General features: G+C 66.4%; 46 protein-coding genes and 1 tRNA gene (1 of these 47 running past the window's edge). 23 read left to right on the plus strand and 24 right to left on the minus strand.

All coding sequences use genetic code 11. The features are described 5' to 3' along the window. The 3 genes from AUL30_RS20025 to AUL30_RS17135 all read left to right on the plus strand — a co-directional run. Window positions 1-261, plus strand: a 261-nt coding sequence (locus AUL30_RS20025) for a hypothetical protein (protein WP_210173823.1), incomplete at its 5' end; no start/stop codon positions are given. 102 nt (window positions 262-363) lie between these two features. After that, the gene (locus tag AUL30_RS17130) at window positions 364-2,424 is read left to right on the plus strand and encodes a GAF domain-containing protein (protein WP_157070270.1); all 2,061 of its coding nucleotides are present in this window, start codon (window positions 364-366) and stop codon (window positions 2,422-2,424) included. 189 nt (window positions 2,425-2,613) lie between these two features. Beyond that, the gene (locus AUL30_RS17135) at window positions 2,614-4,152 is read left to right on the plus strand and encodes a DEAD/DEAH box helicase (RefSeq protein ID WP_062229129.1); all 1,539 of its coding nucleotides are present in this window, start codon (window positions 2,614-2,616) and stop codon (window positions 4,150-4,152) included. Between the two features lie 113 nt (window positions 4,153-4,265). Here AUL30_RS17135 and mfd read toward each other — a convergent pair whose 3' ends face one another. Continuing rightward, on the minus strand, window positions 4,266-7,778 hold the full coding sequence (gene mfd, locus AUL30_RS17140) for a transcription-repair coupling factor (RefSeq protein WP_062229130.1): 3,513 nt from the start codon (window positions 7,776-7,778) through the stop codon (window positions 4,266-4,268). Then, window positions 7,775-8,071 (minus strand): FAD assembly factor SdhE, encoded by a 297-nt coding sequence (locus AUL30_RS17145; protein WP_062229131.1) that lies wholly within the window; start codon window positions 8,069-8,071, stop codon window positions 7,775-7,777. Before AUL30_RS17145 ends, mfd begins: the two co-directional genes overlap by 4 nt. A gap of 151 nt (window positions 8,072-8,222) precedes the next feature. Here AUL30_RS17145 and recG point away from each other — a divergent pair, with 151 nt between their 5' ends. Beyond that, on the plus strand, window positions 8,223-10,328 hold the full coding sequence (gene recG / locus AUL30_RS17150; RefSeq protein WP_062229132.1) for an ATP-dependent DNA helicase RecG: 2,106 nt from the start codon (window positions 8,223-8,225) through the stop codon (window positions 10,326-10,328). Between the two features lie 13 nt (window positions 10,329-10,341). On the opposite strand, the gene glmS is transcribed toward recG, so the two are convergent. The 3 genes from glmS to AUL30_RS17165 form a co-directional block, all read right to left on the minus strand. Continuing rightward, entirely contained in the window at window positions 10,342-12,168 is a 1,827-nt protein-coding gene (glmS, locus tag AUL30_RS17155) for a glutamine--fructose-6-phosphate transaminase (isomerizing) (RefSeq protein ID WP_062229133.1), read from the minus strand. 107 nt (window positions 12,169-12,275) lie between these two features. After that, window positions 12,276-13,637: a bifunctional UDP-N-acetylglucosamine diphosphorylase/glucosamine-1-phosphate N-acetyltransferase GlmU gene (glmU, locus tag AUL30_RS17160; RefSeq protein ID WP_062229134.1), complete on the minus strand. Its 1,362-nt coding sequence runs from the start codon at window positions 13,635-13,637 to the stop codon at window positions 12,276-12,278. Between the two features lie 27 nt (window positions 13,638-13,664). Beyond that, the gene (locus AUL30_RS17165; protein ID WP_083508065.1) at window positions 13,665-14,402 is read right to left on the minus strand and encodes a cytochrome c biogenesis CcdA family protein; all 738 of its coding nucleotides are present in this window, start codon (window positions 14,400-14,402) and stop codon (window positions 13,665-13,667) included. 300 nt (window positions 14,403-14,702) lie between these two features. Between AUL30_RS17165 and AUL30_RS17170 the strand changes: the two genes are divergently transcribed. The 8 genes from AUL30_RS17170 (at window position 14,703) to AUL30_RS17200 (ending at window position 22,928) form a co-directional block, all read left to right on the plus strand. Then, window positions 14,703-16,853: a TonB-dependent siderophore receptor gene (locus tag AUL30_RS17170; RefSeq protein WP_062229136.1), complete on the plus strand. Its 2,151-nt coding sequence runs from the start codon at window positions 14,703-14,705 to the stop codon at window positions 16,851-16,853. A 13-nt stretch (window positions 16,854-16,866) separates the two neighbouring features. Then, the gene (locus AUL30_RS17175; protein WP_062229137.1) at window positions 16,867-17,853 is read left to right on the plus strand and encodes an iron-siderophore ABC transporter substrate-binding protein; all 987 of its coding nucleotides are present in this window, start codon (window positions 16,867-16,869) and stop codon (window positions 17,851-17,853) included. Then, window positions 17,850-18,887: a FecCD family ABC transporter permease gene (locus AUL30_RS17180; RefSeq protein WP_062229138.1), complete on the plus strand. Its 1,038-nt coding sequence runs from the start codon at window positions 17,850-17,852 to the stop codon at window positions 18,885-18,887. The genes AUL30_RS17175 and AUL30_RS17180 overlap by 4 nt, the downstream gene beginning before the upstream one ends. Continuing rightward, the gene (locus tag AUL30_RS17185) at window positions 18,884-19,918 is read left to right on the plus strand and encodes a FecCD family ABC transporter permease (RefSeq protein ID WP_062229139.1); all 1,035 of its coding nucleotides are present in this window, start codon (window positions 18,884-18,886) and stop codon (window positions 19,916-19,918) included. The genes AUL30_RS17180 and AUL30_RS17185 overlap by 4 nt, the downstream gene beginning before the upstream one ends. Next, on the plus strand, window positions 19,915-20,754 hold the full coding sequence (locus AUL30_RS17190) for an ABC transporter ATP-binding protein (RefSeq protein WP_062229140.1): 840 nt from the start codon (window positions 19,915-19,917) through the stop codon (window positions 20,752-20,754). The genes AUL30_RS17185 and AUL30_RS17190 overlap by 4 nt, the downstream gene beginning before the upstream one ends. After that, complete coding sequence (locus tag AUL30_RS17195) at window positions 20,751-21,809, plus strand: DUF2218 domain-containing protein (protein WP_062229141.1); 1,059 nt, start codon at window positions 20,751-20,753, stop codon at window positions 21,807-21,809. The genes AUL30_RS17190 and AUL30_RS17195 overlap by 4 nt, the downstream gene beginning before the upstream one ends. Window positions 21,810-22,064: 255 nt before the next feature. Next, window positions 22,065-22,343, plus strand: coding sequence for a hypothetical protein (locus AUL30_RS19870; protein ID WP_157070272.1), 279 nt, complete (start codon window positions 22,065-22,067; stop codon window positions 22,341-22,343). Between the two features lie 6 nt (window positions 22,344-22,349). Further along, the gene (locus AUL30_RS17200) at window positions 22,350-22,928 is read left to right on the plus strand and encodes a Fic/DOC family protein (RefSeq protein WP_062229142.1); all 579 of its coding nucleotides are present in this window, start codon (window positions 22,350-22,352) and stop codon (window positions 22,926-22,928) included. Between the two features lie 343 nt (window positions 22,929-23,271). Here the strand turns inward: AUL30_RS17200 and AUL30_RS17205 are convergent. The 12 genes from AUL30_RS17205 to AUL30_RS17260 all read right to left on the minus strand — a co-directional run bounded on the left by AUL30_RS17205 (window position 23,272) and on the right by AUL30_RS17260 (window position 36,759). Beyond that, window positions 23,272-23,347 (minus strand) — tRNA-Lys (locus AUL30_RS17205). 126 nt (window positions 23,348-23,473) lie between these two features. Further along, the gene (locus AUL30_RS17210) at window positions 23,474-24,616 is read right to left on the minus strand and encodes a pyridoxal-phosphate dependent enzyme (RefSeq protein WP_083508032.1); all 1,143 of its coding nucleotides are present in this window, start codon (window positions 24,614-24,616) and stop codon (window positions 23,474-23,476) included. Next, a complete protein-coding gene (locus AUL30_RS17215; protein ID WP_062229144.1) occupies window positions 24,613-25,725 on the minus strand; it encodes a DSD1 family PLP-dependent enzyme in 1,113 nt (370 codons plus the stop codon). The genes AUL30_RS17210 and AUL30_RS17215 overlap by 4 nt, the downstream gene beginning before the upstream one ends. Window positions 25,726-25,739: 14 nt before the next feature. Continuing rightward, entirely contained in the window at window positions 25,740-27,368 is a 1,629-nt protein-coding gene (locus AUL30_RS17220; protein WP_062229145.1) for a GMC family oxidoreductase, read from the minus strand. Next, the gene (locus AUL30_RS17225; RefSeq protein WP_062229146.1) at window positions 27,365-27,919 is read right to left on the minus strand and encodes a gluconate 2-dehydrogenase subunit 3 family protein; all 555 of its coding nucleotides are present in this window, start codon (window positions 27,917-27,919) and stop codon (window positions 27,365-27,367) included. Before AUL30_RS17225 ends, AUL30_RS17220 begins: the two co-directional genes overlap by 4 nt. Next, complete coding sequence (locus AUL30_RS17230) at window positions 27,916-29,385, minus strand: aldehyde dehydrogenase family protein (protein ID WP_062229147.1); 1,470 nt, start codon at window positions 29,383-29,385, stop codon at window positions 27,916-27,918. The genes AUL30_RS17225 and AUL30_RS17230 overlap by 4 nt, the downstream gene beginning before the upstream one ends. A gap of 14 nt (window positions 29,386-29,399) precedes the next feature. Further along, window positions 29,400-30,557 (minus strand): amidohydrolase/deacetylase family metallohydrolase, encoded by a 1,158-nt coding sequence (locus AUL30_RS17235; RefSeq protein ID WP_062229148.1) that lies wholly within the window; start codon window positions 30,555-30,557, stop codon window positions 29,400-29,402. Continuing rightward, window positions 30,547-31,596, minus strand: a complete 1,050-nt coding sequence (locus AUL30_RS17240; protein WP_062229149.1) for an ABC transporter ATP-binding protein — start codon at window positions 31,594-31,596, stop codon at window positions 30,547-30,549. The genes AUL30_RS17235 and AUL30_RS17240 overlap by 11 nt, the downstream gene beginning before the upstream one ends. 14 nt (window positions 31,597-31,610) lie before the next feature. After that, the gene (locus AUL30_RS17245; protein ID WP_062229150.1) at window positions 31,611-33,512 is read right to left on the minus strand and encodes an ABC transporter permease; all 1,902 of its coding nucleotides are present in this window, start codon (window positions 33,510-33,512) and stop codon (window positions 31,611-31,613) included. A gap of 79 nt (window positions 33,513-33,591) precedes the next feature. Then, window positions 33,592-34,896, minus strand: a complete 1,305-nt coding sequence (locus tag AUL30_RS17250) for an ABC transporter substrate-binding protein (RefSeq protein WP_062229151.1) — start codon at window positions 34,894-34,896, stop codon at window positions 33,592-33,594. Window positions 34,897-35,147: 251 nt separating this feature from the next. Next, complete coding sequence (locus tag AUL30_RS17255) at window positions 35,148-36,092, minus strand: MurR/RpiR family transcriptional regulator (protein WP_062229152.1); 945 nt, start codon at window positions 36,090-36,092, stop codon at window positions 35,148-35,150. A 73-nt stretch (window positions 36,093-36,165) separates the two neighbouring features. Next, window positions 36,166-36,759: a glycosyltransferase family 29 protein gene (locus tag AUL30_RS17260; RefSeq protein WP_062229153.1), complete on the minus strand. Its 594-nt coding sequence runs from the start codon at window positions 36,757-36,759 to the stop codon at window positions 36,166-36,168. Window positions 36,760-36,854: 95 nt separating this feature from the next. On the opposite strand from AUL30_RS17260, the gene AUL30_RS17265 reads away from it, so the two are divergent. After that, window positions 36,855-37,814 (plus strand): glycosyltransferase family protein, encoded by a 960-nt coding sequence (locus AUL30_RS17265; RefSeq protein WP_244490882.1) that lies wholly within the window; start codon window positions 36,855-36,857, stop codon window positions 37,812-37,814. Here AUL30_RS17265 and AUL30_RS17270 read toward each other — a convergent pair. Beyond that, window positions 37,802-38,974: a glycosyltransferase family 4 protein gene (locus tag AUL30_RS17270; RefSeq protein ID WP_062229154.1), complete on the minus strand. Its 1,173-nt coding sequence runs from the start codon at window positions 38,972-38,974 to the stop codon at window positions 37,802-37,804. The genes AUL30_RS17265 and AUL30_RS17270 overlap by 13 nt on opposite strands. Beyond that, on the minus strand, window positions 38,974-40,089 hold the full coding sequence (locus tag AUL30_RS17275) for a glycosyltransferase family 4 protein (RefSeq protein ID WP_083508033.1): 1,116 nt from the start codon (window positions 40,087-40,089) through the stop codon (window positions 38,974-38,976). Before AUL30_RS17275 ends, AUL30_RS17270 begins: the two co-directional genes overlap by 1 nt. On the opposite strand from AUL30_RS17275, the gene AUL30_RS17280 reads away from it, so the two are divergent. Genes AUL30_RS17280 through AUL30_RS19560 form a run of 4 tightly spaced genes read left to right on the plus strand, consistent with a single transcriptional unit; the run spans window position 40,075 to window position 45,555 of the window. Further along, the gene (locus tag AUL30_RS17280; protein WP_062229156.1) at window positions 40,075-42,141 is read left to right on the plus strand and encodes an HAD-IIB family hydrolase; all 2,067 of its coding nucleotides are present in this window, start codon (window positions 40,075-40,077) and stop codon (window positions 42,139-42,141) included. The genes AUL30_RS17275 and AUL30_RS17280 overlap by 15 nt on opposite strands. Further along, complete coding sequence (locus AUL30_RS17285; protein ID WP_062229157.1) at window positions 42,123-42,986, plus strand: glycosyltransferase family 2 protein; 864 nt, start codon at window positions 42,123-42,125, stop codon at window positions 42,984-42,986. The genes AUL30_RS17280 and AUL30_RS17285 overlap by 19 nt, the downstream gene beginning before the upstream one ends. A gap of 17 nt (window positions 42,987-43,003) precedes the next feature. Further along, window positions 43,004-44,167: a glycosyltransferase gene (locus AUL30_RS17290; RefSeq protein ID WP_062229322.1), complete on the plus strand. Its 1,164-nt coding sequence runs from the start codon at window positions 43,004-43,006 to the stop codon at window positions 44,165-44,167. Continuing rightward, window positions 44,164-45,555, plus strand: coding sequence for a bifunctional PIG-L family deacetylase/class I SAM-dependent methyltransferase (locus AUL30_RS19560; protein WP_083508034.1), 1,392 nt, complete (start codon window positions 44,164-44,166; stop codon window positions 45,553-45,555). The genes AUL30_RS17290 and AUL30_RS19560 overlap by 4 nt, the downstream gene beginning before the upstream one ends. A 1,086-nt stretch (window positions 45,556-46,641) precedes the next feature. Here the strand turns inward: AUL30_RS19560 and AUL30_RS17310 are convergent. From AUL30_RS17310 to AUL30_RS17330, 5 genes are read right to left on the minus strand one after another with little or no spacing between them, the layout of a single operon-like run. Further along, window positions 46,642-47,526: a MurR/RpiR family transcriptional regulator gene (locus AUL30_RS17310; protein WP_062229161.1), complete on the minus strand. Its 885-nt coding sequence runs from the start codon at window positions 47,524-47,526 to the stop codon at window positions 46,642-46,644. 14 nt (window positions 47,527-47,540) lie between these two features. Continuing rightward, window positions 47,541-48,395: an MBL fold metallo-hydrolase gene (locus AUL30_RS17315; RefSeq protein WP_062229162.1), complete on the minus strand. Its 855-nt coding sequence runs from the start codon at window positions 48,393-48,395 to the stop codon at window positions 47,541-47,543. Beyond that, window positions 48,392-49,342, minus strand: a complete 951-nt coding sequence (locus AUL30_RS17320; protein WP_062229163.1) for an NAD(P)-dependent oxidoreductase — start codon at window positions 49,340-49,342, stop codon at window positions 48,392-48,394. Before AUL30_RS17320 ends, AUL30_RS17315 begins: the two co-directional genes overlap by 4 nt. A gap of 4 nt (window positions 49,343-49,346) precedes the next feature. Continuing rightward, window positions 49,347-50,300, minus strand: coding sequence for a shikimate dehydrogenase family protein (locus AUL30_RS17325; protein ID WP_062229164.1), 954 nt, complete (start codon window positions 50,298-50,300; stop codon window positions 49,347-49,349). Next, a complete protein-coding gene (locus AUL30_RS17330; protein WP_062229165.1) occupies window positions 50,297-50,935 on the minus strand; it encodes a glucose-6-phosphate isomerase in 639 nt (212 codons plus the stop codon). Before AUL30_RS17330 ends, AUL30_RS17325 begins: the two co-directional genes overlap by 4 nt. Window positions 50,936-51,156: 221 nt before the next feature. On the opposite strand from AUL30_RS17330, the gene AUL30_RS17335 reads away from it, so the two are divergent. The 6 genes from AUL30_RS17335 to AUL30_RS17360 all read left to right on the plus strand — a co-directional run. Then, the gene (locus AUL30_RS17335; RefSeq protein WP_062229166.1) at window positions 51,157-52,122 is read left to right on the plus strand and encodes a substrate-binding domain-containing protein; all 966 of its coding nucleotides are present in this window, start codon (window positions 51,157-51,159) and stop codon (window positions 52,120-52,122) included. Between the two features lie 82 nt (window positions 52,123-52,204). Then, the gene (locus AUL30_RS17340) at window positions 52,205-53,710 is read left to right on the plus strand and encodes a sugar ABC transporter ATP-binding protein (RefSeq protein WP_062229167.1); all 1,506 of its coding nucleotides are present in this window, start codon (window positions 52,205-52,207) and stop codon (window positions 53,708-53,710) included. Further along, a complete protein-coding gene (locus AUL30_RS17345; protein ID WP_062229168.1) occupies window positions 53,707-54,693 on the plus strand; it encodes an ABC transporter permease in 987 nt (328 codons plus the stop codon). Before AUL30_RS17340 ends, AUL30_RS17345 begins: the two co-directional genes overlap by 4 nt. A gap of 5 nt (window positions 54,694-54,698) precedes the next feature. After that, window positions 54,699-56,222 carry a xylulokinase gene (locus AUL30_RS17350; RefSeq protein WP_062229169.1) on the plus strand — a complete coding sequence of 508 codons (1,524 nt, stop codon included), beginning with the start codon at window positions 54,699-54,701 and terminating at the stop codon, window positions 56,220-56,222. Next, on the plus strand, window positions 56,219-56,983 hold the full coding sequence (locus AUL30_RS17355; protein WP_157070275.1) for an SDR family NAD(P)-dependent oxidoreductase: 765 nt from the start codon (window positions 56,219-56,221) through the stop codon (window positions 56,981-56,983). The genes AUL30_RS17350 and AUL30_RS17355 overlap by 4 nt, the downstream gene beginning before the upstream one ends. A gap of 12 nt (window positions 56,984-56,995) precedes the next feature. Continuing rightward, window positions 56,996-57,671, plus strand: the 5' portion of a protein-coding gene (locus AUL30_RS17360) for a glycerol dehydrogenase (RefSeq protein WP_062229171.1). It continues 395 nt past the right edge of the window; only the first 676 of its 1,071 coding nucleotides appear in the window; it begins with the start codon at window positions 56,996-56,998; its stop codon lies off the right edge, out of view.

Here is a 57,671-nt window from a genome sequence, read left to right on the forward strand (position 1 = left end):
GCAAGAGCGCAAAAACCCGACCGGATCAAACAGGCATGCCGCCCGATCCAGTCATACCAGAACCAATCAGACCAAACCGGCCCCCTCAGTCCCGTCCAGCGCTCCCGCCGTCTCGATGGCCGTTATTTAGGCGCATCCCGTCCGGGCGTCAACACCCTTTTTCACCCAACCATCATGAAACTTGGAAAGGCTCGAAAAAACAAATGGTTCCCGCCGCGCCGACGTGGCAAGACCTGGATGCGGGCGATGCCGGGGCCATAAAATTCCGCCCTCTCCCGCTATGAATCACCCATCCGAGCGCCAGCTTTGCTACTGGCGCGGAAACCACTAATGTGCGGCCGCTTCTCAACGACGGACTTCAGATTGTCACAGCCCATGCCCGACGACATCGATAGGCCCACTTCGGCGTCGGGCGGCGACCTGCCCTTCTGCGACGCCCGCGAGGCGGCGCTGGCTGCGCTCGAGGCCCTGGACATCCTGGACACGCCGGCAGACGAGAATTTCGACAGGCTGACGCGGCTCGCGACATATATATGCGATGCCCCGGTCGCGCTGGTCAGCCTGGTCGATCGACAGCGGCAATGGTTCAAATCGCGCGTCGGCTTCGAGCCGACAGAGACGCCGCTGTCCCAATCGGTGTGCGCTCATGCGATCCTGCAGGACGGCGTGACGGTCATACCCGATCTCACGCTCGATCCGCGGACGTCTGCCAACACGCTGGTGACAGCGCCACCGCATATTCGCTTCTATGCCGGCGCGCCGCTGCGCGACCGCTCCGGCAATGTTCTGGGAACGCTCTGTGTCATCGACACGGTTCCGCGACCGGGCGGACTGACGAAGCGACAGACCGACGCCCTCGAGACGCTCGCCTCACAGGTCATGGCGCAGATCGAGTTGCGCGGCGTGGTGGCCGAGCGCGGCGAGCTCCTGCGTGCCCTGTCAACGGCGCATGAGCGCGTCTCGGCCGATCTGCGCCAGTTTTCCGCAATGTTCGACGATGCGCCGAGCTTCATGGCCCTCCTGCGTGGGCCGGACCATGTCTTCGAGATGGTCAATCGCGCCTATCTCGGCATTATCGGTCGGACCGATGTCGTGGGTAAGTCTGTGGCGCAGGCGCTGCCGGACGCCGCCGAGCAGGGTTACCTGCAGCTCCTGGACACGGTCTACCGCACGGGCGAAGCCTATACGACATCGGCAGCCCGCTACGATGTCCAGCCAAAGCCCGGTGCGCCGACGATCGAGCGCTATCTCGACTTCATATTCCAGCCAATCCGCGATGCCTCCGGCAGCGTGACGGGGATCTTCGTCGAAGGATTCGACGTCAGCGCACGCGTTCTCCAGATGAAGCGCAGCGACGCCCTGCTCAAACTGGGCGACAGGATCCGTTTGTTGACGGACGTTTCGGCAATCGCGCAAGTCGCTGCCGAGGTGACGGCGGAGACCCTCGGCGCCGCACGGGCCGGCATCGGCACTGTGGACGCAGTCGCCGAGACGGTCGAATTGGCGTCGAACTGGTGCGCGCCCGGGACGGCGGAGCTGACCGGCCTTTACCGGTTTCGTGACTATGGCACCTTCATCAACGACCTGAAAGCCGGACAGGCCGTCATCATTCAGGATGTGAGCGCTGATCCGCGTACCCGTGACAAAGCGAGCCAGTTCGATGAACTCGGCATAGCTGCGCTCGTGAACCTGCCGGTCATCGAACACGGTCAGATCGTGCTGCTGGCCTTCGTGCATTATAAGACGCGGCGCGAATTGACCGAAGAGGATATCGCCTTCATCCGTCAGGTGGCGGACCGCGCGCAATCGGCCATTGCCCGCGCACGCGCGGAAGAGCATCAGCGCATCCTGAACCTGGAACTGAGCCACCGGCTGAAGAACACGCTCGCCACCGTCCAGGCGATCGCTTCACAGACGCTCAGCGGCGTGAGCGAGCGCCCCCTGGTCGATACGTTCCTGCGGCGCCTGCATGCTCTGGCGTCCGCCCATACGGTGCTCCTGCAACAACAATGGGCGGATGCGCCGCTGGACGAGATCGTGGCCGGCGCCCTCGGCACGCTCGGCATCGCCCACCGGGTCAAGGCGAGCGGCCCATCGCTGCGTCTGGGCGCCACGGCAGCCCTCTCCTCCTCCCTTCTGCTCCACGAGCTCGGCACCAACGCCTTGAAGTACGGCGCCTTGTCCAACGACACCGGACAGGTCGAGCTGGCATGGACCATCGAAGACGAAAACGGGGCCGACTCCGTCGTCCTGCGATGGCGCGAACGCGGGGGACCGACTGTATCGGCACCCACGCGCCGCGGCTTCGGCTCGCGCCTTGTCGGACGTGGGCTCCTTGGAATGGGGGGCGCGCAGCAGCTCTACGCCGCGGATGGTCTGGTGGTCCGCCTCTCGGCGCCCCTGGCGCAGCTTCAAAGCAGCTGACGGGCCGCAAAGCGGCCCAAAAGCAAAGAAGACCGAGCCGACTTCCGGCCACTTAGATTCGCGCCCGACAGCACGCCGCAATATTGCCACAACTTGACATGAGCGCCGTCGAGTTCTATGGCCGGGGCTCCTGAAAGCCATCGTGACATTATCCGCGATCGTTCCTACCAAAAGAGATTAGCCGCTTACATGCTATTTTCCGAGCTCGGACTCAGCGCCAAGGTACTGGCGGCCGTCGAGAAGGCCGGTTACACCGAGCCCACTCCCATTCAGGCCCAGGCGATCCCCCATGCGCTCGAGCGTCGAGACGTTCTGGGAATTGCGCAGACCGGCACCGGCAAGACAGCATCTTTCGTGCTGCCGATGCTGACCCTTCTGGAAAAGGGCCGCGCCCGCGCACGGATGCCACGCACGCTCATCATTGAGCCGACACGTGAGCTCGCCGCGCAGGTCGAGGAGTCGTTCGAGAAGTACGGCGTCAACAGCAGGCTGAATGTCGCTCTCCTGATCGGCGGCGTCTCCTTCGAGGATCAGAACCGCAAGCTGGAACGCGGTGTCGACGTGCTCATCGCCACGCCGGGCCGGCTTCTGGATCATTTCGAGCGCGGCCGCCTTCTGATGACGGGCGTCGAGGTGCTGGTGATCGACGAGGCCGATCGCATGCTCGATATGGGCTTCATCCCCGACATCGAGCGGATCTGCAAACTCATTCCCTTCACGCGGCAGACGCTCTTCTTCTCTGCGACCATGCCGCCGGAAATCACCCGCCTTGCGGACCAGTTCCTTCAGAACCCTGTCCGCGTGGAAGTGGCCAAGGCATCCTCCACGGCGCAGACGGTCGAGCAGAAGCTTGTCGCAACCGGCTCCAAGGATTTCGAGAAGCGCGAGACGCTGCGCGGCCTTATCCGCGCCGAAGGCGAGTCGCTCACCAATGCGATCATCTTCTGCAACCGGAAGCGGGACGTATCACTGCTTTTCCGCTCGCTCAGCAAGCACGGCTTCTCCGTCGGCGCCCTGCATGGAGACATGGATCAGCGCAGCCGCACCATGACGCTGCAGGCCTTCCGGGACGATAAGCTGTCCCTGCTGGTTGCCTCCGATGTCGCGGCGCGCGGCCTCGACATTCCGGCTGTCAGCCATGTCTTCAATTTCGACGTTCCGATCCATGCCGAGGACTACGTCCACCGCATCGGCCGGACGGGACGCGCCGGGCGTTCGGGCAAGGCCTATACGCTCGTGTCACGCGGCGATCAGAAGTATCTGGATGCGATCGAAAAGCTGATCGCCAAGGATATCGATTGGGCGGACGGCGATCTGTCCACCGTGGTGGAAAGCCCCGGTGAAGAGAAGGAACGCCGCGGCAAGCGCGGGTCCCGCAAGGACGGCGCGGCGGCGGCGCCTTCGCGCTCGCGCAAGCCCGCCCGCGCGAAAGCCCCGGCCGAAGGCGATGACGCGAGTGAAGCACCGGAGGCTATCGTTGACGAAGCGCCCGTTGCTTCCGACGTGACCGTGTCCACAGACGACAACCTGCCGCCCAAGGACGAGAAGCCGGCACGTGGCCGCGCCGCCCGCCCGCGTGAGGCGGCACGCCCGCAGGCGCCGGTGCAACAGCCGACCGCACAGCCGCAGCGCCCGCAGCGCGGGCGCGACGATGGGCGTGACGACCGCACGACCGTCGGCTTCGGGGACGATATTCCAGCCTTCATGCTGATCCGCACGGCGGGCTGACACTCGCTCCAACGCATCTGTAAAATTTGAAAGGCGCGCCGCCCGGTGCGCCTTTTTTGTTGCCCGAACGGCTGCGGAGGCCATCGGCTCGGCGCGGTCCCGAAACCTGGCTCTCAGGCAGCGGTGTCGGCGACCTTATCGACCATGCGGGCAAGTTGCGTGGCGATGACGGCTGCGCCGTTCAAACGCTGCTCGGGCTTGGCCCAGTCGCGCATCAGGACGATGGACTGGTCGGGCCGAATCTTGGCCGATACGCCCTGTTCGCCGATATAGCGCACCAGTGCCGCCGGGTTGGCGAAGTTGCGGTCACGGAACTGGATGACGAGCCCCTTCGGGCCGGCATCCAGCTTTTCGATATTGGCGCGCCGGCACAGGGACTTGATGAAGACGACTTTCAAAAGATGATCGACCTCATTCGGCAGCGGGCCGAAACGATCGATCAGCTCGGCGCCGAAGGCATCGATCTCCTTGGCGTCGGCAAGCTCGGCAAGGCGGCGATAGAGCGTCATCCGCAGTTGCAGGTCCGGAACGTAGCTTTCCGGGATCATGACCGCCGTGCCAAGGGTGATCTGCGGCGACCAGCTTCCATTGCTTTCGGGCTCCACGCCCTTCATTTCCGCCACGGCTTCCTCGAGCATCTGCTGATAGAGCTCGAACCCCACTTCCTTTACATGGCCGCTCTGCTCCTCGCCCAGTATGTTGCCGGCCCCGCGCTGGTCGAGATCGTGGCTGGCAAGCTGGAAACCGGCGCCGAGCGTGTCGAGCGATTGCAGAACCTTCAGCCTGCGGTCGGCCCCGGCGGTCGGTGTCTTGTTGGCGGGAATGGTCAGGAGGGCGTAGGCGCGCTGCTTGGAGCGCCCGACACGGCCGCGGATCTGGTAGAGCTGCGCCAGGCCGAACATGTCGGAGCGATGGACGATCAGCGTATTGGCAGTCGGGATATCCAGCCCGGATTCCACGATCGTCGTGGACAGGAGAACGTCGTACTGGCCTTCGTAGAAGGCGTTCATGATATCGTCCAGCTCCCCGGCCGGCATCTGGCCGTGGGCGACGGCCACCTTCAGCTCCGGTACTTCCGCCTCCATGAACTCGCGGATCCCGGCAATATCCGACAGGCGCGGCGCCACATAGAAGCTTTGCCCGCCGCGGTAGCGCTCACGCAGCAGCGTTTCGCGCACGACGAGCCGATCGAAGGGTGAAACGAAGGTGCGCACCGCCATCCGGTCGACCGGCGCCGTGGTAATGAGTGACAATTCCCGCACGCCGGTGAGCGCCAGTTGCAAGGTGCGGGGGATCGGCGTTGCGGACAGGGTCAGGACGTGGATGTCGGACTTGAGCTCCTTCAACCGCTCCTTGTGCTTCACGCCGAAATGCTGCTCCTCATCGATGATGAGCAGGCCGAGATTCTTGAAGTCGATGGTCTTGCCCAGGAGCGCATGCGTGCCGACGACGATGTCGACCGTGCCTTCCGCAAGCCCCTTGCGGGTTGCGTTCAGCTCCTTGGCCGTCACCAGCCGCGACGCCTGGGCAAGGTTCAGCGGCAGGCCGCGGAAGCGCTCGGAGAAGGTCTTGTAGTGCTGGCGCGCCAGAAGCGTGGTCGGGACCACGACGGCGACCTGAAGCCCGTTCATGGCCGCGATGAAGGCGGCCCGCAGTGCAACTTCCGTCTTGCCGAAGCCGACATCGCCGCAGACCAGGCGATCCATCGGCCGCCCGGCGCCCAGATCCTCGACCACAGCCTCGATGGCCGCGAGCTGGTCCTCGGTTTCCTCATAGGGGAACCGCGCCTGGAACTCGTCCCACAGGCCCTCGGGCGGCAGAAGCTTGGGCGCGCCGCGCGTTTCGCGCACGGCCGCGATGCGGATGAGTTCGCCCGCCATATCCAGAAGACGCTTCTTCAGCTTGGCCTTGCGCGCCTGCCAGGCGCCGCCGCCCAGCTTGTCGAGCAGGGTTTCGGTCCCCTCGCCGCCATAGCGTGACAGGAGCTCGATATTTTCCACCGGCAGAAACAGCCGGTCGTCGCCGGCATAGCGCAGTTCGACGCAATCATGCGGGGCGCCCGCGGCCTCGATCGTCTTCAGGCCGACGAAGCGCCCGATGCCGTGATCCACATGGACGACGATATCGCCTTCCGCCAGACCGGCGACCTCGGAAATGAAGTCGGCCCCACGCTTGCGCCGCCGCGCGCGCCGGATCAGCCGGTCGCCCAGTATGTCCTGTTCGGCGACAACCGCGATGCGGTCGGTTTCAAAGCCGGATTCCAGCCCCAGGACCGCCGTCGCCACCATATGGCGCCCGTTTTCCAGAGCCTGTTTCAGGCTGTCGGCGGGTTTGATGTTGCCGAGGCCGTGTTCCTCGACGATCTGGGTCAAACGCTCGCGGGAGCCTTCGGTCCAGGCGGCCAGGATCACCTGGCGGCCATCGGCACGCAGGCGCGCGATGTGATCCACCGCAGCGGAAAAGACGTTGACGTCGCCGGCCTGGCGCTCGCCGGCAAAGTTGCGCCCGCGCGCCACGTCGAGGTTGACGATGTCGGTCGCCGCGGCAGCATCCGTCTGTGCATAGGCCGAAAGCCGAACCGGCGTGGTCCCGGCGATGCGGTCCGTGACTTCGTCCAGCGGCAGATACAATTCGTCCGGCTGGACCGGATTGTACGGCACGCCACCGGCGCTTTCCGCCGCCACGCTCTGCCTGCGCGATGCGTAGTAATCCTCGATCAGCTTGCGCCGCTCGCCGAAGGCTTCCATCACAAGATGGTCCAGGACGACGGGGAAGCCGTCGACATAATCGAACAGCGTCTCCACCCGGTCGTAGAAGAGCGGCAGCCAGTGCTCCATGCCAGCAAAGCGCTTGCCCTCCGAGATGGAGGCGTAGAGCCCATCCTCGCGCGCGGGCGCCCCGAACCGCTTAATGTAGTTGCTGCGAAAGCGTGAAATTGCCTCGTCCCGAAGGGACACTTCCGAGACGGGGGCAAGTTCGAAGGTCTTGCGCGTTCCGGTGCTGCGCTGGGTTGCGGGGTCGAAGGAGCGGATCGTCTCCAGCGTATCGCCGAAGAAATCCAGCCGCACAGGGTCATCCTCGCCCGGGGCGAAGAGGTCCAGTATGCCACCCCGGACCGCGAATTCGCCGGCCTCCCGCACGGTCGTGACCCGCTCGAAGCCGCCCAGTTGCAGGGCGTTGACGATATGGCCCATGGAGATGCGGTTGCCGGCCCGGGCGCGGATCGTTTCATCGGCCAGGGTGGCGAGCGGGGGCATTCGCTGCAGCGCCGCATTGGCTGTCGTCAGGATGATGGCGCGGTGCGGCTTCTCGCGCAGCTCGGCGATGGCCGCCATCGCGGCAAGCCTCGTGGCCGCCGTGCCCGCTGAGGGGCCGACGCGATCGTAAGGAAGGCAATCCCAGGCCGGCAGGCTGAGCACGGGCAGCTCGGGCGCCACGAAACGCAGAGCGTCCTCGATCTCTCCCATCCGGCCGCCATCGCGCATGATGAACAGGATCGGCTTGTCGCCACCGCGCAGCCTTGCAATCTCCGCCAGAACGAAGGGAACATAGCCGTCCAGCACGTTGCCGATCGTGACACTGCCGGCCCGGGCGAGCCGCTTCTTCAGGTCCGGCGTCTGGCTCATTGCGCGGACCCTTCCGGCAAGGCGTAGAAATCGCGGATGCGCCGGAAGATCGTCGTATCGAAGTGTGCCGGCACCGCCTCCGTGCCGGTGATCCAGGAGAAGATCTCCCGGTCGGGCTCCTCCATCAGCGCCTCGTAGACATCGAGCTCGGCATCGGTCAACCCGGCCAGCTCGGCATCGGCGAAACGGCCAAGCACGAGGTCCATCTCGCGCGTGCCACGATGCCAGGAGCGGAACAGCGCCTTGCGCCTGCGAATGTCGAGTTCACTGGACGAGAGGTTCGTACCGGACATCGATGTCTTTCCTTCAGAGCGCGCGGGGCCCGGCATCGGACGCGCGGGCAGCCAGCGCGCGAAGAAGCGCGCCGGGACGGGACCATATAGGCATGCGGACGGCTCCTGTCAGCCTTTGCAGCGCGCATCGCCACAGGATATTGGGGTTGTCATGCGCCCATCCACCCTCGACCCCCTCTTTGCTTCCGTGACCAGCCTTCCGGGCATCGGCCCGAAGGTCGGCGGGCTGATGACCGGCCTTATCGCACCGGCCGGCGCCGCCGATGCCAAGGTCCGCGACCTTCTCTTCCACCTGCCGAGCGGGACGATCGACCGCCGGCGGAGGGTGCTTGTGGCCGACGCCCCGGAGGCTGAGATCGTCACGCTGTGCCTGCGCATCGGCCGGCATGCCTATCCGGCCAAGGCAGCAGGCAACCAGCCGGCCCGTATCCTGGCGGAGGACGCCTCGGGCGAGATTACCCTGACCTACTTCCGGCCGAACCGGCCGTGGCTGGAACGGCTGCTGCCAGAGGGCGAGGAGATGATCGTCTCCGGCAAGGTGGAGCGCTTCAACGGCCGCGCCGCCATGGTCCATCCCGACTTCGTCGCCCCGGTCGCCGAGGCGGAGCTCATGGCGCTGGTGGAGCCGATCTATCCGCTGACCGCCGGCCTTGCCGCCCGCACGCTGCGCAAAGCCATCGACGCGGCCCTGGAGCGTGTGCCAGACGTGCCGGAATGGATCGATCCCGAACTCGTCCGGCGGCACGGATTGCCGGCTTTCGATCAGGCCTTGAAGCGGATCCACGCACCGCAGACACCCTTGGACGCGACGCCGCAGGCCCCCGCCTGGCGCCGCCTCGCCTATGACGAGTTCCTAGCAAGCCAGATGGCACTGGCGCTGTCACGCCAGCGTATGCGCAAGACACGCGGCCAGGTCCTGGGTGGCGATGGCACGCTGCGCCGCCGTATCGAAGCGGCGCTGCCCTTCACGCTGACGCAGGCGCAGGCGCAGGCGCTCCGGGAAATCCATGCCGACATGGCCGCGCCGGAGCGTATGATCCGCCTGTTGCAAGGCGATGTCGGTGCCGGCAAGACGGTGGTCGCCCTTCTGGCCATGGCGGCCGCGCGTGAGTCCGGCGCGCAAAGCGCGCTTCTGGCCCCGACGGAAATCCTGGCCCGCCAGCACCATGCCGGCATGGCGGCAATCGCCGAGGCTGCCGGGCTGTCTCTCTGTCTTCTGACCGGGCGCGACAACGGGCGCGCACGCGCGGCCAAGCTGGAAGCCATCGCCTCGGGACAGGTCGATATCGTGATCGGGACGCATGCCCTGTTCCAGGACGATGTCGCCTATGGGCGGCTCGGCCTCGTCGTCGTGGACGAGCAGCATCGCTTCGGCGTGCATCAGCGCCTTCAGCTGACACGCAAGGGCAACGCCCCGGACCTGCTCGTCATGACTGCCACGCCCATTCCACGCACGCTAGTCCTGGCCGCCTTCGGCGATATGGACGTGTCGCGGCTGCATGGAAAGCCAGCAGGCCGCCAGCCGATCACAACCGTTGCCGTCCCTATGGAACGGCTCGGGGAAATCGCCAACCGGGTCGGCCGCGCCATCGAACAGGGCGAGCGTGTCTACTGGGTCTGCCCGCTTGTGGAGGAGTCGGAGAAGAGCGATCTGACGGCCGCCGACGAGCGCTACGCATCGCTCAGGCAATTGTTCGGCGATGCGGTCGGCCTCGTCCATGGCCAGATGTCGGCGGAGGAAAAGGACGCCGCCATGACGGCCTTCAAGTCCGGGCAGACGCGCATCATCGTGGCGACGACCGTCATCGAGGTGGGCGTCGACGTGCCGGAAGCCTCCATCATGGTTATCGAACATGCGGAGCGGTTCGGCCTGTCGCAGCTTCACCAGTTGCGGGGCCGCGTGGGGCGCGGCAGCCGCGCATCGAGCTGCGTACTCCTGTATCGCGGCCCGCTCGGCGAAACCGCCCGGGCTCGGATCGCCATCTTGCGGGAAACCGAGGACGGCTTCCGCATTGCGGAAGAGGATCTGAAACTGCGGGGCGAAGGCGATATTCTCGGCACCCGCCAGTCCGGCCTGCAAAGCTTCCGCATGGCGCGGCTGGACGAGCATGCAGACCTGATGGAGATTGCGCGGGACGATGCGCGCCTGATGCTGACGCGCGATCCGACGCTCGAAACACCCCGTGGCGCCGCCATGCGGCAGCTCCTTTACCTCTTCGGCAAGGACGAGGCCGTCCGGCTGCTCAAGGCGGGCTGACGGCCCTGGACGCTTATTCCACCGTGACGGATTTCGCCAGGTTGCGCGGCTGATCCACATCCGTGCCCATCTGGACCGCGGTGTGATAGGCAAGGAGCTGCAGGGGAATGCTGTAGACGATGGGCGTCAGGATTTCCGGCATCTCCGGCAGGACGAGAAGCCCGATATCCTCCATGCCGGCCGCCCTGGCGCCCTTCGCATCGGTGATCAGGAGGATGCGCCCGCCCCGCGCCGCGACCTCCTGCATGTTGGAGACGGTCTTGTCGAACACCCGGTCATAGGGCGCCACCACGACGACATCCATCGTCTCGTCGATCAGCGCGATTGGGCCGTGCTTGAGCTCACCCGCCGCATAACCTTCTGCATGTATGTAGCTGATTTCCTTGAGCTTCAAAGCGCCTTCCAGTGCCAGAGGATAGGAGAAGCCACGGCCGAGGTAAAGTGCATGGCGCTTGCCGGCCAGGTCGTGGGCGAAGTCTTCCGTCTCACCCTCCAACTGCAGGGCCTCGTTCACGAGCCGCGGCGCCTCCATCAGGATGCGCGTCAGTTCCAGCTCCGCATCCGCATCCAGCACGCCGCGCTGGACGCCGGCATTGACGGCAAGCGCAGCCAGCGCGATCAACTGGCAGGTAAAGGCCTTGGTGGACGCCACGCCGATCTCCGGGCCGGCGAGTGTCGGCCAGGCGACATCGGCTTCGCGGGCAATGGTGGATTCCGGCACGTTGACGAGCGCCGCCGTCTTCAGGCCACAGGATTTTGCGTAGCGCAGGGACGCCAGCGTGTCGGCCGTTTCGCCCGATTGCGAGATGAACAGCGCCAGATCGACATCCTCCAGCGGGCTTTCGCGGTACCGGAACTCCGACGCCACGTCGAGATCGCAGGCGATGCGCGCGTAACGCTCGAAGAAGTAGCGGCCGACGAGCGCGGCGTAGTAGCCGGTGCCACAGGCCGACAGAGCGATGCGGCGAACCTTGGAGAAATCGATCGTCTCACCCTGCGGCAGGCGCGCCCGGCCCGTGGCCATGTCCACATAGGCGCTCAGCGTATGCGAGAGGACCTCCGGCTGTTCGAACATTTCCTTCTGCATGAAGTGGCGGTAATTGCCCTTGTCGACCTGGAACGTGCGGCCGACGGCCCGGCGTACAGGACGTTCGACGCTCCTGCCCTTGGCATCGAAAATCTGCGCGCTGGAGCGTGTCAGAACGGCGTAGTCGCCATCGTTCAGGTAGCGCACCTCGTCGGTGAAGGGCGACAGGGCGATGGCGTCCGACCCCAGGAACATCTCGCCCTCGCCCGCGCCGATGGCGAGCGGGCTGCCGCGCCGGGCGGCGATGAGGAGATCCTCTTCCCCCTCGAACAGGAAGGCCAGAGAAAATGCGCCTTCGAGCCGCGGCAGGATGCGCTCGACAGCCTCACGCGGGGCGGCCCCGCGATCAACCTCACGCGCGGCCAGGACGGCGACGGTCTCCGTGTCGGTATCGCTGGAAAAGCCGTAGCCTTGCGCGATCAGCTCGGCCTTCAATTCGCGGAAGTTCTCGATGATGCCGTTGTGGACGACGGTGACGCGGCCACTGGCATGGGGATGCGCATTGGCGACGGTCGGCGCACCGTGCGTCGCCCAGCGTGTATGGCCGATGCCGATGGTTCCGGGCAGCGGCTCCTGGGCGAGCAGCGCTTCCAGGTTGCGCAGCTTGCCCTCGGCACGGCGCCTGTCCATGCGGCCGCCATCGAGCGTGGCGATTCCGGCGGAATCATAGCCCCGATATTCGAGCCGCTTCAGCGAATCCACGAGCCGTTCCGCCACCGGCCGCGTGCTGATGATTCCGATGATTCCGCACATAGAGCTACTCCGTCTTGTCCACCGCCTGCATAGACGATGTCGCTGCACAGGCAGCGTCACATTTCATGTCGCATCGTATCGCCGCAAAGAGGCTTCGCGCGATGCCGTCAGGCCTTGCCGCTCCGCGCCGCCTTGGCAGCGGCGTTGCGTTCCCGCACGGTGCGTCCGTAGCCATCCTTGTTCACCTGCCGCCCGCGCGCGATGGCCATGGCATCCGGCGGGACATCCTCGGTGACGACGCTGCCGGACGCCACATAGGCGCCATCCCCGATGCGCACCGGCGCGACAAGGGAGGAGTTGGAGCCGACAAAGGCGCCGGACCCAATATCCGTATGGTGCTTGAGCGCGCCATCGTAATTGCAGGTGATCGTGCCCGCGCCGATATTGGCGCCGGCCCCCACGCGGGCATCGCCAATATAGGACAGGTGGTTGATCTTGGCGCCGGCCTCGACCTCCGCGTTCTTGGTCTCGCAGAAATTGCCGACCTTCGCCCCTTGCCCGAGCTGCGTTCCCGGCCGCAGCCGGGCAAAGGGGCCGACGGCGCAGTCCTCGGCGATGGTCACGCCTTCCAGGTGACAGAAGGCATGAATCACGGCCCCGGTGCCGATGCGCACACCCGGGCCGAAGACGACATTCGGCTCGATCACGCAATCGGCGTCCAACACGGTATCGTGGGCCAGAAAGACGCTCGACGGATCGATCATCGTGGCCCCGCCCAGCATGGCCTGTCGCCGCTGGCGGGCCTGCCAGGCGGCCTCGACTTCGGCCAGTTCCACCCGCGTGTTGACGCCGACGAGTTCGGAGGCGTCCGCCTCCAGCGCCACGACGCCGTGGCCGGCCTGACGCGCCAGGGCGACGATGTCGGTCAGGTAGTATTCACCCTTGGCATTGTCGTTGCCGATCGCATCCAGAAGCGGCGCAACCCGGCGACCGTCCAGCACCATGACGCCGCCGTTGCAGAAGGTGATCGCACGCTCTGCTTGCGAAGCGTCCTTCTCCTCGCGGATGGCGTGGAGCTGCCCGTCAGCCACGATCAGGCGGCCGTAGCCTTCCGGACGCTGCGTGTGGAAGCCGAGGACGACGACCCCGGCCCCCGTGCCCAGCAGCGCGCGCGCCGTGCGCAGCGTATCGGCCGTCAGCAGCGGCGTATCGCCGAACAGGACCAGGAGATCGTCGTAACCCTGCGCAATGGCATCGCGCGCCGCCAGGACCGCATGCGCCGTTCCGAGCCGCTCGATCTGCCGATGGAAGCTGGCTGCCGGGAACCGCGCGGCCACGAAGCGCTCGACCGCTTCGCTGTCCCGGCCCGTCACCACGGCCATGGCATCCGCGCCGGCGGCCGCTGCCGCATCGGCGACATGGCCGACCAGCGGCAGCCCGGCCACCGGATGCAGGACCTTGGACATGCCGGAGCGCATCCGCGTGCCTTCGCCCGCGGCCAGGATGATGGAAAGGCAGCTTCTTGTCATGCGTCTCGTTCCGTTCAGGGCGTGTGGTCAGCCAATGGTCTGAAGGGCGGGAAAGGTTTCAAGCAGCCAGAAGGACATGGCCTGCATGCCGCCGGTCAGGAACAGGAGGCCGGTCACGACCAGAAGGCCCCCCATGGCCTTCTCGACCGTGGCGAAATGAGCGCGGAAGCGCCCGGCCAACCGCAGGAACGCGCCCGAGAAGCTTGCCGCCAGAATGAAGGGAATGCCGAGCCCGGCCGAATAGAAGCCGAGCAGAACGGCGCCTTGGCCCACCGTCTGCTGCGTTCCGGCCAGGCCCAGAATGGCCCCGAGAACGGGGCCGATGCAGGGTGTCCAGCCAAAGGCGAAGGCCAGTCCCATCAGATAGGCGCCCCAGAAGCTGCGCGGGCGGTCCGGCGCGGAAAGGCGCACCTCGCGCGAGAGGAAGGACAGGCGGAAGACGCCCAGGAAATTGAGCCCCATCACGATGATGGCGATTCCGGCCAGAATACCGAGAATATCGAGATTGCGCCGCAGGATCTGGCCGATCGTCGAAGCGCCCGCTCCCAGCGCGACGAAGACCGTCGCAAAACCCAGGACGAAGAGCACCGCACTCAGGACGACACGCCCCTGACGCGCCGCCGATACGGCGCGCCCGGCCCGCAGCTCGTCCACCGAAACGCCGGCCATGTAGCAGAGGTAAGGTGGCACAAGCGGCAGAACGCAGGGCGACAGGAACGACAACGCTCCCGCCAGCACGGCGGTGGGATAGGACAGTTCGCCGATCACGGCATCGCGCCTTCAGACTTCATGCCCGGTTCATATCGCGCGGCCCGATCGGACGCAAACGGACCGGATGCCAAATCTACGATAGCGGCAACCGGTCCAGGCCGGCCTCGGGGATGACCCCTGTCTCCGTCCCGCAACACCTCGCCCGGCGCCTCCACACATTCGCCCAAAGGCACCCGAACTAAGTTGACTCGACTTGTCATATTAGTTCTACCGGCACCCAAGAGGTGTCGGTTCCGGGGGCGATGAGCGCCGTTCGGAGGTGCCGGGGCCCCGCTCGATCCGAATGGCGCACATATGACGAACAGCTCGCTTTCCCCTTCCGCCGACCGTTCCCGGCTTCGCGCCTTGGCAGCATCGCTTCTGGCGGGTTGCACGGCTTTGGCGGTGATGCCGCAGGGCGCGCTGGCGCAGGAGCCTGCTCCGGCCGCCGCTGCGGATGGGGGAACGATCGTTCTGGATACGGTCGTCGTCGACAACAGCGACGGCAGCAGCATCTTCGGCGGGGGCTACTATAGCGGGCTGATCGTAGAGGACACGACAGCCGGCAGCCGCATGCCGACCCGCCTTTTCGAGACGCCGGCCTCCGTCTCCGTCATCACGCCGGAAGAGATCGCGCTGCGCAATGCCAGCACCGTCGAAGAGGCGCTCGACTATACGGCCGGCGTCTCGACGGGCTTCTACGGCTCCGACGACCGGTTCGACTTCATTCGCATTCGTGGCCTGGATGCCTATGCGTTCCGGGACGGCCTGCCGCTGGGCCTGCCCTTCGGCGCCCCGCGTGAAGAAATCTACGCCTTCGACAATATCGAGGTGCTGCGCGGCGCCAACTCCACCGGCTTCGGGCTGGCGGCGCCTGGCGGGGTGATCAACTACATCACCAAGCGGCCGCGGCGCGATACGTTCGGAGAGGTCTATGTGACGGGCGGCTCCTTCAACCACAAGGAGATCGGCTTCGACGGCGGCACGAATCTGACGGCGGACGATACGGTCTCGGTCCGCGTCACCGGAAAGCTGCAGGATTCCGACAAGGAATACGATTACTCGAACGACGACGAAAAGTTCTTCCAGGGCGGCATCACCTGGCGGCCGACGGCCTTCACCAATCTCAGCATCGTCTATGATCATCTCAATATCGACAGCGTGCCCGGCAGCGGCGGGCAACCCATCGGCTTCGATTTTCCCCGCAGCGCCTTCTTCGGCGAGCCGTCCTACAACTATCGCGGCACGCAGCGCGACACGGTCAGCCTGTTCTTCGACCATGATTTCGACAACGGCTTCAAGATCGCCTCCACGGCGCGCTATTCCAGCTTGGACAGCGATTTCGGCTACGCCTATATCAGCAGCTCGCCGGTGGCTGGCTCGACCATCGCCAACCGCTCCTTCTTCGGCAATGACAGCGGCTCGGACGTGTTCGTGGCCGATGTGCACGGCCTTTACGAAACGAGCTTCAACAGTGTGAAGAGCCGCACGCTCTTTGGCTTCGAATATCGCGACGCATCGGGGAACAACGACACACTCTTCGGCGCCGCCCCGCCCATCGACGTACGCAACCCGTTCTATACGGGCGGCCCGACCTTGCTGCCGACCATCTCCAGCCAGAAGACGGACCAGCGCACCAAGGCGCTCTATGCGCAGGAGGAACTGACCTTCTTCGACAAGTTCATCGTGACGGCCGGCATCCGCAACGACTGGCTGGACCTCGAACAGACGAACAACTTTACCGACGTCACGCTCTCGGACGATCTCAGCGAAACGACCGGGCGGTTCGGCCTGACCTACCTTCTCACGAACGAAGTCTCGGTCTTCGGCAGCTATTCGGAATCGGTCGTGCCGGCGGCCATCGGCGTGAAGCCCGAGACGGGGGAACAGTACGAGCTTGGCGTGAAGTACCAGCCGGACGCGTTCCCGGCACTCGTGACGGCATCCATCTACGACCTGACGCGCGACAACCTGACCCGCACCGACCCGATCACCCTGCAGCGCGTGCCGATCGGAGAGATCGAGGTGCGCGGCCTGGATATCGAAGCCAAAGCCGAATTGCCTCACAACTTCAACCTGATCGGCAGCTATTCGTACCTGGATTCTGAGATCGTCGAGAACGGGACGCTCGGCAATGAAGGCAACCGCCCGGCCTTCGTGCCTGAGCATATCGCCTCCGCTTTCCTGACCTACACCTTGCCTGGCGCCGGCCGGCGCGGAAACCTGACCTTCGGTGTCGGCGCCCGTTACGAAGGCCAGTACTATTTCGACGATGCGAACACGATCGGCGTCGGCGGCCACACGGAATTCGATGCGGTCTTGGTCTACGAGATCGCCGAGAACGCCACCCTGCAGGCGAATGCCCGCAACCTCTTCGACAAGAAATACGTGGCCTATGGCGGCTTCGGGGCGGATTTCTACAATACCGGGACAGAAGTCGACGTCACCCTGCGCTACACCTGGTAAGGCAGCCGCGACCATGAAGACATTCCTTCGCCGCTGGCTCGCCGCGCTCGCCACCACGCTCGCGGCCTGTGCCCCCGCTCTAGCCGACGAAACCTATCCCATCGTCATCGAGCATGCCCTCGGAACGAGCGTGATCGAGGCGCAGCCCCAGCGCGTCGCGACCATCGCCTGGGCCAATCACGAGGTGCCGCTGGCGCTCGGCGTCGTGCCCGTGGGCTTTGCCCGCGCCAATTTCGGCGATGATGACGGGGATGGGCTGCTGCCATGGGTGGCCAGTCAGCTCCAGACGCTCGGCGCCGAGCCGCCGGCCCTCTTCGACGAAGGCGATGGCATCGACTTCGAGGCCGTGGCGGCCGTGCGGCCGGATGTGATCCTGGCCGCCTATTCGGGCCTCAGCCAGGCCGATTACGACACGCTGTCGCAAATCGCGCCGGTGGTGGCCTATCCGCAGGCGCCCTGGTCGACGGACTGGCGCGACATGATCCGGCTGAACAGCCGGGCGATGGGCCGCGCGGCCGAGGGCGATGCCCTGATCACCAGGCTGGAGGGTGAGATCGCCGATGCAGCGGCGGCCAACCCCGTGCTTGCCGGCAAGACCGCCATGTTCGTCACCCATATCAACCCGCTCGACCTCAGCACCATCAACTTCTACACGGCCAACGACACGCGGGTGAAGTTCTTCGAGGATCTCGGCCTTGCATCGCCGCGGAGCGTGCGCGATGCCTCTCGCACCGGGCAATTTTCCGGCTCCATCAGCGCCGAGCGCGTGGACCTGTTCGACGATGTCGACATCGTCGTCACCTATGGTGATCCCGCTGCAATCGAACAGGTCAAGGCGAACGCGCTGATCAAGACCCTGCCCGCCATCCGCAACGGCGCCGTCATCGGCCTTGGCCGCGACCCGCTCGGCACGGCGGCGAACCCGACGCCGCTGTCCATTCCCTATGTGCTGGACAGCTATGTGAAGCTTCTGGCGGAGGCTGCGGCGAAGGCCCGATGACCGGGCCGACGTCCCACAACGCTGCCTCGACCCCAAAGCGCTCCAGCCGGTCCCGGCTCCTGTGTCTTGCGGGCGCGCTGGCGGCGCTGTGCCTTTTCTGCGCCCTGTCGCTGGCCGTCGGCACGCGTGAGACGAGCTGGCAGGATGTCATGACCGCGCTTCGCGGCCAGGGGGACCCGCTCCTGCGGGCGACTGTTGAGCTTCGCATTCCACGCACGCTGCTGGCCGTTCTTTCGGGCGCTGCGCTGGCTTTGGCCGGGGCCGTCATGCAGGGCATCACGCGCAATCCGCTGGCCGATCCCGGCATACTCGGCGTCAACACCGGCGCCACCCTGGCCTTGGTGATCGGCATTGCCTGGTTCGGCATGTCGACACCCTACCAGTTCGTAACGACGGCCATATCGGGCGCCGCGCTCGCCGCCATTTTCGTCTACACGATCGGCTCGCTCGGGCGCGGTGGCGCCACGCCGCTCAAGCTCGCTCTGGCCGGCGCGGCGACATCCATCGCCTTCTCCTCTCTCGTCCTTGCAGTCGTCCTGCCGCGCAACGACATTGCGGGCGGCATCCAGGACTGGCAGATCGGCGGCGTCGGAGGCGCCACCATGGACAGGACGCTCGCGGTCCTGCCGATATTCCTCGTCGGCTATGTCGTCAGCCTTATCTGTGCGCGCAAGCTGAACCTCCTGGCGCTGGGTGACGATCTGGCCGCGGGCCTGGGTGAGCGCGTGCAGCCGGCGCGCATCGGCGCCGCCTTCGGCGCCATCGTCCTATGCGGAGCGGCCACCTCGCTCTGCGGTCCGATCGGCTTTGTCGGGCTCGTGGTTCCGCATTTCTGCCGACTGCTCGTCGGCATCGACCATCGATGGCTCCTGCCGCTTTGCGCACTCTGCGGCGCTGCGCTGCTGACGGGGGCCGATATCATGGGCCGGATCGTCGCCCGTCCTGCAGAGCTGGATGTCGGCATCGTCACCGCAATGATCGGCGGGCCGATCTTCATATCCTTGGTCCGCCACCGCCGGGCTCGTGAATTATGAGCCTTGCCGCCGGCTCCCCCCTCGGCGCCATCCGGCGCCGCGCACGGCAGCGAAGGGCAGGGCTGCGCCTGGCGCTCGCGCTCATCGTGGCCGTGGCCTTCACGGCCACGCTGATGTTCGGCCAATCCTATGTCCCGCTGGCCGATGTCGCCAGGGTGCTCCTGGGCGAAACGGTCGCGGGGGCAGGCTTCACCGTGGGGACGCTGCGCCTGCCGCGCGCCGTCTTGTCGGTCCTTGCGGGCATGAGCTTCGGGCTGGGCGGCGTCGCCTTCCAGATCATGTTGCGCAACCCGCTGGCGAGCCCGGACATCATCGGGATCAGTTCGGGCGCCAGCGCGGCCGCCGTCTTTTCCATCGTCGTCCTGTCGATGAGCGGTCCGGCCGTATCGCTGATTGCGGTCCTGGCGGGGCTTGCGGTGTCCTTGGCCATATACCTTCTATCCATCCGCGGCGGCCAGGCGGGGACACGGCTGATCCTGGTGGGGATCGGCGTGTCGGCCATGGTGCAGAGCTTCATCGCCTATGTGCTGCTGCGCGCGCCCGACTGGAGCCGGCAAGACGCCATCCGCTGGCTGACGGGGAGCGTCAACGGCGCGCGGCTGGACCAGGCGCTCCCGCTCCTCCTGGCACTCGCGGTGTTCGGCGCGATCCTCCTGTCTCGCGCGCGGGATCTGGAAGCCCTGCGCCTGGGCGAGGATACGGCTGCCGCACTCGGAACGCGCGTGGCGGCATCGCGGATCGTCATCATCGTCTGCGCGGTCGGCATGATTGCGGTGGCGACGGCGGTCACGGGCCCGATCGCCTTCGTGTCCTTCCTGTCCGGCCCGATCGCCGCGCGGATCGCCGGGGCGAATGGCAGCCTGCTCCTGCCATCCGCCCTCGTCGGAGCCATCCTCGTACTGGCGGGGGATTTCTGCGGCCAGTTCCTGCTTCCCGGGCGGCTGCCCGTGGGCATCGTGACCGGCGCCCTGGGCGCGCCTTACCTCATCTATCTCATCATCCGCGTAAACCGGACGGACAGGTCGCTATGACGCAGGACGGATTGACCGTCGGCCGCTTGTCGGCCGGCTATGGAGACCGCCCGGTTCTGGAGGGGCTGGACCTTTCCGTAGCAGCCGGGCGTGTCACGGCGATCGTCGGCGCCAATGCCTGCGGAAAGTCCACCCTGTTGCGCGCCATGTCCCGCCTTCTGCGCCCGCAGGGCGGCCATGTGCTCCTGGACGGAAAGGACATTCACCGGACCGCGCCGCGCGAGCTGGCCCGGCGGCTCGGCCTATTGCCGCAATCGCCCATCGCGCCGGAGGGCATCACCGTCCTCGACCTCGTCGGCCGGGGCCGCAACCCGCATCTGGGGCTCCTGTCGCGCTGGAGCCGCAAGGACGAAAGCGCCGTGGCGGCAGCCATGGACGCCACCGGGACGCTGGATCTTGCCGAGCGGCCGGTCGACGAACTGTCTGGCGGCCAGCGCCAGCGCGTGTGGATCGCCATGGCCCTGGCACAGGAGACGGAGATCCTCCTCCTGGACGAGCCGACCACCTTTCTGGACATCCGCCACCAGGTGGAGGTTCTGGACCTTCTCATCGATCTCAACCAGCGCCGTGGCACCACCGTCGTCATGGTGCTGCACGACCTCAATCTCGCCTCGCGCTACAGCGACGTGCTGATCGCCATGGCAGGCGGTCGGCTGCATGCGGCCGGAGCGCCGGCGGATGTGCTGACGGCCGCCATGGTGCGCCACGTCTTCGGCATCGACAGCCGGATCGTTACCGATCCCCTGTCCGGACGCCCGATGATGTTGCCCATCGGCCGCCACCGCACCGAAGGCCACCGGCCGGGCGCGACAGACACGAAGGACATCGAGACATGACCGTTCACGACCTTTTCCGACTGTCCGGCTCGGCGACGCCGACCAAGGCGCGCGCCATCCTGGACGAGGTCTGCGACCATTTCGTCGAGCATGCGGAGGTCAGGCGCGATGGCGATACGGCCGTTCTCGTCAATGCGCTGGGCTCGGCCCGGCTGCAACTCATCGACGGGCGGATCGACATCGAGCTCGCCTGCCAGACGCAGGCCGCGCTCGACCTCAGCCGCAACGTCCTGGCCGAACACATGTTCTATTTCGCCGGGTCGGACGCGCTCGGCCTCGTCTGGCGCCAGCCGCCCGCGCCGGGCACAGTGGCGAACCTTCACGAGGTCACCGTGATCTCGGCTCACGCGGTGACACGCAACATGCGCAGGGTGGTGTTTTCCTGTGCGGACGTAACCCCCTTCCTGACGGGCGATATCCACGTGCGGCTTCTCATTCCCCCGCTGGGGCGTGAACCGGTCTGGCCGGGCTACAGGGATGACGGGCGCCTCGACTGGCCCGAGGGAGAGGATGCCCTGATACCCCGCGCCTACACGATCCGCTCGGTCGACGCGGCAGAGGGCACGCTTGCGATCGACTTCCTGCAGCATACCGCCTGCGACACGCCGACGCCCGGCGCGGACTTTGCGCGCGACGCCCGGCCCGGGCAGCGCGCCGCCCTGCTAGGCCCCGGAAGCGGCGGCATACCGCACGCACCGTCCATCCTTCTGATTGGCGACGAAAGCGCCCTGCCCGCCATGGCCCGCATCGTGGAAGAGGCGCCGGAGGGCACGCAGCTGACGGCCATCATCGAGGTCGAGGACGCGGCCGAGGAAGCCTACCTGCCGGGCCGGCCTGGACTGCGCGTCGACTGGCTGCATCGCGGCAGCGACTCCAGCGCCGCAAGCCATAGTCGGCTCATCGAAACCGCCCGCCCCGCCATTGAGAACGCCGGTCCCGATACGTTCATCTTCATCGCCTGCGAAAAACAGGACGTGCGCTCCCTGCGCACCATCCTGAAACGCCGCGGCCACGACCGAAGCTGCGTTTACGCTGCCTGGTACTGGGAGCGGTAGGAGGGCCGCTGGCAACCGTGCCGGCCACCCGACCGAGCCGCGTGACTTGTACGGCGATGGTCCAGGTTCACCCTACCGCAGTACCAGCAGTGGCCCGTTCGTGACCGAGAAGTACGGCGAGGCCCATCCCGACACCACGGCTCGCGAAAAGGAACCGAACCCACGTGGCTGAATCGGTTTGGCGGTGCGTGCCTCGGCGGCTGCCCGAGTCAGTTTTGACTAGCGGTGGGTGGCAGCCATGGTAAGATTACAGCCATGAACGATCCTAAAAGCAAATGTGCTCGTGCTGCTGACAGTGACCGGTTCCTGCAGGTCGATGGCCCGTCAGGAAAAAGCTTCGATGTCCAGAACCTGAAGCGCTCGGCCAAAAACGGACGTTTCGTGCTGACCCGACGCTCTGGCGAAGCCATCAGCGCTGTCGAAGGCCTGACGGTATCCCCGCGCATGGCCACACTGGTTCGTGATATGGACGAGAGAGGCCTGTCCCGCGCAGAGAGGCGCACCCACATCATTGGGCTTTTTCGTAAGAAGTAGCGTCGCTTGGCTTATACCTCGGAGGCCGATCCACTTTGCTATCCAGGCACCACGGTGCTGCGCAATCTGCTGGAGCTCCAGGTCCAGGAGGAACTAGATGAGGCGGAACTGATCCTGTTCCTCGAGCGCGCCGAAGAGCCCTTTCCCGCCGGCGACCTGGGTCCGGACCACTACCTCAGCCTGCATCACCACCTGTTCCAAGATGTCTACGGCTGGGCGGGTCAAATCCGCACGATCCGCATTGGCAAAGGGCAAAACTGGTTCTGCTTTCCGGAATATATCCAAGTGTCTCTTGCCAAGGCTTTTGCTGAGTATGGCGATCCGGACGAGGTTGCTGCTTTGCCAGTGCAGATGTTCGTTCAGCGGACTGCCCATCTGCTGGCGGAAATTAATGCGGTGCACCCCTTCCGGGAAGGCAACGGGCGCACCCAACTGGCCTTTCTCAATCTGCTAGCGGCCAATGCCGGCTATACTATCGATCATGCCCACCTGGAGCCTGAGCGCGTGCTAGCGGCGATGATCGACAGTTTCGACGGAGACGAGCGCGCCCTTTCCGCTCTGCTAGCGGAGGCCTTGATGCATTAGCACCGGTTGGAGCCGCCCGCACCCGCCTTATCGTACATGGTCACGCCGATGGTTGCATCTGCTTTTGCAGCAACGGCCGACGCTGCGCCAATAACCGGACCGGGGCGCTAAGCCGCCATTTTACCTTTAAGAGCCGTCAATCCGCATCCAACCCCAGTTGAACCTTTTGGTGTCTGTGAACATGTCGACATGCTCGATCGAACGGCAGCCTCCTCAGTGCCAGGGTCTTGCCGGCCGGCCATGGTCGGGCGGTCCGGCTCCTTGGGCCGCTTTCATTCTGGAACCCCACAGAAACCCCGGCGCTAGCCGCGATCCGAGTAGGTCAGGGATGTCATGGGCTTGATGGTGAGCGCGCAGGGATTCGAACCCTGGACCCCATGATTAAAAGTCACGTGCTCTACCAACTGAGCTACGCGCTCACAAACGCGCTGCAAGAGTCGCGAAGTGGGCGGACCATAGGGATGGAGCGCCCTGGCGTCAATGCGTCTGCCGGCTGAAAACGAATGCCACCCAGACGCCTTCCGGCCGAGGCCGTGGGCAGCGTCTTACACCTGCCCATCCGCCGTTCGCCAGGCGGCGTAGTCCTTCGCACCGTTGCCGGTGACGAGGCAGACGATGGTGTCATCTTCACCGATCAGGCCGTCATCGAAAAGTTGACGCATGGCGGCCAGGGACGTGGCGCCCGTCGGTTCGCTGAAGAGCCCGGCGCGGCGGGCAAGGTCGTGCATGGCCGACAGGATCATCGCATCGGGAACCGCGACGCCCTGCCCGCCCGTCGCGTGAACCAGCGACAGGGTCAGGCTGCCTTCGTCCGGGTAGGAGGCGAGCGGGTCCGATATGCCGGAGGCAAGCGTGTGCGGCGCGGGCCAGGGTGACACGTCCTGAAGGCCCTCCCGGAAGGCGGTGGCGATCGGGGCACAGCCTTCCGATTGGGCAGCGACGAGGCGCGGGACCTGCACGCTCCAGTCGCTGAAACCTTGCCAGACACCATGGACGAGCGGGCCCGAGCTCGTCGGCACCGCGACCCAGTCCGGCACGTTTCCGGAGAGATCGTCCAGGATCTCCTGCCCCACCAGGCGCAGCGCGTCCACGCCATAGGCGTTCTGGTACGTGGTGGTGACGTTGGCGAAACCCGACTCGGCAGCAAGCTCGATCCCGACCTGAAAGGAACGGGAATAATCGCCCGGAACGCGGTGGAAGGTCGCGCCATAGGCGGCGATCTGGGCCACCTTGCCCTCCGGCGTCGATTCCGGGCACACGATGATGGCGGGCACACCCGCATTGGCCGCGTAGCAGGCGGCCGCGGCGCCCGCATTGCCGCTGGATGCGCAGACGATTCCCGGTGCGCCCAGCGCGAGCGCGCGGCTGACAGCGGCGGCCACGAGCCGGTCCTTGAAGGAGCCGGAGGGGTTGCGCGTCTCGTCCTTCACGTAAAGCTGGCCGTGGAAGCGCTCATGCAGGAGGTCGGGCCGGACCTTGCGCATCAGGGTCCCGCCTTCGCCGAGCGTCACGCGCTCGCTGACGAAATCGGATGTCCGCCACCGGCGGCCGGCCGGCAAGGGCCGCTCGACACGCAGGATCCCGCCGCAATCCGGGCAGCGATAGGCGAGCCTCGCCGCATTCCGCGCGTGGCAGCGCAGGCAGAACAATGCCGCTAAAGCGCCCTCGCTCGGTTGCTCATGCCTCATTGCATCATCCCCCGCGCCGCCACGGGGAAGACGGTTTCGACCCGCTCGCCGCGCAGTCCCACATACCAGTCGTAACGGTCCACCGTCGGGTCGCAATGGCCGGGGACCAACCGCAACATCTCACCCGGCGCCGGCCCGGTAATCCCGCCCGCAAGCGCCAGCGTGCCGTGCTCGTCCGAGGCGCCGACGCAGGTCAGCCGGCCGTCCCATCCGGCCACGAGCGGCAGGCCGCTATCGACCGCAACGCCCTTGTGGCCGCAATCGACGACGACGCGGCCTGCCTGCGCGCTCATGACGGTCGACAGGACGAAGAGCGACTGGCGGAAGGCGGGCGCCGGATCGTTGCGTGCGTAATCGGCGTCCATGAAGATGTAGGAGCCGGTCTGCAACTCGTTGTAGACGCCGCTGTCCGCCTCCAACGCGAAGGTGCCCGTACCGGCACCGCCGACGATATCGCAGGACAGGCCTTTGAGTGCGATCAGCTCGATCGTGTGGCGCGTCAGCTCCGCCGCGCGGTGAATGGCCGCCTGGCGCTCCTCCACCTGGCGCATATGCTGTGCAGCGCCGTGATAGGCCTGCAGCCCGCCGAAGGTCAGGTGCGGGCTTGCGGCGATGCGCGCGGCAAGTTCCGCCGCGCCCGGCCCGGGCGCGACACCGCATCGCGCCCCGCCCATGACGTCGATCTCGACAAGCACGTTCAGACGCGTCGCCAGCGCGGCCGCCGCCTCCTCGATCCGCGGCAGAATGCGCGGATCGTCGAGACAGAGCGATATGCGGGCCATGCGCGTCAGCGCGGCCAGGCGCTTCAGCTTGGCGGGGGCCACGACCTCGTTGGAGACGAGGATATCCTCCACCCCGCCCCAGGCCAGGATCTCGGCTTCGGCCGGCTTCTGCACGCATTGGCCGATGGCTCCGCGCGCCCGCTGCCAATGGGCGATGACGGGCGACTTGTGCGTCTTGGCATGGGGGCGCAGCCGCACCCCCGCCGTGCGGCAGGCTGCGGCCATGGCGTCCATATTGGCCTCGAGCGCATCGAGGTCGATGATCAGGGCCGGCGTGTCGATCTCGCTCTCGTGCATGCCGGGCTCGGCGGGCGGGCGCTGTTGCATGATCCGCGCGGACCTTACGCCGCCAGCGACGAACGCGTCGTCGTGGACAGGCTCTGAAAATTGTCGCGGATATGGACGGCCGCCCGAAGCGCCAGCGCCGAAATGGTGGGCGTCGGGTTGACCACGCCGCCCGTCGCCAGGACGCTGCCATCGACGATGAAGAGGTTCGGCACCTCCCAGCTCTGGTTCCACTTGTTGACGACGGATGTCTGCGGGTCGGACCCCATGCGGCAGGTGCCGATCATGTGCCAGGCCGGCGTGCGGTAGACCCCGTTCTCGTCGCGGTAATCCTGCAGGCTGTATTCGAAGGCGCCGCAGGCCTTGGCCAGCTCTTCCAGCCGGTCGAGCATGTAGTTCATCATCCGGCGGTCGTTCTCGCCCGGGGCGTAATGCGTGACGGCGGCCGGGACGCCGTCCGAATCCGTCAGATGGTCCGACAGGGTCACACGGTTGTCCGGGTTCGGCAGATCGTCGCCAATGGCGAAGACGCCGATCGAATGCCCGAAATGGCGCTGGAACCAGTCGTGATGCCCTTTGCCCCAGGGCGCGCGCGCCTTGCTGAACCAGCCGGCGGCAAGCTCGCCGGCCGAGGCGGTGGAGGTGATGCAGTTGAAATTGAAGCCGTTGACGAAACCCCGGGATACGTCCGTTTCGGCAAACTGGCGCGAGATGAGCGAGGCGACATAGCCGATCTGCCCGTCCACCGGCTCGTCCACGAACATCTCGCAGGCGACGAGCGTATGGTGCAGGAGGTACCGGCCGACCTGATCATTGCCATTGGCAAGATTGTCCGATGCCAGGAGCAGCCGGGGCGTGCCGATGCCATTGGCCGCGACGATGACGATGCGCGCTTTCTGGAACACCGTCCGGCCCGTGTTCCTGTCGATATACAGGGCGCCCGTGGCGCGTCCATCCGGGCCCTTCTCGATCTTGAGCACGCGGGCATGGGTGCGCAGCTCGCAGCCTGCGGCCAGCGCCTTCGGCCAGACGGACATGGAGTACTTGCTCATCGAGCCGCGCGGGCAGCCATTGCAGATCCCGCAATTGTTGCAGGCCGGCCGGCCGTCATAATCCTGCGAGACGGCGCCGGCTTCGACTGGCCACCAGTGCCAGTCCAGGCTGTCGAAGCCATCGGACAGGCGGCGGGCGACACTGGAAAAGGGCATGGGCCGCGTCGGGCACTGCGCGCGGGGCGGCATGGCCGGGTCCCCGGCCAGGCCCGACACGCCGACGATCTTGTCCGCCGCCTCGTAATAGGGGGCGATATCCTCATAGGCGATGGGCCAGTCCGGCTGCATCCCATGCTCGGTTCCCTTGCGGAAATCCGACGGGCGGTAGCGCGGCCAGATCGCCCCATAGATATTGGTCGAGCCGCCCACCGCATTCCACATGAGAATCTGGGACGAGTCCGAATCCACTGGAAAATCATCGGGATGGTGACGCTTGTTCACATCCGGACTCCAGTTGGTCTTGCGCTGCCAGGTCCAGTCCGCATGATGGTGCGGATGGTCCTGTGCCTCGACCCAGGAGCCCTGTTCCAGGCAGACCACGTCGAGCCCGCCTTCGGCCAGCACCATTGCCGCCAGGGAGCCGGTGGCGCCCGCCCCGATGATCAGCACGTCACATGTGCGCGTTTCGTTCATCTCTGCAGCCCCCAGCGTTGCGTTACGGCCGCGTCGAGGTCGAGCTGCGTGGTGTCCACGCGTGTCACCTCGTCGGTCGTCAGGTAATGGCCGCGCCCGTGGCGCGGCGTGTCGCGGTTGAAGTCGAAGGGCGCCATCGGGTAGCCGGTCAGGTGCGGCCGGGCCGAATAGGGCCGGCCGCTGGCCTGGATGGCTGCGATCACGAAGGGCGTTTCGTAATAGGCCAGCACCGTCGCCGTGCGCAGGTGATCGAACAGCTTGGGCGAAGCCGCCTCAAAGGATGCCACGGCAGCTTCGCGGCGTGCCGCGTCCGGGCTCGACAACGCGCCCGCACTCCAGCCGACCAGCCGGTCCAGCGTGTCGACGGCCGCATCGTCCCAGTCGGCCAGGACGCGCAGCGCCAGCAGACCGTGCACGCCGGCCTCGGACGCCGAGGGCCATTGCGCATCGCCCGGTATGAGCTCGTCCACCAAAGCGCGCATCATGCGCGCGCGCTCGGGTGGCGACAGGGGCGCGTTGCGCCGGTCCGACATCGGTTCCGCCATGCTCATGGGCGCATTCCCCCACTCATCGTCACGGTGATCATCTTCAGCTCCGTCATCGCCTCGAGCGTGTGCCGCCCGCCGAGCCGGCCGATGCCGCTGCGCGTTCCCGAGCCGCCGCCGAAGGGAAGGTGAATTTCCCACCAGGTGCTGCCCGCATTGACGTTGACGATGCCGGCCGGGATCGCCCGGGCCATTTCCACGCCGCGCACGATATCGGTGGTGAAGACCCCGACAGACAGCCCGTACTCGCTGTCCAGCGCCAGCTGCAGCGCCTCTGCGTCGTCGTCGAAGGCAAGGACCGGAACGACAGGCCCGAAGGTTTCCTCGCGGTTGATTTTCATGTCCGGCGTCACATCGCGGATGATGGTCGGCTCGAAGTAGAGCGCGCTGCCCAGATCCTCCCGCGTGCGCCCGCCATGAAGGACGCCCGCTCCCTTTGCCACGGCGTCGTCCACATGCTCACGCACCTTGGCCGCCACCTTGGCATTGTTGAGCGGGCCCATCGTCGTGCCCTGGTGGAAGGGATCGCCGAGCACGTGGCGGCGCGCATGCTCCACCAGCCTGTCGCACAAGGGCTCCACGATGGAGCGATGCGCGAGGACCCGGCCCGTCGCCGCGCAGACCTGGCCGGCATTGAAGAAGGCGCCGCCGGCCGCCGCCGCGGCCGCGGCGTCAAGGTCCGCATCCTCGAACACGACCACGGGGCCGTTGCCGCCGAGTTCCAGAAGAAGCGGCTTGCCCGCCGCCCGCTCGGCAATCCGCCGGCCCGTCGCCGCACTGCCGGTAAAACCGATCGCCGCTACGTCCGGGTGGGTGACGACCGCATCTCCCGCAACCGCGCCCTCACCGATGACGAGGTTGATCACCCCGGCCGGCAGGCCGCCTTCCGCGATGGCGTCCATGAGTTCGCAGGCCACGAGCGAGGTGGACGGCGCCGGCACCCAGACGATGGCGTTGCCCGTGGCGATGCCGGGCGCCAGATACTCGACCGGAATATTGACGGGAAAATTCCACGGCGTGATGACGCCATAGACGCCCCTCGGCTCCCGCAGGGTCAGGACGAGCTTGGTCGGATCCTCGGCCGGAAGCGTCTCGCCGCCCATCTGCTTGACGAGTTCGGCGGCAAGTCGGAACCCGTCCGCGGCCTTGCCGACCTCTCCCATCGCCTCGGCCAGGACCTTGCCCTGCTCGGCCGACAGAACACGGGCGATGGCTTCGCGCCGCGTGTCGATCAAGGCGGCGATGGCCATGCAGATGCGCGCCCGCTCGAAGACGGGAACCTTGCGCCAGGATGCGCCCGCCGCCACGGCGGCGGCAACGGCCGCATCCACCGTCCTTGCATCCGAGCGCGGCAGGCGGGCGATCTCCTCGCCCGTCGCGGGGTTGATGGCAGGCATGGTGTCGGCGTGAGCCAGCCATTCCCCGCCAATGTGGTTTGCCGGCACGCGGCGCAACGTATCGATACCGTCCATCCCGTATGGTCCTTTCATTCGGCCGCTGTGGCGAGCTTCTGGCCCTGCGGCGCGATCTCCCGGCCGGCGATGACCAGCCCTGCGGCAAAGAGGCGTTCGCCGGCCACCACGGTTTCACCGCGCACGTCCTCCAGCGGGAAGCGGCCCTGCCGCATCTCCAGGATGCTGGCATCCCCCACGCTGCCGACCCGGAACGTGCCGAGTTCGGGGCGCTGCACGGCCGCCGCCGGCGCGCATGTCGATGCCGCGATGACATCGTTCAGCGGCATGCCGAGCGCCAGGAATTTGGACAATGTGGTGACCTGGTCGTAGGCAGGCCCGGTGATGCACAGCGAGTGCACATCCGACGAGATCGTATCGGGAAGGAAACCTTCCGCCATCATGGCGCGCGCCGTGCGCCAGGAGAATGAGCCCATGCCATGGCCGATGTCGAAGATGACGCCCCGCTCGCGAGCCTCCCGGATGGCCGGCTTGACCTTTCCCCTGCCGTCGACGGGCGCATTCGGGAAGGGCCGGTAGCAATGGGTCAGGACATCGCCCTTGCGCAGCCGCGACACGACCTCCTCGTAGGAAGGCGGGGGCTCGTCGATATGGGCCATCAAAGGCAGCCCCGTCTCGTCGGCGACCTGCAGCGCCACGTCAAGCGGCTGGATGCCGGCGGGGCCGGATGCGTGGCGGCCGATCCGCACCTTGACGCCAATGATGACGTCACGGTTGGCCTCGATCACCTCCACCGCCTCGCGGGCGGCCAGTAGGCGCATGTCGTGGCCTTCGCCGAGCATGATGTTCTTGGCAAAGCCGTATATGCCCGCAAAGGACACATGCAGATAGACGAGGATGCGGCATTCGCTGCGCTCGATCACATGCCGCCGGAAGCCCGGGAAGTTGCCCGGCCCGGAACTTCCCGTATCGACGCAGGTCGCCACGGCGCTGTCGCGGGCAAAGGCATCGGGATCGACGCCGAGCGAGGTGCCGCCCCAATAGACATGGGTGTGCAGGTCGATCAGGCCGGGCGTGACGATCAGCCCGCTGCAATCGCGGCTCTTCGAACCGGACAGGCCATCGCCGATAGCGGCCACGACGCCGCCGGCAAAGGCCACATCGGCCACGCGATCGATATTCTGGGACGGGTCGACGACGCGTCCGTTGCGGAGCACCAGATCATACTGCATGGATCAGACTTTCATTCTGTGTGTAGTTCTTTTCCAGGCGCCGGCCATCCGTGACGGAAAAATACCGGATGGCGTCCGGCTCGGCGGCCACGCTGATGGTCTGCCCGGTGGTCAGGCCCGAGGCGTCGCTGCATGTCGCGCGGGTCACCTGCCCATCGATCAGGATGTCCAGGAACTGGAAGGGGCCCGCCGGCTCCACCAGGATGAGCTCTCCCGTCATCGTCAGCCCGCCGCCCGGGCGGCGGACGGGCTTCAGATCATGCGGGCGCACGCCCACGATCTCGTCCGCCGGGCCGCCCAAAATGTGCGCCGGCAGGAAGTTCATCTGCGGGCTGCCGATGAAGCCGGCGACGAACTGATTGGCAGGCCGTGAATAGACCTCCATCGGCGGGGCGAACTGCTGCAGGACCCCGTCGCGCATGACGGCGATGCGGTCGGACAGGACCATCGCCTCTTCCTGGTCGTGCGTGACGAAGATGACGGTGATGCCGAGCTCACGTTGCAGCCGGCGAATTTCGGTGCGCATGCGCACGCGCAGCGACGCGTCGAGGTTCGACAGCGGCTCGTCCATCAAAAGCGCTGCCGGGTTGCGCACGATGGCGCGGCCGACAGCCACACGCTGGCGCTGGCCACCGGACAAGGCCGCCGGCTGACGGTCCAGGAGCGTCTCGATGCCCAGAACGTCCGCCGCCCAGGCGACCTGACGCTCGATCGTCGCCGTATCGGCCTTTTGCTGGCGCAGCGGAAAGGCGATGTTCTCCCGCACGGTCATGTGCGGGTACAGCGCATAATCCTGGAAGACCAGCGCGATGTTGCGCTCGCGCGGGCCGAGTTCGGAAATCTCCTGCCCGTCGAAGCGGATCGAGCCTTCCTGCGTCGTTTCCAAGCCTGCGATGCAGAACAGGAGGGTGGACTTACCGCAGCCCGACGGCCCCAGGAAGGAGATGAACTCGCCATCGCGGATCGACAGGTCCAGATCCTTCAGGACATGCGTCTTGCCGTAGCGCTTGTTGAGGCCCGATATGGTGATGGACGCCATGGAGAGTGCTCCTTTCAGCCTTTGACCGCGCCGGACAGAGCGCCCTGCACCAGGAAACGTTGGAAGAAGAAGGCCACCGTGACGGGCGGCAGGATCGCCAGGACGCTGGCGGCGAAGAGCGGCCCGTATTCGTAGAAGCGCGCCTGGTTCAGGAAGCCGGCGATGACGACCGGGATGGTCTGCGTGCGCGGCGTCGACGTCAGGATCATGGCGAAGAGGAACTCGTTCCACGACACCAGGAAGGAGAAGATCAGCGCCGCGATGATGCCCGGCCGCACCACGGGCACGAGGATCTTGCGGAACATGGCGAACCGGCTGCACCCGTCGATCAGCGCCGCGCGCTCCAGGCTTTCGGGAACGTTCTCGAAGGTCGACTTCATCATCCAGGCAGCCAGCGGCATGAGGATCGTCGAATAGGCGATGATGAGGCCGAGATGCGTGTCGATCAGGCCGAGCGTGCGGAACAGGACGAAGAAGGGCAGGACGAGCGTCAGCGCCGGCACCATGCGCGTCAAAAGCAGCGCCCAGAGGCTGACCGCAAAGAAGCGCTTGGAGGCATGCCGCGCAAAGGCGTATCCGGCCAAAGTGCCGAGCGCCACGTTGATCAACGCCACGCTGACGCCGATGAGCAGGCTGTTCAGGATCGACACGGGCACGCGCGCCGCCTGGACGCTCGTCGTTCCGCCATCCGGCAGAAGCACCGCACGGTAATTGTCGAGCGTCAGGCTGGAGGGCCAGACGGAGGGCGGCGTGCGGATCAGGTCCGTCGCCGGCGACAGGCTGATCAGAAGAAGCGCCAGCACCGGCAGGAGCGACCAGACGAAGATCGCCCCGACGGCCAGCCGGAAGCCGGCCGATCCCAAATGCCGCGCGGCGGCCGGCGCCAGAACAGTCCGGCGGCGCGGCGTGGGCAGCGTCTCCATGCGGGGGCGCGCACCGCCGACAACGCGTTCGACCGTGGGCGTGTCGGCGTCGTTGCGGGCGGCTGTCACGCGGCGCGGACGCAGGACGACGAAGTACAGTATGGCGAAGGCGAGGCTGAGGAAGGTGAGGACATAGAGGATCGCCGCGCCCTCCCCGAACTTCAGAAACTGGAAGGACTGCATGTAGCCGTGCCACGACAGGGTCGTCGTTGCCGCGCCAGGCCCGCCGCGGGTCATGATCAGGATGATGTCGAAGGTCATCAGCGCGTTGATGGTGGCGATGACCATGGAAAAGACGAGCGTCGGCTTGAGCCAGGGCAACGTGATGGCAAAGAAGCGACGCACGGACCCTGCCCCGTCCAGAAGGGCTGCCCGGTGCAGGTTGGCGGGCATGGACTGCAGCGCCGACAGGAGCATGAGCGTGGTGAGCGGCGCCTGGTTCCACACCTGCGTCAGCGTGACGAGGTTCAGGGCGCGGAAGCCGTCGCCGAACCAGGGCCGTGCGAGGGAGCCGAGGCCAAGATCGTGGAGAAGCCCGTTCAACAGGCCGAAATTGCCCGCATAGACGAAAGACCAGAGCACGCCGACCGAGACGGGCGCCATGGCCCAGGGCACCAGCACGACGCTGCGCAGAACCCCGCGCCCGAAGAAGGGCTGGTTCAGGACCAGGGCCATCAGCGTGCCGAGGACGGTCGTGCCGATCACGGCGAGGCTGGAGAAGTAAAGCGTGCGCCCGAGCGATGCCCAGAAGGCCGCATCGTTGAAGACCTTCTGATAGTTTGCAAGGCCCACGAAGACCCAGCGCTTGGTGATGGGATTGGTGCTGTTGAAGGACAGATACAGGCTGTAGAGCAAGGGCAGGCCGACGATCAGCACCATCAGGATGAGGGTCGGCGCCACGGCAAGATAGGCGAAGGCTGGCACGGACCGCTTCTTCCGGCGGCGCCCCTTGGGTGCCACCGACGCGGAAACGGACTGCATGGGGATCGTCATGGCGGCGTCCTTGCGCGTATCGAAAAGTCTGGGGAGCGCGCCGGGGCGGCCGAACGGCCGCTCCGGCGTGTCGACCGGCCTAGCCGTACTGGACCTTGAGCTCTTCGGCCTTGGCGGCCAGGGAGGCGACGAGCGCATCCGTGGAGCTGCCGGAGCGGATATATTCCTGCACCTGCTGCATCATGTACATGTCCCATTCCGGGAACCAGATCGTCTTGCCGATGGCGCGGGACGTGGCATTGGACAGCTGCTTCGACGCGACGTCGAGGTCCTTCCACTTGGAGAAGCTCGCCACCACTTCGGGGTCGGCCATCAGTTCCTTGTAGGCCGACCCTAAGCCGAACTCGAGCGCCCAGCGCTTGCTGACATAGTACTGGCCGTCCTTGGCCTTGCCGCCGAAGAACTGGAGCAGGTTCCAGACGCGCGCCTCGTCCACCGGGTTCGCGCCCATCAGATAGGCCGCCGTCCAGGCCATGGTGGATTGCGTTGCGCCCGGCATCAGCGCATTGCGCGCCTTGCCCGCGATCTTCGAGACGGCGGGATCGTTGGCGACTTTCTGGTTGTAATCATGGACGACCATGAATGTGTGCCGGCCCGACGCGTAGCTCGGCACGCCCTCGCCCGGCAGCGTCATGATGTCGGCCGTCACCAGGCCTTCGCGGTAGAAGGTCTGGTTGACCTCCAGGATCTTGCGCAAGGCCGGCTCGTCGACGAAATTGCCCTGTTCGTCGAAGACTTTCGCGCCTTCCGAATACCAGGCCGAGAACATGTACCAGGACATGTTCGGCCATTGCTGCTGCCACATGCCGTGGAAAGGCGCGTCGGAAATGCCGTCGGCCTTCAGCTTGCGGCAGACGTCGAGGACCGCATCCCAGGTCTGCGGCACCTCTGCACCCGCCTTCGCCAGGTGTTCCTCGTTATACAGGAACGTATTGTACCCGGCGTAATAGGGCATGCCGCAAAGGGGGCCGCCATTGGGGAGCGACAGGCTTTCCACGCTCACCGGAAACATGCCGGCCTGGATCTCCTCGATCCCCGGCAGGCCGCTCAGATCGCGGATCCACTCGGCCGTGTGCCAGCGGGCAATGTAGTTTTCCTCGGAATAGAGCATGTCGATATGCTGGCCGCCGGTCAGCTTCGTTTCCGCAATGGGATGGTAGTCACCCGTGACGAGCTCGTAATTCACGTTCTCGTCGTAGAGCGACATGAACGTGCGCACGTTCTCTTCCACGATCTGCGGCTGATACTGCCAGCCGACGAAGGTCAGCGGTGTCGATGGCGCCGCGAACGCGCGGCGCCCCATCATCCCCGCCGCGGCAAGGCCTGCCGTTCCGCGCAGAACCTGTCGCCTGGACAGCAGGTACCGATCCAGCAATGTCGTCATGCCAGTCCCCCATGTCTTTAAGAAGATGAGCGAGCGCGTCGACGCGTGGCGTTGCCGCGCAGTCCGGTCAGTCGCGGCACCTGTTCAAGCGTGCCGGTGGAATGTCTTGCTATGAGGGGAAGCTAAGCGGGAATTCTGGAACCTGTCTACAGCTATTTTCATTTTCCGATCATTTTTCGCAGTCGCACCGCTGCATTGCGGTGTAATCGTGCAAATTTTGATCAGGAAATTAAAAAATCAGCAGAATGCCCTCAATCGCAGAGCGGTTGGGTGTTGGGCGTGTTGCGGCGGTTGGCCAGTTGCTGGCGGACGCGGCGCAGCTTCTCGCGCCCGCCTTCCTTGCGCTCGATCGCCACGCCATAGGCGATGATGTCGATGGCGATCAGATGCGCGTAGCGGATCGTCGCAGGGCTGAGAATGTCCTCATCCGCCGGCATGTCCAGCCGTACGGCAACATCCACCGCTCCGTGCAGCAGGCTGTCGGAGGGTGCGATGCCGATGGTCAGGGCGCCATATTCCCGCGCCACGGTGACGGCGCGGGCGAGTTCCTCGTTGTCGCCGGTGAGCGAGCAGCACAGGACGATGTCGCCCCTGTCGATGGCCGATGCCAGCATGAGCTGCATCTGGTGGTCGGCGCAGGGGATGACGCGGATGCCGAGGCGGAAGAAGCGGTTCTGCGCCTCCTCGATCATCCAGGAGGAAACCCCGCCGCTGCCGAAGGCATAGAGTGTCGAGCAGGAAGCGATCAGGCGGATCGCTTCCTGCGCGCCGACAAGGTCGGCCGTGCGGAACATCTGGTCGATCGCCGCATGTGCGCGCGTGACGACCCTGTCGGCAATTTCGGCAACGCCCACCGGCTGCGTCTGCGGTTCGAGGTAGCGGATGCCGACCCGCATCGAGCCCATGATGCGCAGCTTCAGATCTTTCAGGCCGTCACAGCCGATGCCGCGCGCAAAACGCGTGATGGTCGGCGCCGATACGCCGATCCACGTCACCAGCGCCTCGACCGGCGTTTCCACGAAACGGCGCGGTTCCGACAGGATGGCATCGGCAATCCTGCGGTTGGAGCGGGAATAGCTGTCCCGCTGGTCGATCAGATGGGCGATGACGTCCTTGCGGGTGGGTGCCGGGGGGCGTACCGGACGGGAGGATTGCGTAGCGGAGCGTTTCTTTTCGCTGCCCGTCGTTCCCGCCATCGCGCCGCCTCTCCCCACGGATCATCCCGTCCGTGACATGAGTACCATCTCCGCACGGCGGAAACAGTGCTGATTACGAGGGCATGATCGCCACGTCCCCCTGGCGCTCGCGCTGGCGCAGAAGGTCCCGCTCCGCCGACCAGGAATGTCCGCTCCACCCGGCAAAGCCGAAGCCGAACAACCGGATCGGCCCGTGCGAGCGGTCCGGCGCCTGGTTGAGCGCGGCCAGCGTCACCAGGAGCCCGGTGCTCGGAATGGTCGGCGTTGCCGCGCCGTGGACACGCAGCGCGGCTTCGGCCTCTTCGTGCAGCGCCGTATCCAGCATGTGAAAGCTGTGCCGAGGCAGCTTGCGCTTGAGGCTGCGGGTCCAGCACAGCTCGTCCGCGCGGTCGGCCAGTTCGGGAAAGGGAAAGAGGATCGTCCGTGCCGATCGGACGACGTCCCGTTCGCCGAAACCGGCTTCGCGCGCCCATTCCGCCGGCTGCCCACCCCGGTTGACGAGCGCCAGATGCGTGACACGCCGGCCTGCTGCGCGCCCGAAGGCCGGCGCGTTGTTGAACCGGATGACGCAGTCTGCCGCATCGATCATCGGCCCCTGTTCGGGCCGCACTCGGCCGTTACCGACGATGGAAATGGAGCCGGATGACGCATGGGGCAGGTCGAACATGAAGGACTCCGTTGAACTGTGGTGCCAACGCGATAGCTCGCACTTCGTTGCGGCCGCCCCGATCGGGCGCCGCCATCTCGAAAGGCCATGACCCGGTGCTGCAACGCTGCCCGCTCTGCCAATCCAGGAATATCGAGCCCACGCGCCGGGTCTTGCGCCATCGCGACGGCCGGCCGATCACCTACCCTGCAGCCTGCGCCGCGTGCGGGCTGCTCATCGATCCGGAGCGCTGCCACGGCCTTGCCGGCGCCCTGGCCCGCTGGTCCGCCGCCGGCCGTGTCGATGCTGCCTTGGGCTGCGGTTTTGGCATGGATGCCTACACGCTGCGCATGGCATCGACGCTGTTCCAGCAGCTCTTCGAGCCGCTGGGCGACAGCCAGGCAAAGGCCCTTGCCTTCCCCCATTCCGAGCATCCAGGCTGTGGCGCACTCATTCACGGGGGCGGGGCAGCGACAGCCGATATCAGCCTTGGCTATCTGTGCCGCCCGGACGCGGTCGACGCCATCCTGGCCGGAGCCGCGGTTCATCTGGCCTGGGCGCGCGAAATCGTGCTTTTGTGCGATGGCACTGCCCGCGTGCCGGCCCCCATGCCGAAGGGCGTGCGCATCGTCTACCGCCCGCTCGACGGCCATTTCGGCGATCAGCGCAACGCGCTGCAGGATCTGGCCGTCAGCGACTGGATCCTGCAGCTCGATGCAGATGAAACCTTCCGCCCGGAAGCAGGTCCGTTCCTGCGAGCGCTGGCTGCCCATGCAAGCGCGCAGGACATTGCCTCTATCGGATTGCCGAGGCGGAACTTTGTGGACGGCGTCCTCTCCGATGTCTTTCCCGACACGCAGTATCGGTTGAACCGCCGCGCCGTGCGCTTTGCCGGCCGCGTGCACGAGCGCCCCGACCGGCCGTGGCAAAGGAGCATGATCAGCCTCAACTGCGCGATCGAACATCACCTGTCACGACGGCACGTCGTCGAACGCTCGCACCGATACGACAGGATGGCGCCCGGCCAGGGCCGGTTGGAGGAGGAGGCTGCGCTCCTCCTGCCCTATCGCGACTGACTGCGGGCGATGGCGGCCCGGTAGAGATCGAGCGTCTCCCGGCCGAGGCTGGCCCGCGTGAAGCGGCTTGCCGCAGCGAGCGCGCGGTTGCGCATGCCCAGGCGATGTTCCGGCTCCGCGATGAGTGGGCGCAGCACCTCCACCAGCGCGGGCGCGCTCGTCTGCGACGCCAGAACGCCCCCGGCGCCGACGAAGGCACGGGCGCTCGCATCCGATGCGCTGGCCACCACGGCCCGGCCATAGGCCAGCGCCTCCTGGTAGACCAGGCCGAAACTCTCATAGCGCGAGGGCGCCACGACGATATGGGCCGCCGCATATTCGCGCATCAGATCCTCCTGCGGGCGGCGGCCGAGCGCCTCGATCCGCCGGGCCGCACCGGGCGCCAAACCCTCTGGAAGATCCTCCGGCGGCACGCCCAGCAAGCGGAGCCTGAAATTCGGAAGACTGCCGCGCTCCGCCTCCTCCGCAAGGATTCCGATGGCCTCGATCAGCTCCGGGAAGCCTTTGCGCTCCTCGGCCCGTCCGACGAACAACAGCCGGACGTCGCCGGTGCCCGGATAGGGCGCCTGCGCTGCGGCTTGCAGGAATTCAGGCGGCAGCGACAGGCCGATCGTCGCATGCGGCACATCCGGGTCGATGCCGTAATGCTGCGCCATGCGCGCGCCGTGATCCTGCGTGTTGGAGATGAGGCCGGCGCTGCCCAGCACCTGGCGGCGCTCCAGCCGGTCGGCGCTCGCATTGTCGATCCGGTCGCGCAAACGCTTCGCCGCCACGCGCGAATAAGCTGCGGGCGTCGAATTGCGCGTGACGAGCGGCAGGTCGGAGCGCCCCGTCAGCAAGGCTGCCGGCGCATACCAGTTGGTCGCCTCGACCACCGCGAAGGGGCGGGCGCGATGCGCCGCCAGGACGGCGCGCCGGAAGGCCAGCGGCGCGGCAAGGTGCCCTGCCCCGCCCCACTTGCGCAACCGCGCCAGGGCCCCGGTCTCGAACGCCGCGCCCAGGATGCGGACCCCGCCCTCGACCGTTTCGCCCGTGCGGTCCAGGGTGATGACCGTCATGTCGCAGCCCTCAGCCACCAGGCTTTCGGCGATTTCGCGGGCGGCGGTGGACAGCCCGCTGGGCGACGGCGGATAGTCCCAGGCCAGAAGACAGCAGCGCATCACGACTCCAGAAGCTTGCGATACAGGGCGATATAGGCCTCTGCCATACGGTCGGAGGTGAAGCGCGCATCGAAGGCGGCCCGGATGGAACGCCGGTCGAGTTCCGGGATACGGCCGAGCGCGCGGACGGCTTCCTCTTCGCTCGAGACGACGAACCCCGTCACCCCGTCTTGCACCACTTCGGGCACGGACCCGGCATTCCAGCCGATGACGGGCGTGCCGCAGGCCATGCTTTCGATCATGACCAGGCCGAAGGGTTCGGGCCAGTCGATGGGAAACAGAAGCGCCTCCGCTCGCTGCAGAAGCGTCTGTTTGGCGGCGTCGCCGAGCGGCCCTTCGTAGATTGCGTCCGGTCCGAGCAGGGGCGCCACCTGTTCCTCGAAATAGCGCGGATTGCCCACGTCGATCGTTCCGGCAAGGCGGATGGTTCGGCCGGCCGCCCGTGCCACGCGGATGGCCCGGTCCGGCCGCTTCTGATCCGTCATTCGGCCGATGAAGGCGACATAACCGCCATCGCCCCGGCCCGGCGCGTAGCGCGTGGCATCGATGCCGTGGTGAACGATCCCCGCGCGGTTGGCAGCCGGCAGCATATCCGATTGCGCCCTGGATATGGCGGCCACGGGAAGATCGGGGAACGCGTCGAAGAACAGCGTCCGGTCGAGCTGGTCGACGCGCCAGTGGATGGTTGTGACAGAGTGGCGCCGCCTCGGCCCCAGCAGCGCCGCATGAAAAAATTCACCATGACAATGGATGATGTCAAAGCGATCCATTTCCCGCCTTAGTTCCTCCATGCGCACTGCTTCCAGAACGGAAGGTGTTGACGGTGGAACATCTGAATATTTGCGTTCCAAGCTAAGCAAACTCGGTAGTTTTCCAACCTGCGGCACCTTTGCCGCACTGTCCGATGGGGCGAACAGCGTTACTTCCAATCCTGCCCTCATCAGAGCGACGGAGAGGTCGTGGACGATCCGCTCCGTTCCCCCATGGTCGGCAGGCGGTACAGGGAAAATGCTTGGGGCAACCTGTGCAACGCGGATTGGCAATGAGGTCTTGTGCGTGGCCGGCATACGCACTCCTGGTTTGGCGTAGAGGGAGCACGTATGTTCGTCTTGCATGTCGCACTTCAAGGGTGCCTCAAAGGATGCGACGTCCAGTACGGCCTGACTGCCGATACGGGCGGGCACATCCGCTACCTTCTCGATCTGGTGGAAGCGGCCGCCGAGCTGCACCCGACCCATCGCCACGTGATCGCGACCCGCCTCTTCGACGGGATGGGAGAGGCCTATACGCGAACGGTCGAGCCGTGCCGCCCGGGCGTGGAGATCATCCGGATCGCTTCGGCCAACCCCGCCTATCTTCCGAAGGAGGATATCCACACGGAAGTGGCGAGTTTTGCCGAGAACCTGATCGCCCATATCGAAGCCGGTGCCCGGCCGGACGTCATCCACGCGCATTACGCCGATGCGGCGCAGGTTGCGGCCATTGTTCGCCGGCGGCTCGGCATTCCCTTTGTCTTCACCGCCCATTCGCTGGGGCGGGTCAAGCAGGCCATGCTGGACGGCACCGGCGACATGACCGGCATGGCGCAGCGCATTGCCGCAGAAGAGCTCGCCCTGTCGCAGGCAAGCCTTCTAATCGCGTCCTCCCGGGACGAGGCGGAGGTGCAGTATGCGCTCTACGATGCGTATGATCCGGGGCGAATCCGCGTCCTGCCGCCCGGCAGCAATCTGTCGGCCTTCCGGAACGCCGTGCCGTCCGCCCGGATCGAGGCGGAGCTGGCGCGCTTCCTGCGCCAGCCGGATAAGCCCTGCATCCTGGCCATCGCCCGGCCCGTGCGCCGCAAGAACCTGACCGCGCTCATCGAAGCCTATGGCCGCAACGCCGCATTGCGGGACAAGGCCAATCTGATTCTGGTGGCCGGCACGCGCGACGATATCGAAACGCTCGACGGAGAGATGTCGAGCGTGATGGAAGACATGCTGCGGCTGATCGATCGCTATGACCTTTATGGCCAGGTGGCCTATCCCAAGCACCATTGCCCCCAGGACGTTCCGGGCTATTACGCCTATGCACGGGCCCGATGCGGGGTCTTCGTCAATCCGGCGCTGAACGAGCCCTTCGGCCTGACGCTCCTTGAAGCGTCCGCTGCCAGCCTTCCCCTTGTCGCCACCGACAGCGGCGGCCCGAACGACATTATCGAAACATGCGGGAACGGCGTGCTGGTCGATCCGCGCAACCCCGACGATATCGGCCGCGCGGCCCTGCGCATCATTGCCGACGAACGGCTCTGGAACCGCCTGTCGCGCGCTGGCGACGCCGCAGCGGCCGCCTATGACTGGGGCCGCCATGCGCGCCGTTATACAGGCCTTCTGAACGGGCTGAGGCAGCCGGCAGCGCTACAGCCGACACGCCCGAACAAGCTTCTCGTCTGCGATATCGACAACACGCTGGTCGGCTGCGGCGAAGGTATCCGGGCTTTCCGGGACTGGCGCCCCTCGCAGTCGGGCCTGTCCTTCGGCGTGGCGACCGGCCGCTCCTTCCACAGCGCCATGGCGATCCTGGAGCGGGAAGACATGCCACGGCCGCAGTTCCTCATCACCTCGGTCGGTTCGGAGATCTACCACCTCGACGCAAATGGGGTGACCTACAATTCAGACCGCGCCTGGCAGCGCCGCGTCGCCCGGAGCTGGGAACCGGACAAGGCGATGGCTTGCCTGTCCAATGTCGAAGGCATCATCCCGCAGGCGCCGTTGGAGCAACGGCCGTTCAAACTGTCCTATTTCTCGGACGGGCGGTCCGCCACGGCGGCGCAGGTACGGGTGCGACTGCAGAAGGCCGGCATCGAGGCCTCCGTGATACACAGCCATGGCCGCTATCTGGACGTGCTGCCCTCCGGAGTATCCAAGGGATCGGCGGTCGATTTCGTCCGCCGGCTCCTCCGCCTCCCGATCGAAGCGGTTATCGTGGCCGGGGATAGCGGCAACGATGTGGAGATGCTGCGCAGCGTTCCGCAATCCATCATCGTGGCGAACCATTCGGACGATCTGCCCAATCTTCCCGCGCTCCGCCACTCCTACGTCTCGCACGACACGCATGCGCGGGGCGTGATCGAAGGTGTCGCCCATTTCCAGATGCTCGCGGGAGTGCCATGCAAGGCAGCGTCCTGACCCTCGTGCGTGGCCGCGACGGCCATCTGCGCAATCTGATGCGCAGCCTGCAGGCACAGACGGTCCGCCCGCTCGAACTGATCATCGCCTATATGCAGGATGCCCCCGTCCACGACCTGCCGGATCCGGGCTGCCCGGTGCGCGAGATCATCGTGGATGGCGAGCCCATGCCCCTGGCGCGGGCCCGCAATGCCGCGGCGGCCGCAGCAGCGGGTGAGGTCCTCATCTTCCTGGATGTCGATTGCATCGCATCGCCCGGCCTGACCGGAGCCTATCTCGACGCAGCGTCCGCTGCGCGGGGATTGTTCCTAGGCGAGGTCCTGTACCTGCCGGGCGGCGCCGTCGGTGACGCGCTGGACTATGGCCGCCTCGACCGGCTGGGCCAGCGCCACCCGGCCAAGCCGGACATGCCCGCCACCGGCCTTCGGGCAGAGGAAGACAGCGGCGAATTGTGGGGGCTGTCCTTCGCGCTTGCCGCAAGCGAGTGGGCGGCGCTCGGCGGCATGGACGAGGCCTTCACCGGCTATGGCGCCGAAGAAACGGATTTCGCCGCCCGCGTCGGCGCTGCCGGCCTGCCCGTCTACTGGACGGCGGGCGCGCGGGCCTATCATCAGCACCATCCCGTCCACATTCCGCCGCTGCACCACTTCGACCACATCCTGCGCAACGCGGCCCTGTACCGGGAACGGCATGGGCGCTGGTGCATGGATTACTGGCTGGGCCAGTTCGCGCAGGCCGGGCTGATCGACTGGAGCCTCGATGCCGAGGCGATCGGCGTGCGGCGGCGTCCGACGGCGGACGAGGTCGCCGCCGCGCGGCAGCCCGATCACATCCTCTATTCCTGAAGCGGAGACGCATGTCCGTGACCAAGCCGATCGCCTTCTTCGTCCACCATCAGGGGCGCGGTCATGCCAACCGCACCATGGCGCTCATCGAACGCATGTCACCGGACAGGCCCGTCACCATCCTGACGGCCGGCCCGGAACTCTTCGACGGGTTCGAGCGGCCGGTCGACATCGTCCGCCTGCCGAACATGATCGGGGCGGCGGTGCCCACGCCGCGCCTCTTCGCCGAGCCGACGCCGCAAGTCATGCATTGCGTGCCGCTCGGCCTGGCCGAGATGCGCCGGACCATGCGCCTGATCGTCGACGCGCTGGACGAGCGGGATGTCGGCCTGTTCGTGGTGGACGTGTCGGCGGAAATCGCCCTCCTCTCGCGCATCGCCAGCACGCCCTGCGTCCAGATCCGCATGCACGGGGACCGGTCGGATATCGGCCATATCGGCTCCTACGAAGCCTGCGTCGGCATGCTGGCCCCGTTCGACGAGCGGCTGGAACAGGCGGATTATCCGCCCGAGCTGCGAGCCAAGACATTCTATAGCGGCGGCCTGTGCACCACGCGCGAGCCCGTTGCCGAGCGGGCCGAGGCGCGGCGGCGCCTCGGGCTCGATCCGTCCCGGGAAACCATCGTCGTCCTGACCGGCGGCGGCGGCGCCGGCACGCCCTATGCGCCGCTGACGGTCGGCGCTCGCGCGGCGCCCGACGCGCTATGGCTGGTGCTCGGCCCCACGCTGGAAGAAGGCCACGAGACCGATTTTGCCAATCTGCAAAAGCTCGGCTGGGTCCCCAACGTCACCGATTACCTTGCCGCGGCCGATATCGTCATCGCCTCGGCGGGCGACAATACGGTCCACGAAGTGGCCCGCGCCGGCGGGCGGCTCGTCGTCATGCCCGAATGGCGCTACTTCAGTGAGCAGCACCGCAAGGCGGAAGCGCTCACGCGCATCGGCGCCGCGGCGTCCTGCCCTGCCTGGCCGGGCGATTTCGACGCATGGCGCAGCCTTTTAGGCCAGGCTCGGGCCCTCGACCCATCGGTTCTGCAAAGCCTCCACGCGCCCGATGCGGCATCCCGCGCCGCCGCCTGGCTCGAGGATTTGACGCAGACGCTGTGGCGGGGCGCTGAGCGCCCCGACCGCAGCGAGCCCGGCCTGCCGACGCCCCTGCAAAGGCCGGCCAACGCGGCATGAGCACGAAGGGCACCTATGGTGGCTGGACGCGGGCGATGGACGCCGCGCCCTGTGCGGCGCCAGGCCTTCTAACTGGGCCGGGTGGGCTCGTTGTTCTGTCGCCGCACCCGGACGACGAGACACTCGGTTGCTCGGCGCTTATCAGGGATGCCGCCGCCCGTCGGCTCCCGCTCGGCATCGTGGCGGTCACGGACGGCGAAGGCTCGCATCGCCAGTCACCGCATATATCGCCGGCCGAGCTTGCGGCCATCCGCACCTTGGAGCAGGAGGCGGCCGTGGCGGAGCTTGCCGGACCGGCCGCGCAATGGCTGCGCCTCGGCCTGCCGGATGGCGCAAGCCGCTACGATTCGCGATGGGACGACGCCATCGCTGCGGTCGAGGCCTTCTGCCTGCGCCTCGGGGCCACGGCTGTCGCGGCCCCGCACCCGGACGATCCGCACCCCGACCATCATGCAACGGCCGAAATGGTCCTTTGCCTGCGCGAGCGCCTGCCCGGACTGAGAGTCCTGTTCTATGAGATCTGGTCCTATCGCCTGGGGGTGGATGCGCCCTTCCGCAATGCCGGACTCAGCGCCTTCCGCACGCCGACGCCGCGGGACGACAAGCGCAGAGCGCTGGCCTGCCATCGCAGCCAGCTTGGCCTGGTGGTTCCCGATAGCGAGGGTGCGTTCCGCCTGCCCGATTGGTTCTTGAAACAACATGATGGACCGCTGGAGCGGATCGCGTGGCTCGACATGCCGGGACAGTGTCCCAAGGCCGATCATTTCGACCGGCTCTATGCGGACGGCGCCGATCCCTTCGGAGTCCGTGACCGGCACTACGAATTGGAAAAGCGGGCGGCATCGGCAAGGGTGCTGGCGCGCGAGCGCTACTGCCGCGTCCTCGAGCTCGGCAGCGGTGAAGCCCATTTGTCACGCGATCTTCTGGCCGCCGGCATGGCCGTTGAGGCGATCGGCGTGGACCGTTCCGCCGGCGTGGTCGCGCAGGCGGCACGGGATGCGCCGGACGGTTTGAGCCTTATCGTCGGATCGCTCCCGGACGATCTGCCACAAGGTCGGTTCGACCTCATCCTCCTGCCGGAAATCCTCTACTATCTGTCGGAAGCCGAGCTGCGCCGGCTCGCCGCGCGGCTGCCGCACCATCTGACCGACGACGCGCAGATCCTGATCGTCAGCTATCGCGGCCCGACCGACACGCCGCTCGACGGCATCGCCGCCGCCGATTTCCTCATGGCCTCGCTCGGTGCGGTGCTGCGGCCCGTCACGCGGCAGGATCATCCCGCCTATCGGCTGGATCTTCTCGCATACGATCCCGGATGCGCAGAAGATCGGGCAGGTGGCGCACAAGATCGGAGTGGCGTAAGCGCCGTCGCGCAAGGCGCGGACTGAGCTCTTCCACCTGCATCCAGGCGAGCCCGTCCCCCGCTTCGGCAAGGCGGCCGATGCCCTCGCCCGGCACATCCAGGAAGGCCAGGAGCCGCAGGCGTTCCGAGCGGCCGGCAGCGCTAAGGAAGGCCTTCTGCGCCTGCAGGCGCGTCAATAGGGCAGCGGGCGGCTCCAGGAGTTCGTCCACGAGGGGGTCCACCTCTTCCCGGCTGCGCTTCAATTCGTCCGACAGGCCGCCGGGTGCCCGCCCATCGAGCCGGCATGATGTCAGAACCTGTGGCCCGTCGCTGTAGCGAATGCGCATTTCCATGGCGGCGCAGAGGCGGCGCAGTGCCCTGTCCTCCCCGCTGACCGGCGTCGGCAATCCGCCGATGCGCTCATAGGCCCGCGACGTGATGGCAAAGTTCGCGCCGCCAATATTGCCGTGATGCGGCCAGGGATTGTCGGCATCGGGCAGGATACGTTCGGCGATTTCCCGGCTGGACACCCGATACTCGCGCACGACGCGGTCGGCGTCCGGGTCCGATGGCGGCAGGCAAGCGGCTTCGGCCTCAATGAAGCCGATGGCCCCGCAGATGAGGTCGAAGCCCTCCGCCAAGTGCCCTTCATAGGCACTGCGCAAGCCGGGTTGCACCAACGTGTCCGCATCCGTCGACAAAAGCGCGGCCTGCGGCGCCAGAGCATGGGCAAGGTCCATGGCCAGGCGCCGCGCGCGCGGGGCAGATCCTGTCCCCGGCTCAAAATCGCCGTCGATCAGGAGGACGGGCCGCCGCCAGCCTGCCAGAGCACGCAGGGCGTTGCCGGCCGTATCGTCGCGGCAGCCATTCGTCAGAAGGACAAGGCCGTCACTTTGCCCGAGCTCCCGGTCGAGCGCGGCGATGCTGGCGGCGACGCGGCTTTCCTCGTCACGGGCGGGGATACAGGCCACCAGCCCGCATTCCGCAAACTCCGCAAAGCCGGAACCGGCATGGACGAATCGGCTGTCGAAGGGGGACTGGGCGAGCATCGCCTCGACGTCATTGCCAAGCGGCGCCATTCCCATCCCCGACCCATCCTCTTCGACGACGCATCATATGGGACGGGTTGCCGTCAGAACCATTGGTTCTTCCGCATCTGGCTCAAATAGCGCTTCATGCGGATCAGCCTTTGGCTTTCCACGCGGCCGAGCCGCCGCGCGACGAGCGTCGACAGGATGTCCACCACCACCAACGCGGCGATGCGCGATGTGGTGGGCGTGTAGATATCCGTATTGTCGAGGGTCTCGACGTTCAGGATGATGTCGGAGTAATTGGCAAGCGCCGTGTGCGAAGCGCCGGTGATGGCGATCACCTTGGCGCCCTGTTCGCGCGCCAGGCGCGCCAGTTCCACGATGGACAGGGTCGCGCCGGTGTTGGAAATCGCCACCGCGACATCCCCCGGGCGCAGCATCGACGCGGCCATCAATTGTTGATGGCTATCCATCGTGGCGTGGCATGGCACGCCGAGCAGCGGAAATTTTTGCTGCAGGTCCTGCGCCACGATGGCCGAGGCGCCGAAACCGAAAATCTCCACGCTGCGGGCCGTCAGGATCAGCTCCACCGCCGCGTTCATCTGCGTAATGTCGAGGTGGTGACGCGCCCAGTCGAGGGAGGTCATGGTGTAGTCGAAGATCTTGGCGACCACTTCCTGCGGGCCGTCCTCCTCGGCAATGGCCGACTGGGTTGCCGGTGTTCCGAGGGCAAGGCTCTGGGCAAGCCTGATCTTGAAGTCCTTGTAGCCTTCGCAGCCAATGGCCGAGCAGAAGCGGATGACGGTCGGCTGGCTGACCTCGGCCAGCTCGGCCGTCTCAGCCACGGTCGCATTCAGGAAACGATGCGGGTTTTCCAGAATCGCATCGGCGACCCGGCGGTCGGACTTGCGCAGATCCGGCCGCATCATGCGCATCGTCTCCAGGACGTTGCGCCCAGTTATGATGGTGTCCGCCTGGTTGCTCATTGCCTATGCCCGCTTCAATCCTGTGCCAGACCATAGACAAGGCCGGTCTCAGCCGCCACTGCATGCGCAAGCGCGCTGTCGCGGGCAGCAGCCTCCACCGCAGCCCGCGGCACCGTATTGAAGTCGAACATGCCGAAATGATGGGCGATCAGCGCATCGATGCCGGCGGACCGGCATAGAAGGATCGCTTCCTCCATCGTCAGGTTGCCGGGCACGCCGCCGGCGGCGCGCTCGGCATCGCGCCCGTTGACGGGCATGAGGGCAAGATCGGCGCCGAGCGCCGCCAGTTCGGCGGACTGGCCCTCGAAGGGGATCGTGTCCCCCGTGTGAAGGATGGTCGCACCGCCGATCCGCATGGCAAGGCCGAGAAAGAGATGGTTGCCATCGCCGTCGCGCTCGATCCGTTCATGCGCCGCGCGAACCGCACGGATGCGAAGGCCCGGCAGCGCCAGTTCATCGCCCGCATCCATCCCGTGCAGGCGGCCGGGCGCGATGCCGGAGCGGGTGGCCGCCACGGCAAGGCTCGCCCGCGGCACGACGAGCACCGCGTCCGGATTGGCCTCCAGCAATGGCGGCAGCGTCCCCAGATCGAGATGGTCCGTATGGGCATGCGTCGCCAGAACGGCATCGACATGTCTGATCTCATCCGCCGCGACGGGCGGCGGCATCATCCGACTGTGCGGGTAGCGCGTGCCGGCATATTTCTGCGCCAGGCTGTCGGACAGGTAGGGATCGATCACCAGCCGGCGGCCCCCGCCCTCGATGACGAAACCCGCCTGCCCGAGCCAGAACAGGCGAATGGCGGCCTGCGGGGGCTGCGCAAGATAGGCCGCAAGCGGTGCCTTCAGCGGGCTTACGGTCAGCGTCACGCCGTCGCCCGCCGTTCCGCGCCATCCGCCAGATGCGCCAGGAGATTGTCCACCGCGGCCTCGGTGGCACGGTGGACGCTCGCATCCGTCAACCCGCCGATGTGGCTCGTCGCGATGACTCGCGGATGTGCCGCAAGCCCGCCGGCCGAAGGCGGCTCGACGGCAAAGACATCCGTCGCGTAGGTTGCAAGGGCGCCCCGGTCGAGCGCCTGGAGCAGCGCTTCCTCTTCCACGAGCTGGGCGCGCGCGGTGTTGATCAGGATGGCGTCGCCCTTCATCCGTGCCAGCGCCGCGCCGTCGATCATGGGCCGGCCGTCCGCCGGCATCGGACAATGCAGGCTGACGATATCGGCCCGGGGCAGGAGTTCATCCAGTTCCACGAAGGCGACATCCGCCGCCAGCGCGCCGAGCGCAGGGCGGAACGGATCGACCGCCAGGACGGTGGCGCCCATGGCGAGCATGGTCCGCGCGACACGCCGCCCGATGGCCCCCATTCCGACGATGCCGACGACCGCGCCGTCGATTTCCCGCCCCTTGGGCCGGGGCCATTCGCCGGCCCGCACGCCGGCCGCGACCTGCGGCAGGTGACGGCAGGCCGCAAGGGCGAGCGCCACGGCAAGTTCGGCCACGCCGGCCGCATTGGCCGCCATGGCCCTGGCAACGGCGATGCCCCGCTCTTCCAGGTGCCCGAGCGGCAGATTGTCGATGCCCGATCCGTTGCGGCTGATGATGCGCAGCCTTTCGGCCGCTGCCACAACGGCGGGCGAAACCGGCTCCACACCGGCCAGCCATCCGTCGATCTCTGCGATAAGCTCGATGAGTTCGGCTTCGCTCGGCATCTGCCCGGGCCGGCAGAAGACGAGTTCATGCCCCGCATGTTCGAGGCGGCCGAGAACCTGCGGCGGCTCGGCCGTCAGGGAACGCGGCGTGACGAGGATACGGGCCATTGCGTCAACCCCGCACCGTGTCGAGCGCGACGCGCGTCAGGCGGTCGATGGTCCCCGCATCCGTGCCGATGCGGATGTGGAAGACTTCGGCGATCACCTGCGTCCAGCCGTGGATGAAATAGGTCCAGCCATCCACGATCGTCAGGTTCCGCGCCTCCGCCTGGCTGCGCGCCTGATCCAGGAAGATGAGATCGCCGCGGTAGTTCAGATCCCAGACGACGGCATCCTGCGGGAAAATGGCGGCATCGGTGAACGGCGAGCCCGGCGCATCCTTGCCGAGCCCCGTCGCATTGATGACGAGCGAGCCCGGCCGCAGCGTTGCCAGAACGGCATCGTTGTCCGCCGGCGTCGGGGCGAGCACATAGTCCAGGGGAACGTCGGTCGGTATCTGCGTATGGATATGCGCGATTTCGTCGAGCCGCGGCCGGGACCGGTTCGAGACGACGATCCGGTGCGGCACGTCCGCCCCGCGCTCCTGGCGCATGAGGTGCCAGGTCAGGGCGATGGTCGAGCCGCCGGCGCCGATGGAGTAGAGGTCCGCGCCCGTCCTGGCGAAGTAACCCTCGCCCAGGAAGCCGTCTATCGCCAGCCCGGACGAAATCGGGTCCTTGGCATGGCAGACGAGCTTGCCGCCTTGCTTGGAAATGCAGGAGGTTTCCTTCAGCAATTGCGCGAAGGGATCGATCTCGTCGAACATGTCGCGGCAGGCGTTGAAGAGGTCGATCTTGTGCGTCGTCACCAGCGCGCCGGCCGACATGGGATCGTCCCGAATGAAGGCGACCGCCGCGCGATAGGCTTGCGGATCGGCATGCAGCGGAAAGTCGATGCCCTTGATCTCGACATCGCCGAGGCCGAGTTCCCGCGCCCAGGCGGGAAAGACCTTCATGATGGAGCTCTTGGCGGTCGTCACGCCGATGAAGTAGAGCGTCGGACGCTCAGCGGGTTCATAGATCGTCATGCCGCCACGCCTTCCGGAGCCAGGATGGCGTCGATTTCGGCCCTGGTGCGGTTGCGCCAGTCGGGGTTGTCCTGCGTGGTCCAACCGCCGGCCCCATCGTCCACGATGCGGTACCGCATGCCGCCCGAGCGTTCGATGATTCCGTAATCCTGGCCCGAATCCGCCGGATAGGCGAAGAACATGACGAGGTCTTCGCGCCCCACATTGACCGACCGGTGGATCCAGTAAGGCGGGACGTAGCAGACCTGGCCCGGCGCCATTTCGATGATCTTGCTGGTGCCGTCCGGGCTTTCGAGCTGCATCAGCCCTTTGCCCGACAGTGTATGGTAGATTTCCGGACGGTCGCCACGCGCGTGGATATGGCCGCGCGTCAGGAAATACTCGTCGCCGACCTTGCCCGGCTCCATGCGCGTCACGCCCATGATGAGGTCCGACGTCTTCGCCCCGGGCGTATAGGAAGTCACCTCGTAGGCCACCTCGTCCGCGCGTCGATCGAGAATCGCGGCAAAGGCATCCGCATCCCTGTACAGGCCGGCTAGATCGCGGAAATGCTTCTGGTAATGCCCGTTGGCATTGTCCAGACGCCCCTGTTCAACCGCGATATCGCACAGCCAAGGCTCAGCGAACTCCATCAAACCCTCCCAATTTACGTAACTCTGATACGTGATTTGCCCAATCATTGGCACGCAACAAGCAGCTTATCAACCTATCTCGTAATTTTGCTACATTTCTGGAAAGTTTTCGGTTGACCGGTTGCGGTCGCGCGACTAGCGTCCTGTTCCAGGGTTCGGCAGGTGGCGGCAACCGGGAGTGATGGTTTCCGCCGGCCCCGCCGAACTGACCTTGGGAGGATGACATGAAGCTTGCTGCCCTCGTCGGCGCCCTTGCGGGTGCCACGATGATGACGTCTGCCGCTATGGCGCAGGAATCCTGCTCCGTCGGCATTTCCATGTACACGCTCGGCGCGCCCTATTTCGCCGCGCAGGAAGTGGCCGCCCGCCAGGCGGCGGAAGCGGCCGGCTGCACCGTGCGCTCGGCCGACGGCCAGAACGACATGGTCAAGCAGATCGGCGATATCGAGGACATGGTCGCCTCGGGCGTCAATGTCCTGATCGTCAACCCGCGTGACTCGCTGGGCCTCGTCCCGGCCGTGAACGCCGCGACGGCCGAAGGCGTGCATGTGGTCGCCATGGATTCCATGCTGGATCCCTCCGCCGACTTCATCACCAACGTGTCGGCCTCCAACGAGGCGAACGGCAAGCTCGTCGGCGCCTGGCTCGCCCAGAAGATGGGCAACACGCCACTCAAGATCGCGCTGATCTCCGGCTCGCAGGGCAATGTCGTCGGCCAGGCTCGGCGCCTCGGCGTCCTGACCGGCCTCATGGACGCGCTCCTGACCAACAACGGCAGCGCCAACGTCCAGATCGTCGGCCAGGGCTGGGGCAACTGGGCCACCGAAGGCGGCCTGAACGCCATGGAAGATCTTCTGACCGCCCATCCCGACATCAACGTCGTCCTGGGTGAAAACGACTCCATGGTGATCGGCGCGCGCGAAGCGCTGAAAGCCGCCAACCGGCTGGACGGCGTTTTGCTCGTGGCGGCGGCCGACGGCCAGAAGGAAGCCTACCAGCTCATCAAGAATGGCGAATATGGTGCAACCGGCCTGAACGATCCGGCCGCGCTCGCCAAGATGGCGGTGGATATCGGCGTGAAGGCCCTGAACGGCGAGGAACAGAACCTCACCAAGTTCACCTTCACGGATCCGGCCGCCGTGACGCAGGAGAATGTGGACCAGTACTACAAGCAAGACTCCATGTTCTGACGATGACCCGGTGATGCACGGGCCGCCGGGACAGGTTCCGGCGGCCCGTCCCGGCATTTCAAAGACCAGGAGGGACGAAGCCTTGGCGGCGCTGATCCAGCTCGAGAACATCACCAAGTCCTTTGCCGGTATCCACGCTCTGACCGATGTGGACTTCGATCTGAATGCAGGCGAAGTCCATGCGCTGGTGGGCGAAAACGGGGCGGGCAAATCCACCCTGATGCGCGTTTTGGGCGGCGAGTTCCGGCCCGATGCGGGCCGCACGCTGATCAACGGGGCGGAGGTGCGGCTTTCCGGCCCGACCGACGCCATCCGCCGTGGCATCTCCGTCATCCACCAGGAAATGGCCCTTGCGCCGGACCTGACGGTGGCCGAGAACATCTTTCTGGGCGTGCTGCCGGCCGCGATCAACTGGCGCAGCCTGAACGAGCGCGCCCGTGCGCTCATCCAACGTCTCGGCTTCGACATCGCCCCCGGCGAACAGGTCTCCGACCTGTCGGTGGCCCATCAGCAGGTGGTGGAGATCGCCAAGGCGCTCTCGCGCGATGTGCGTGTGATCGTCTTCGACGAGCCGACCGCCGTCCTGTCGACGGGCGATGCGCGCCGCCTCCTGCAGATCATCAAGGATCTGCGCGGCCAGGGCGTGGGCATCGTCTATATTTCCCACCGGCTGGACGAGATCTACGAGATTGCCGACCGGATCACCGTCATGAAGGACGGCCGGCGCGTGGGCACCGTCACTCCCACGGACACCCCGGTGGACGGGCTCATCCGCATGATGGTCGGTCGGCCGCTGTCCCAGCTCTTCGGCGACAAGCCGCACACGACGCTGGGGGAAGAGATCGTGCGGGTCGAAGGGCTGACACTGCCCAATGGCGTGCGGGATGTGAGCTTCTCCATCCGGCGGGGCGAGGTCGTCGGGCTCGGCGGGCTGGTCGGCTCGGGCCGCAGCGAAGTGGCGCGCGCCCTGTTCGGCGCCGACCCGATCCGCAGCGGCACCATCGTCCTGAAGGGGGCGCCCTTCAAACCCCGCAACCCCCGCCAGGCGGTGCGGCGCGGCATCGGCCTGGTGCCTGAAGACCGCAAGGCACAGGGTGTCGTCCTGGACATGGCCATCCGCGAAAACGCCACCATGGCGGATGCCTCCCGCGTGACGCGGGCCGGCTTCTTCCGGGCCGGCGCCGAGCGCCGCCTTGTCCAGTCGCTGATCGCCTCGCTGCGGATCAAGCTGCAATCCATGAACGATCCCGTCTCCAGCCTGTCCGGCGGCAACCAGCAGAAGGTCGTCCTGGCCAAGTGGTTCAACACCGGGCCGGACCTCATCATCCTGGACGAGCCGACCCGCGGCGTGGATGTGGGGGCCAAGACGGAAATCTATTCGCTGATCCATCGCCTGGCCTCGGAAGGCAAGGCGGTGATCGTCATTTCATCGGAGCACGCCGAACTGTTCGGCCTGTGCGACCGCGTCCTCGTCATGGGCGAAGGAACGCTGCGCGGCGAGCTCCTGCCGCCCGATTTCGAAGAAGAAAAACTTCTGACCCTGTCGATGACGGGCCAGCACCAACAGGCCCCGGAGGCCCGGACATGAGCGAGAACACGGTCACCTTCAACGAGGCCGAGAAGACCCGTCGGTTCAACTTCGGCAAGGCGTTCCGGCAATACGGGACCTTCGTCATCTTCGTGCTGCTCATCCTGCTCGCGCAGGCGCAGTCGGATGCCTTCCTGACCGAGCGCAACGTGATGAACGTCCTGCGCCAGATGTCGGGCATCGGCGTCATGTCCATCGGCATGCTCTTCGTCATTCTGACGCGCGGCATCGACCTGTCGGTCGGCTCCATCGCGGCGCTCGGCGCCGTATCGACGGCCATTCTCCTGCAATCCTATCCGCTGCCGGTCACGCTCGCCATGGTCGTCGGCATCGGCGCGGCCTGCGGCCTGATTTCCGGCGTCTTCATCGCCTTCTTCCGCCTTCCGGCCTTCGTCATCACGCTCGCCATGATGACGGCGGCGCGGGGCTTCGCCCTCATCCTGTCCAACGGCCAGCCGATCATGCTGGGCGAAGCCGGCCGCCCGCTGCAGGCCTTCGGCACCTCCTACACGCTCGGCGTGCCGCAGCCGGCGCTGCTCATGCTCGCCTGCTTCGCCATCGCCTTCGTGGTGCTGAACTTTACGCGCTTCGGCCGCATGGTGAAGGCGATTGGCTCCAACGAAGAGGCCGTGCGCCTGTCCGGCATCCAGGTTCCCTGGTACGTCCTGTCGGTCTATGTCATCTCCGGGGCGCTTGCGGCAGTGGCCGGCGTGCTCGTCACCTCCCGCTCGGGTGTCGGCTCGGCCTCCGTCGGCGCGGGCAACGAGCTCGATGTCATCGCTGCGGTGGTGATCGGCGGCGCCAGCCTGATGGGTGGGCGCGGCGGCGTCATCAACACCTTCATCGGCGTGCTGATCCTCGGCGTGATCGGCAACATCATGAATTTGGCCGGCGTCCCCGGCTACCATCAGCAGGTCTATCTCGGCGTCATCATCGTCGCCGCCGTGGTCCTGCAGCATGGCACCACGCTTCTGCGGCGCTGATAGCCATGCAGGCAAGCATCGCAATCGACATCGGCACGGGATCCACCCGAGCCGCCCTGATGGGGATGGACGGCAGGGTGATCACCATCGCCGCCCGCCCCTACGACCAGATCGTGCCGGCCTTCGGCTGGTCCGAGCAACGGCCCGACGACTGGTGGGCCGCCGCCGTGGAGACGCTACGCACCGTCACGGACCACGCGCGAGCGGAAGGAATTTCGATCGAGTCCGTCTGCGCCTGCGGCCAGATGCACGGCACGGTCCTGGTGGATGCCGACGGGCAGCCCGCGCGCGATACGGTACCGCTGTGGAACGACAAGCGCACGCTGGATTACGTGACGCGGTTCGAGCGGCAGGAAAAATCGGCCAACTGGCTGGCGCTGACCGCCAACCCGCCGACGCCCGCCTGGCCGGCCTTCAAGCTGCAATGGCTGCGCGATCATGACCCCGCCGCCTATGCGCGCGCCACCACGGTCATGATGCCCAAGGACTATGTGAACCTGCGGCTGACCGGTCGCCGTGCCATGGACTGGACGGATGCCGCCTGCTCCTTCCTGGTCAACAGCGAAACGCGCCAATGGTCGCGCAGGGTCTTCGAGCGGCTTGGGCTCGATATCGCCAAGATGGCCGACATCGCCATGCCGACCGATATTCTCGGCACCGTCACCCGGGAGGCGGCGGCCCTGACCGGGCTGGCGGAGGGCACGCCGGTCCTTGTCGGCGCGGCAGATTTTCCCGTTGCCATGCTGGGCTCCGGCGTCTGCCGGCCGGGCCTTGCATCGGAAGTCGCCGGCACCTCGTCCATTGTCACGCTTCTGGCGCACGAGCCCGTGCTCGACCCGGAAATCAGCAATGTCGGCACGCCGGAAGGCAATTGGGGGGCCTTCGTTCTTCTGGAGGCAGGCGGCGACAGCGCACGCTGGGCGCGCCGGACATTCCACGGCGACACCCTGTCCTACGCGCAGATCCTGGATGCGGCTGCGCAGTCCAGGGCCGGGGCGGGCTCGCTCTTCTTCCTGCCTTATCTCGTGGGCGAGCGGCTCGGCGCGCACCGCAATTCGCGTGCGCAGTTCTTCGGCCTCGGCGCGGGCCATGGGCTCGACGACATGCATCGCGCAGTGCTGGAAGGCGTTGCCTTCGCGGTGAACCGGCATCTGCGCGTCATGGAACGTGCAACGGGCACGGAGCCGGAGCTGCTCATCGCCTCGGGCGGCGGGGCCAAGGCGGATCTGTGGCTTAAGATAAAGGCGAGCGTCTACCAAAAGCCGATCCTGATCCCGGAAGAGGCCGAGTGTGGCCTGGTCGGCTGCGCGATCCTGTCGGCCGCCGCCGCAGGGCGCGGCAGCATCGAGGAGGCGGCCGGCCGGCTCGTCCGCCATTCCCGCCGGGTCGATCCGGATCCGCGCTGGAGCGATGTCTATGCGCGGATGCAACCCGTCTACGACCGCCTCTATGGCGAGGCGCAGCAGTTTTACGACGATCTTGACGCGCTCGACGCGGCGAACCGGTCAGAAGGGGACAATCTGCAATGAGTATCATGAGCCGCTTCAGCCTTGCGGGGCGCACGGCGCTCGTCACGGGCGGCGCCCGCGGCATCGGCTTGGCCACCTCCACGGCCCTGGCGGAAGGCGGCGCGGCGATCATCCTGGTCGATCGTGACGGCGAGGCCGCGGAAAATGCGGCCGCGCAGCTGCGTGAGCGCGGCTTCGACGTGGTGGCCTACCCGCTGGACGTGACCCGCTCGGCCGATGTGACGGCGCTCGCCGACCGCTATTCGCATGTCGACATCCTCGTCAACAATGCCGGCATTGCGCGGTCCAACATCCGTGCGGAAGACATGACCGACGATGAATGGACCAGCGTCGTCGATATCAACCTCAACGGCATGTTCTGGTGCTGCCGTGCCTTCGGGCGCCATATGCTGGAGCGCGGGCGCGGGGCTATCGTCAATGTCGGCTCGATGTCCGGCTTCGTGGTCAACCGTCCACAGGAACAGGCGCAATACAACGCGTCCAAGGCGGCAGTGCACCAGTTGACCCGCTCCCTCGCCGCCGAATGGGCGCCCCGGGGCGTGCGCGTCAACGCCGTGGCGCCCACCTATATCGAAACCGAGATGACGCGTTACGTCTATGACAGCCCGGAGCTCATGCAGCACTGGATCGGCGGCACGCCGCAGAACCGCATGGGCCAGCCGGACGAGATCGCCGCCGTCATTCTTTTCCTGGCCTCGGACGCCGCGAGCCTGATGACGGGCTCGATCGTGCTGGCCGATGGCGGCTACACCTGCTGGTAGGATTCCACACGAATGTACATCACCGGAGCACGCTTTCCCGGCCGCTACGTCCAGGCGCCGGGCCTCATCTCCCGCCTGGGAGCACAGGCCGAGACGCTGGGCAAACATGCCCTCGTCATTCTGGACCGCAATCTGGCGGACGTCCTGCGCGGTCCGCTCGAAGAGGGCGTGAAACCCCTATCGGCGGTCATTTCCGTCCATGGCGGCGAATGCTCCGAACAGGAGATTACGCGGAACGTCGAGGAGGGCCGCGCAAAGGGCGTGGACATGATCATCGGCGTGGGCGGCGGCAAGGCGCTGGACACGGCGAAATCGGTGGCCTTCCGCCTGGGCGGCCTGCCATGCGTCATCGTGCCGACCATCGCCGCATCGGATGCACCCTGCTCCGCCCTCGCCGTGGTCTACAAGGAATCCGACCATTCGGTCGATTACGACTACTTCCTGCCGCGCAATCCAGACCTCGTCCTCGTCGACACGCAGATCATCGCCCAGGCCCCGTCGCGCTTTCTGGCGGCCGGCATCGGCGATGCGCTCGCCACCTGGTACGAGGCCGAAAGCTCCCGGATCGCCGATGCGCCCAATTGCTGGGGCACGCACGGCTCTGCCCTCGCCTTCGAGATCGCCCGTTTCTGCCGGGATACGATCGTGGAATACGGCGCCGAGGCCCTGCGCGAATGCGATGCGGGCG

Source organism: Aureimonas frigidaquae (genome assembly GCF_001463905.1).
GTDB lineage: Bacteria > Pseudomonadota > Alphaproteobacteria > Rhizobiales > Rhizobiaceae > Aureimonas > Aureimonas frigidaquae.

Excerpts from the sequence above, each read along its gene's own strand:
- AUL30_RS17135 (WP_062229129.1), top strand. The coding sequence starts at position 2,614 with ATGCTATTTTCCGAGCTCGGACTCAGCGCCAAGGTACTGGCGGCCGTC.
- mfd (WP_062229130.1), bottom strand. The coding sequence starts at position 7,778 with ATGAGCCAGACGCCGGACCTGAAGAAGCGGCTCGCCCGGGCCGGCAGT.
- AUL30_RS17145 (WP_062229131.1), bottom strand. The coding sequence starts at position 8,071 with ATGTCCGGTACGAACCTCTCGTCCAGTGAACTCGACATTCGCAGGCGC.
- recG (WP_062229132.1), top strand. The coding sequence starts at position 8,223 with ATGCGCCCATCCACCCTCGACCCCCTCTTTGCTTCCGTGACCAGCCTT.
- glmS (WP_062229133.1), bottom strand. The coding sequence starts at position 12,168 with ATGTGCGGAATCATCGGAATCATCAGCACGCGGCCGGTGGCGGAACGG.
- glmU (WP_062229134.1), bottom strand. The coding sequence starts at position 13,637 with ATGACAAGAAGCTGCCTTTCCATCATCCTGGCCGCGGGCGAAGGCACG.
- AUL30_RS17170 (WP_062229136.1), top strand. The coding sequence starts at position 14,703 with ATGACGAACAGCTCGCTTTCCCCTTCCGCCGACCGTTCCCGGCTTCGC.
- AUL30_RS17175 (WP_062229137.1), top strand. The coding sequence starts at position 16,867 with ATGAAGACATTCCTTCGCCGCTGGCTCGCCGCGCTCGCCACCACGCTC.
- AUL30_RS17180 (WP_062229138.1), top strand. The coding sequence starts at position 17,850 with ATGACCGGGCCGACGTCCCACAACGCTGCCTCGACCCCAAAGCGCTCC.
- AUL30_RS17185 (WP_062229139.1), top strand. The coding sequence starts at position 18,884 with ATGAGCCTTGCCGCCGGCTCCCCCCTCGGCGCCATCCGGCGCCGCGCA.
- AUL30_RS17190 (WP_062229140.1), top strand. The coding sequence starts at position 19,915 with ATGACGCAGGACGGATTGACCGTCGGCCGCTTGTCGGCCGGCTATGGA.
- AUL30_RS17195 (WP_062229141.1), top strand. The coding sequence starts at position 20,751 with ATGACCGTTCACGACCTTTTCCGACTGTCCGGCTCGGCGACGCCGACC.
- AUL30_RS19870 (WP_157070272.1), top strand. The coding sequence starts at position 22,065 with ATGAACGATCCTAAAAGCAAATGTGCTCGTGCTGCTGACAGTGACCGG.
- AUL30_RS17210 (WP_083508032.1), bottom strand. The coding sequence starts at position 24,616 with ATGAGGCATGAGCAACCGAGCGAGGGCGCTTTAGCGGCATTGTTCTGC.
- AUL30_RS17215 (WP_062229144.1), bottom strand. The coding sequence starts at position 25,725 with ATGCAACAGCGCCCGCCCGCCGAGCCCGGCATGCACGAGAGCGAGATC.
- AUL30_RS17220 (WP_062229145.1), bottom strand. The coding sequence starts at position 27,368 with ATGAACGAAACGCGCACATGTGACGTGCTGATCATCGGGGCGGGCGCC.
- AUL30_RS17225 (WP_062229146.1), bottom strand. The coding sequence starts at position 27,919 with ATGAGCATGGCGGAACCGATGTCGGACCGGCGCAACGCGCCCCTGTCG.
- AUL30_RS17230 (WP_062229147.1), bottom strand. The coding sequence starts at position 29,385 with ATGGACGGTATCGATACGTTGCGCCGCGTGCCGGCAAACCACATTGGC.
- AUL30_RS17235 (WP_062229148.1), bottom strand. The coding sequence starts at position 30,557 with ATGCAGTATGATCTGGTGCTCCGCAACGGACGCGTCGTCGACCCGTCC.
- AUL30_RS17240 (WP_062229149.1), bottom strand. The coding sequence starts at position 31,596 with ATGGCGTCCATCACCATATCGGGCCTCAACAAGCGCTACGGCAAGACG.
- AUL30_RS17245 (WP_062229150.1), bottom strand. The coding sequence starts at position 33,512 with ATGACGATCCCCATGCAGTCCGTTTCCGCGTCGGTGGCACCCAAGGGG.
- AUL30_RS17250 (WP_062229151.1), bottom strand. The coding sequence starts at position 34,896 with ATGACGACATTGCTGGATCGGTACCTGCTGTCCAGGCGACAGGTTCTG.
- AUL30_RS17255 (WP_062229152.1), bottom strand. The coding sequence starts at position 36,092 with ATGGCGGGAACGACGGGCAGCGAAAAGAAACGCTCCGCTACGCAATCC.
- AUL30_RS17260 (WP_062229153.1), bottom strand. The coding sequence starts at position 36,759 with ATGTTCGACCTGCCCCATGCGTCATCCGGCTCCATTTCCATCGTCGGT.
- AUL30_RS17270 (WP_062229154.1), bottom strand. The coding sequence starts at position 38,974 with ATGCGCTGCTGTCTTCTGGCCTGGGACTATCCGCCGTCGCCCAGCGGG.
- AUL30_RS17280 (WP_062229156.1), top strand. The coding sequence starts at position 40,075 with ATGTTCGTCTTGCATGTCGCACTTCAAGGGTGCCTCAAAGGATGCGAC.
- AUL30_RS17275 (WP_083508033.1), bottom strand. The coding sequence starts at position 40,089 with ATGCAAGACGAACATACGTGCTCCCTCTACGCCAAACCAGGAGTGCGT.
- AUL30_RS17285 (WP_062229157.1), top strand. The coding sequence starts at position 42,123 with ATGCAAGGCAGCGTCCTGACCCTCGTGCGTGGCCGCGACGGCCATCTG.
- AUL30_RS19560 (WP_083508034.1), top strand. The coding sequence starts at position 44,164 with ATGAGCACGAAGGGCACCTATGGTGGCTGGACGCGGGCGATGGACGCC.
- AUL30_RS17310 (WP_062229161.1), bottom strand. The coding sequence starts at position 47,526 with ATGAGCAACCAGGCGGACACCATCATAACTGGGCGCAACGTCCTGGAG.
- AUL30_RS17320 (WP_062229163.1), bottom strand. The coding sequence starts at position 49,342 with ATGGCCCGTATCCTCGTCACGCCGCGTTCCCTGACGGCCGAGCCGCCG.
- AUL30_RS17325 (WP_062229164.1), bottom strand. The coding sequence starts at position 50,300 with ATGACGATCTATGAACCCGCTGAGCGTCCGACGCTCTACTTCATCGGC.
- AUL30_RS17335 (WP_062229166.1), top strand. The coding sequence starts at position 51,157 with ATGAAGCTTGCTGCCCTCGTCGGCGCCCTTGCGGGTGCCACGATGATG.
- AUL30_RS17345 (WP_062229168.1), top strand. The coding sequence starts at position 53,707 with ATGAGCGAGAACACGGTCACCTTCAACGAGGCCGAGAAGACCCGTCGG.
- AUL30_RS17350 (WP_062229169.1), top strand. The coding sequence starts at position 54,699 with ATGCAGGCAAGCATCGCAATCGACATCGGCACGGGATCCACCCGAGCC.
- AUL30_RS17355 (WP_157070275.1), top strand. The coding sequence starts at position 56,219 with ATGAGTATCATGAGCCGCTTCAGCCTTGCGGGGCGCACGGCGCTCGTC.